Source organism: Rhizocola hellebori (assembly GCF_016862955.1).
Classification (GTDB): Bacteria; Actinomycetota; Actinomycetes; order Mycobacteriales; family Micromonosporaceae; genus Rhizocola; species Rhizocola hellebori.
Genome location: NZ_BONY01000002.1, coordinates 229866 through 272724 on the forward strand (window position 1 = coordinate 229866; position 42859 = coordinate 272724).

Annotated in this window: 40 protein-coding genes (1 of these 40 running past the window's edge); 21 read left to right on the plus strand and 19 right to left on the minus strand. The window is 68.1% G+C overall.

Features of this window, described 5'->3' with window-relative positions:
- On the plus strand, positions 1–678 hold the final stretch of the coding sequence (locus tag Rhe02_RS02900; protein WP_203906451.1) for an NB-ARC domain-containing protein. It extends 2223 nt beyond the left edge of the window; only the last 678 of its 2901 coding nucleotides appear in the window; its start codon lies off the left edge, out of view; it ends in the stop codon at positions 676–678.
- 8 nt (positions 679–686) lie between these two features.
- On the opposite strand, the gene Rhe02_RS02905 is transcribed toward Rhe02_RS02900, so the two are convergent.
- Positions 687–1760: an ABC transporter substrate-binding protein gene (locus Rhe02_RS02905; RefSeq protein ID WP_203906452.1), complete on the minus strand. Its 1074-nt coding sequence runs from the start codon at positions 1758–1760 to the stop codon at positions 687–689.
- Between the two features lie 85 nt (positions 1761–1845).
- On the opposite strand from Rhe02_RS02905, the gene Rhe02_RS02910 reads away from it, so the two are divergent.
- On the plus strand, positions 1846–2625 hold the full coding sequence (locus tag Rhe02_RS02910; RefSeq protein WP_203906453.1) for a class I SAM-dependent methyltransferase: 780 nt from the start codon (positions 1846–1848) through the stop codon (positions 2623–2625).
- Between the two features lie 45 nt (positions 2626–2670).
- Here Rhe02_RS02910 and Rhe02_RS02915 read toward each other — a convergent pair whose 3' ends face one another.
- Positions 2671–4569 carry a Xaa-Pro dipeptidyl-peptidase gene (locus Rhe02_RS02915; protein WP_203906454.1) on the minus strand — a complete coding sequence of 633 codons (1899 nt, stop codon included), beginning with the start codon at positions 4567–4569 and terminating at the stop codon, positions 2671–2673.
- Positions 4570–4631: 62 nt separating this feature from the next.
- On the opposite strand from Rhe02_RS02915, the gene Rhe02_RS02920 reads away from it, so the two are divergent.
- Genes Rhe02_RS02920 through Rhe02_RS02935 form a run of 4 tightly spaced genes read left to right on the plus strand, consistent with a single transcriptional unit; the run spans position 4632 to position 8436 of the window.
- Positions 4632–5348, plus strand: coding sequence for a response regulator transcription factor (locus tag Rhe02_RS02920; protein WP_275411038.1), 717 nt, complete (start codon positions 4632–4634; stop codon positions 5346–5348).
- Positions 5348–6757 (plus strand): HAMP domain-containing sensor histidine kinase, encoded by a 1410-nt coding sequence (locus Rhe02_RS02925; RefSeq protein WP_203906455.1) that lies wholly within the window; start codon positions 5348–5350, stop codon positions 6755–6757. The genes Rhe02_RS02920 and Rhe02_RS02925 overlap by 1 nt, the downstream gene beginning before the upstream one ends.
- Positions 6758–6802: 45 nt before the next feature.
- On the plus strand, positions 6803–7222 hold the full coding sequence (locus Rhe02_RS02930) for a hypothetical protein (RefSeq protein WP_203906456.1): 420 nt from the start codon (positions 6803–6805) through the stop codon (positions 7220–7222).
- Complete coding sequence (locus Rhe02_RS02935; RefSeq protein WP_203906457.1) at positions 7219–8436, plus strand: hypothetical protein; 1218 nt, start codon at positions 7219–7221, stop codon at positions 8434–8436. Before Rhe02_RS02930 ends, Rhe02_RS02935 begins: the two co-directional genes overlap by 4 nt.
- Here the strand turns inward: Rhe02_RS02935 and Rhe02_RS02940 are convergent, their stop codons facing one another.
- Genes Rhe02_RS02940 through Rhe02_RS02955 form a run of 4 tightly spaced genes read right to left on the minus strand, consistent with a single transcriptional unit; the run spans position 8437 to position 13232 of the window.
- Positions 8437–9765, minus strand: a complete 1329-nt coding sequence (locus tag Rhe02_RS02940; RefSeq protein ID WP_373320576.1) for an AAA family ATPase — start codon at positions 9763–9765, stop codon at positions 8437–8439.
- Positions 9756–11258, minus strand: coding sequence for a hypothetical protein (locus Rhe02_RS02945; RefSeq protein ID WP_203906458.1), 1503 nt, complete (start codon positions 11256–11258; stop codon positions 9756–9758). The genes Rhe02_RS02940 and Rhe02_RS02945 overlap by 10 nt, the downstream gene beginning before the upstream one ends.
- Positions 11255–12388 carry a hypothetical protein gene (locus Rhe02_RS02950; protein WP_203906459.1) on the minus strand — a complete coding sequence of 378 codons (1134 nt, stop codon included), beginning with the start codon at positions 12386–12388 and terminating at the stop codon, positions 11255–11257. Before Rhe02_RS02950 ends, Rhe02_RS02945 begins: the two co-directional genes overlap by 4 nt.
- A 58-nt stretch (positions 12389–12446) precedes the next feature.
- On the minus strand, positions 12447–13232 hold the full coding sequence (locus tag Rhe02_RS02955) for a UvrB/UvrC motif-containing protein (protein WP_203906460.1): 786 nt from the start codon (positions 13230–13232) through the stop codon (positions 12447–12449).
- Positions 13233–13452: 220 nt separating this feature from the next.
- Between Rhe02_RS02955 and Rhe02_RS02960 the strand changes: the two genes are divergently transcribed.
- Complete coding sequence (locus Rhe02_RS02960) at positions 13453–13821, plus strand: VOC family protein (protein WP_203906461.1); 369 nt, start codon at positions 13453–13455, stop codon at positions 13819–13821.
- Between the two features lie 7 nt (positions 13822–13828).
- Here Rhe02_RS02960 and Rhe02_RS02965 read toward each other — a convergent pair whose 3' ends face one another.
- Positions 13829–14641 carry an alpha/beta fold hydrolase gene (locus tag Rhe02_RS02965; RefSeq protein ID WP_203906462.1) on the minus strand — a complete coding sequence of 271 codons (813 nt, stop codon included), beginning with the start codon at positions 14639–14641 and terminating at the stop codon, positions 13829–13831.
- A gap of 60 nt (positions 14642–14701) precedes the next feature.
- Between Rhe02_RS02965 and Rhe02_RS02970 the strand changes: the two genes are divergently transcribed.
- Together Rhe02_RS02970 and Rhe02_RS02975 are read left to right on the plus strand one after the other, a co-directional pair.
- A complete protein-coding gene (locus tag Rhe02_RS02970; RefSeq protein WP_203906463.1) occupies positions 14702–15445 on the plus strand; it encodes a DUF899 family protein in 744 nt (247 codons plus the stop codon).
- Positions 15446–15599: 154 nt separating this feature from the next.
- On the plus strand, positions 15600–16013 hold the full coding sequence (locus tag Rhe02_RS02975; RefSeq protein ID WP_203906464.1) for a hypothetical protein: 414 nt from the start codon (positions 15600–15602) through the stop codon (positions 16011–16013).
- A 37-nt stretch (positions 16014–16050) separates the two neighbouring features.
- Here Rhe02_RS02975 and Rhe02_RS02980 read toward each other — a convergent pair whose 3' ends face one another.
- The 3 genes from Rhe02_RS02980 to Rhe02_RS02990 all read right to left on the minus strand — a co-directional run bounded on the left by Rhe02_RS02980 (position 16051) and on the right by Rhe02_RS02990 (position 20425).
- On the minus strand, positions 16051–18168 hold the full coding sequence (locus Rhe02_RS02980) for an MrcB family domain-containing protein (RefSeq protein ID WP_203906465.1): 2118 nt from the start codon (positions 18166–18168) through the stop codon (positions 16051–16053).
- A 296-nt stretch (positions 18169–18464) separates the two neighbouring features.
- The gene (locus Rhe02_RS02985; protein WP_203906466.1) at positions 18465–19334 is read right to left on the minus strand and encodes a hypothetical protein; all 870 of its coding nucleotides are present in this window, start codon (positions 19332–19334) and stop codon (positions 18465–18467) included.
- A gap of 89 nt (positions 19335–19423) precedes the next feature.
- Positions 19424–20425 carry a sigma-70 family RNA polymerase sigma factor gene (locus Rhe02_RS02990; RefSeq protein ID WP_203906467.1) on the minus strand — a complete coding sequence of 334 codons (1002 nt, stop codon included), beginning with the start codon at positions 20423–20425 and terminating at the stop codon, positions 19424–19426.
- A 101-nt stretch (positions 20426–20526) separates the two neighbouring features.
- On the opposite strand from Rhe02_RS02990, the gene Rhe02_RS02995 reads away from it, so the two are divergent.
- The gene (locus tag Rhe02_RS02995) at positions 20527–21555 is read left to right on the plus strand and encodes a metal-dependent hydrolase family protein (RefSeq protein ID WP_203906468.1); all 1029 of its coding nucleotides are present in this window, start codon (positions 20527–20529) and stop codon (positions 21553–21555) included.
- Positions 21447–21749: an amidohydrolase family protein gene (locus Rhe02_RS50450; RefSeq protein WP_275411041.1), complete on the plus strand. Its 303-nt coding sequence runs from the start codon at positions 21447–21449 to the stop codon at positions 21747–21749. The genes Rhe02_RS02995 and Rhe02_RS50450 overlap by 109 nt, the downstream gene beginning before the upstream one ends.
- 12 nt (positions 21750–21761) lie before the next feature.
- On the opposite strand, the gene Rhe02_RS03005 is transcribed toward Rhe02_RS50450, so the two are convergent.
- Complete coding sequence (locus Rhe02_RS03005) at positions 21762–22574, minus strand: hypothetical protein (protein WP_203906469.1); 813 nt, start codon at positions 22572–22574, stop codon at positions 21762–21764.
- Positions 22575–22705: 131 nt separating this feature from the next.
- On the opposite strand from Rhe02_RS03005, the gene Rhe02_RS03010 reads away from it, so the two are divergent.
- A complete protein-coding gene (locus Rhe02_RS03010) occupies positions 22706–23077 on the plus strand; it encodes a VOC family protein (protein ID WP_203906470.1) in 372 nt (123 codons plus the stop codon).
- Positions 23078–23079: 2 nt separating this feature from the next.
- On the opposite strand, the gene Rhe02_RS03015 is transcribed toward Rhe02_RS03010, so the two are convergent.
- From Rhe02_RS03015 to Rhe02_RS03025, 3 genes are all read right to left on the minus strand, one after another.
- Positions 23080–23937: a hypothetical protein gene (locus Rhe02_RS03015; RefSeq protein ID WP_203906471.1), complete on the minus strand. Its 858-nt coding sequence runs from the start codon at positions 23935–23937 to the stop codon at positions 23080–23082.
- A 98-nt stretch (positions 23938–24035) separates the two neighbouring features.
- A complete protein-coding gene (locus Rhe02_RS03020; RefSeq protein ID WP_203906502.1) occupies positions 24036–25391 on the minus strand; it encodes a GH1 family beta-glucosidase in 1356 nt (451 codons plus the stop codon).
- Positions 25392–25393: 2 nt separating this feature from the next.
- On the minus strand, positions 25394–26644 hold the full coding sequence (locus Rhe02_RS03025) for an MFS transporter (protein ID WP_203906472.1): 1251 nt from the start codon (positions 26642–26644) through the stop codon (positions 25394–25396).
- 185 nt (positions 26645–26829) lie between these two features.
- Here Rhe02_RS03025 and Rhe02_RS03030 point away from each other — a divergent pair, with 185 nt between their 5' ends.
- Together Rhe02_RS03030 and Rhe02_RS03035 are read left to right on the plus strand one after the other, a co-directional pair.
- A complete protein-coding gene (locus Rhe02_RS03030) occupies positions 26830–27153 on the plus strand; it encodes an STAS domain-containing protein (RefSeq protein ID WP_203906473.1) in 324 nt (107 codons plus the stop codon).
- Positions 27150–27524 carry an ATP-binding protein gene (locus Rhe02_RS03035; RefSeq protein ID WP_203906474.1) on the plus strand — a complete coding sequence of 125 codons (375 nt, stop codon included), beginning with the start codon at positions 27150–27152 and terminating at the stop codon, positions 27522–27524. Before Rhe02_RS03030 ends, Rhe02_RS03035 begins: the two co-directional genes overlap by 4 nt.
- On the opposite strand, the gene Rhe02_RS03040 is transcribed toward Rhe02_RS03035, so the two are convergent.
- A complete protein-coding gene (locus Rhe02_RS03040; RefSeq protein WP_203906475.1) occupies positions 27521–29083 on the minus strand; it encodes a PP2C family protein-serine/threonine phosphatase in 1563 nt (520 codons plus the stop codon). The genes Rhe02_RS03035 and Rhe02_RS03040 overlap by 4 nt on opposite strands.
- Positions 29084–29167: 84 nt before the next feature.
- On the opposite strand from Rhe02_RS03040, the gene Rhe02_RS03045 reads away from it, so the two are divergent.
- On the plus strand, positions 29168–29878 hold the full coding sequence (locus tag Rhe02_RS03045; protein ID WP_203906476.1) for a hypothetical protein: 711 nt from the start codon (positions 29168–29170) through the stop codon (positions 29876–29878).
- On the plus strand, positions 29875–30216 hold the full coding sequence (locus Rhe02_RS03050; protein WP_203906477.1) for a transcriptional regulator: 342 nt from the start codon (positions 29875–29877) through the stop codon (positions 30214–30216). Before Rhe02_RS03045 ends, Rhe02_RS03050 begins: the two co-directional genes overlap by 4 nt.
- 278 nt (positions 30217–30494) lie before the next feature.
- On the opposite strand, the gene Rhe02_RS03055 is transcribed toward Rhe02_RS03050, so the two are convergent.
- On the minus strand, positions 30495–30875 hold the full coding sequence (locus Rhe02_RS03055; RefSeq protein WP_203906478.1) for a hypothetical protein: 381 nt from the start codon (positions 30873–30875) through the stop codon (positions 30495–30497).
- Positions 30876–30893: 18 nt separating this feature from the next.
- Here Rhe02_RS03055 and Rhe02_RS03060 point away from each other — a divergent pair, with 18 nt between their 5' ends.
- Complete coding sequence (locus tag Rhe02_RS03060; RefSeq protein WP_239123247.1) at positions 30894–31520, plus strand: helix-turn-helix domain-containing protein; 627 nt, start codon at positions 30894–30896, stop codon at positions 31518–31520.
- Positions 31513–32940, plus strand: a complete 1428-nt coding sequence (locus Rhe02_RS03065) for a pyridoxal phosphate-dependent decarboxylase family protein (RefSeq protein ID WP_203906479.1) — start codon at positions 31513–31515, stop codon at positions 32938–32940. The genes Rhe02_RS03060 and Rhe02_RS03065 overlap by 8 nt, the downstream gene beginning before the upstream one ends.
- Positions 32941–33104: 164 nt before the next feature.
- Here the strand turns inward: Rhe02_RS03065 and Rhe02_RS03070 are convergent, their stop codons facing one another.
- Entirely contained in the window at positions 33105–33377 is a 273-nt protein-coding gene (locus Rhe02_RS03070) for a hypothetical protein (protein WP_203906480.1), read from the minus strand.
- A gap of 72 nt (positions 33378–33449) precedes the next feature.
- On the opposite strand from Rhe02_RS03070, the gene Rhe02_RS03075 reads away from it, so the two are divergent.
- Both Rhe02_RS03075 and Rhe02_RS03080 read left to right on the plus strand, forming a co-directional pair.
- Positions 33450–33851: a DUF4440 domain-containing protein gene (locus Rhe02_RS03075; protein WP_203906481.1), complete on the plus strand. Its 402-nt coding sequence runs from the start codon at positions 33450–33452 to the stop codon at positions 33849–33851.
- A gap of 63 nt (positions 33852–33914) precedes the next feature.
- Complete coding sequence (locus Rhe02_RS03080) at positions 33915–38270, plus strand: NACHT and WD40 repeat domain-containing protein (RefSeq protein ID WP_203906482.1); 4356 nt, start codon at positions 33915–33917, stop codon at positions 38268–38270.
- Positions 38271–38275: 5 nt separating this feature from the next.
- Here Rhe02_RS03080 and hisN read toward each other — a convergent pair whose 3' ends face one another.
- The gene (gene hisN, locus Rhe02_RS03085; protein WP_203906483.1) at positions 38276–39064 is read right to left on the minus strand and encodes a histidinol-phosphatase; all 789 of its coding nucleotides are present in this window, start codon (positions 39062–39064) and stop codon (positions 38276–38278) included.
- A 78-nt stretch (positions 39065–39142) separates the two neighbouring features.
- Between hisN and Rhe02_RS03090 the strand changes: the two genes are divergently transcribed.
- Positions 39143–41494: an ATP-binding protein gene (locus tag Rhe02_RS03090; protein WP_203906484.1), complete on the plus strand. Its 2352-nt coding sequence runs from the start codon at positions 39143–39145 to the stop codon at positions 41492–41494.
- A gap of 9 nt (positions 41495–41503) precedes the next feature.
- On the opposite strand, the gene Rhe02_RS03095 is transcribed toward Rhe02_RS03090, so the two are convergent.
- Entirely contained in the window at positions 41504–42637 is a 1134-nt protein-coding gene (locus tag Rhe02_RS03095; protein ID WP_203906485.1) for an RCC1 domain-containing protein, read from the minus strand.
- Between the last annotated feature and the right edge of the window lie 222 nt (positions 42638–42859).

Genomic DNA, 42859 nt, shown 5'->3' on the forward strand with positions numbered 1-42859 from the left:
CTTCGCCGGGTGGCCAGCCTCAACTACCGGCTGGCCCGGCTGTGTCTGCACCAGCGCACGGCAGAGTCGCCGCTCTACGGCACGCCCGAGGACTCGGCCACCCGCGAAGAGCCCCAGGTGGGCAAAGAGCTGGTGCGCCAGGCGATCCGGCGGGCCACCGACGCGCTGCTGGCCTTCAAGCAGATCGATGACACGGCCGGGATCATCCGGTCCAGGTGCCTGCTGGCGCGGGCGCTGACCGCCGCCAAGCTCTACGTGGAGGCGCAACTGGCCTGCGATCAGGCCGCGGATGAGGTAAGCCGCCGCATCGACCGCGCGGACATCGCCTACCTTCCTTTGCGGGCAAGGATTTTGCGAGCCAGAGGAGAGCTCAGGCTGCGCCGCGGCGACCTGTCCGGCGGATTTCGTGAGCTGCTGACGGCCAGCATGCTGTTCTCCCAGACCTGCGACTGGACATCGCAAACCAACGTCAACAAGCTACTGGAGGCCAACGCGGAAAGGCATAGCGGCGACTGGGGCACAGCGATGCCGTCGCGCCACAGCCGCATCGAGGGCCCGCCGGCCGACCGGACAGCCGAAATCGCTTGGCAGGACGAGCTCATCGCCCAGACCGACAGCCTTCCCGCCCCACGCGAATCCAAGCGGCCGGCAGGCCGCAGGCCAAACCCGCACGGATAGGCGGCGGGTCAGCCGGTATGACGGACCCGGAAGCGATCAGACGCCGGATCTCGCTCAACGATTTGGGTGGGCGGCCAAGCCCATTGCCAGACGCTGATGCCGGGGACGCGGGTGAACTGAATCCGCCCGCGGGTGCCTTCGACCGCCACGTGTGGCCAGGATTCGGCCAGGCGCGCGCTGTCCGCGCCGTGTGAACGCATCATGTCGGCGAGGACGGCGACGGTGTCGTAGCCCTCGAAGGCGACGAACGATGGAGGCTGGCCCAGGCGCTCACGCAGCGCGGTTTCGACTCGGGCGCCCAGGGGGCTGAGGCGCTCGGGCAGGTAACGCAGGAAAGGGATCGCGGCCCCGTCGTCGCCGAGCAATGTCGCCCACTCGGCGAACTCCGGTTGCCCGGCCGGAGCACCAATCAGGACATCGGTAAGGCGATGGTCGCCTCGGACAGCCTTGACGATCGATGCCGCCGGCTCCGGATGGCCGACCAGGAGGAGCAGTGCCGTCGCGCCATTGCCGGCCAGTTCGCCGCACACGTCCGCGGGCTCTAGCACGCGCATGTCCAGCTCGATGACGGTGCCTGCGCTTGCGGCGAGGCGGTCGCGCAGGATGGCGGCCCCCGCTGCCCAATACACGCTCGGCTGGGCTGCTACCGCGATTCTGTGGTGGCCCGCATCGAGGAGGAAGTCCGCGTAGATCTGCCAGCCGTGCGACTGTGCCGGGGCAAGGCGCGCGACCCATGGCGTGGGCTGTTCGGTGAGCGCGTCGAGAACCGCGGACGAGCAAAGGAACGGCAGGCCGAGGGCGTCGGCCCGGGCGGCAGCGGCGCGAGCCACGACGCTGTGATACTCCCCCGCCAGAGCGACCACGCCGAGTCCGGCCAGTTCGTCCACGGCCGCCGCGGCCTGCTGCGCATCGGCCGCGGTGTCCCGGACCACCAGCTCCAACGGTCTTCCGCCGATGCCGCCGGCATCGTTGACGTCGCGAGCGCCCAGCTCGAGCCCGGCAAGCAGGTGCCCACCCGCCTCGACCCAGCCGGGCCGGCTCAGCGGAACGAGCACGCCGATCTGGACAGATGATGGCTTCATAGCGTCTCCCCGTGCGGCCGGTGTCACACGATGATCTCATCCGCTGCGCGGTGCGCGGTGGCTCGGGCTGGTACACAATGCGGCCATGAAAGGAAATGAGGTCGCCGATCGATTTGATCGCGCCGCCGCCACCTATGACGACAGTGCCGTGCCGCGCTGGCTTGCCGGGCAGGCGGCCCAGCTGGCCATGGCCAGTCCGGCCGAGCTGGTGCTCGATGTCGCCACGGGCACCGGCCTCGCCATCGAGGCCATGATTTCGCTTGGCAGCAAGGCCTCCTTCACCGGCGTGGACATCTCCTCGGGCATGCTCGCTCAGGCCGCGCGCAAACCACTTGCCGCCCGGACAGTTTTGCGCCAGGCCGACGCCAATCAGCTCCCCTTCCAGGACAACATGTTCGACCTGACGATCTGTGTGTCGGCCATGCCTTACTTCCGTGAGCCTGCGCGTGCGCTTGCCGAGTGGCGGCGCGTCACCCGGCACGGGCGGATCATCTTCACGGCGTGGACCGAAGGCGGCCTGACTCTGCCGCGCCTCGTCAGGCTGGCCGCGGCCGAGGAGGGAGTCATCCTGCCCGACCCCACTGCGGCACTGGCCACTGTGGACGGCCTCCGCCTCGTCACTGCCGCGGCCGGGCTGAGGGTCGCGCATCTGAGCGTTGTCGAGCACCATCAGCCCCTGCTGCAAAGCGATGCCGCGGCATGGGATCGGGTGACGGCCGGCGAGTTCGGGCAGCCTATGCGGCAAGCCGATCAGGAGACACAGCACCGAGCCCGCGCCCGGTTCCTTCGCCTTCTCACCGACGCCACCGCAGCCGAGAACTCCAACCGCACGAGCGCCTACCTCATCGAGACGGCACATGCGTGAAAGGGCCGCGATCGTCGTCGACGATCGCGGCCCTGTGTCAAGCCGTTACTGGAATCGGGTGCCCGCCGTGGTGCTCCACTCGTCGTCCACCACGACCGGCGCCGCGGTCAGCGACTGCGCCGCCAGACCGTCCGCCGGGGCGATCGGCAGCTTGAGCACGCTGCCGGCCAGGTCGAAGGTGACCGTCGCGCCGGTGGAGTGGTTGGAGACGAATTCGGGGTCGCTGAGGGTGAGCACCACTCCGAGCCGCTGCCCGGCCGCGATGACCTGGTCGATCGGGCGCAGCTTGAAGGTGATCGTGTAGAAGGTGCTGGTGTTCATGGCTGTGGTGGTGGTCAGTGAATCGCGGTGCTGCCCGTCCATCCAGCCGCGGGAAATCACCTGTTGCGCGGCGCTGGACACGACTTTGGCGGTGTCGCGATAACAGGCGTCATCGGTGCTCGAGGACGAACCCCAGCACGACTGGGTGGTCAGGGTGCTGATGCCTTCGCCCGATGCGCGGTAGTTGACCCGGGTTGCCGTCCCGTAGGCGACGAGCTTGGCGGTCAACGTGGTGGTCGCCTTGCTCGAGCGCACCCGCAGCGTGATCGTCGGGGTACCGGCGACACGCACCGCCGAGGTGAGCACCGGGGTCTGGTAAACCCTGCGTCCGGTGCGGCTGGTCGTCGGCGAGCTGACCGCATTGGCCTCGCTCAGCGATGGCGCATCGGTCAGCGACAGGCTGCCCGACCCCGCTCCGGAAGACGCGAGCACGCCCGGGTTGCCGGTGCCCTGCAACACATAGTTGACCGTGGTGGTGGCGGACGGCGGCCACTGCGCGCTGGTCTGCCAGACGTCGGCGGCCCGCTCCACGTCCGCCATCGGCTCGGTCATGATGCCGTTGTCGATGCCCAGCAACCAGAAGTCGAACCAGCGGTGCAGGGTGTCCACCCAGGCCGCACGCCGGAAGTCGAACGGGTCGACGTGGCCCTCCTGGGACAGCCAGATCTTGCGCGGCACGTTGTTGGCCGCCAGCGCATCCCACCACTGCCCGAAGTGCACGCCCTGCACGTTGAGGTCGTTCATGCCGTGCACCACGAAGACGCTGGCGTGGACCGAAGCCGCCGAAATGGCGTAGTTGCGGGCGTTCCAGAACGAGTTGTAGTTGCCGTTGCTCACGGCGCCACTGCTCAGCGCGCTGGACACGGCCGTGCACGTGCCTGAGGGGCGGCCGTTGACGGTGCTGTGCAGGCTCGGCACCGAGCTGACCTTCGGGTTCACCATTCCGTTGACCCGGTTGTAGTCGTACCAGCTGGAGATCGCGCTGATCGGCACGATGGTCTCCAGCCCCGGTACGCCGGTGGCGGCGACCGCGTTGGCGATCGTCCCGTCCCACGACTTGCCGATCATGCCGACCTTGCCGGTGGCCCAGGCGGACGCGGTCACCACTGTCCCGCTCGCGGTCCGGCCGACCGCCCGGCCGTTGAGCCAATCGACGACCGCCTTGGCGCCCTGCACCTCCTCGGTGCCGCCGACGTCCTCGCATCCCGTGGAGCGGCTGGTGCCGGCCAGATCGGCCGCGATGTACGCGTACCCGCGCGGCACGAAGTAGTTGTCGTAGTAAAGCGGGAACTTCGTCACTGTCCCGTCGGCGGCGTAGACCTTCTTCTCGGACTCGTTGCCCCGTCCGCAGCATTGGTAGTAGGGCGAAGCGTCCATGATGACCGGCACCTTCACCCCGGCGGTGGCCGCCTCACGGGGCCGGATGATGTCGGCGACCACCCTGTCCGGGGTGCCGTTGCCGTCGTTGTCGAGGGTCGTGTCGACGTATACGGTCTCACGGATGGCGGTGGTGTAGTCGTAGACCGGGTCGCTGAACAGAGCGGCCGGGGCGGCCGAGGCGGGCGCCGCCAACGCGGTGGTCCCGAACAGGGCGAGCGCGCAGAGCAGGATAATGCGAGGCATGGCCCATGATGACATCGCCATTAATTGATGTCTATGGGTGGCCGCGCGGTAGGGTCTGCGCTGTGACCATACAGTCGTCCACCGGTGAACGGATGCTGGTCGTCGAGGACGATCCGGCGCTGGCCGCCTCGGTTCGCCGGTGCCTGGAGTATTCGGGGTACGCCGTCGCCGTGGTGCACGACGGACCGGCCGCGCTGGCGCATGCCGCGCGCCACCTGCCGGAGGTGGTAATTCTCGATCTTGGCCTGCCCGGCCTGGACGGGCTTGAGGTGTGCAAAGCGTTGCGCGGGTTGACCCCCGACGGTGTGGCCCCGATGGTCCTCATGCTCACCGCGCGCGACGCCACCGCCGACCGGGTCGCCGGACTCGACGCGGGCGCGGACGACTATCTGGTGAAACCCTTTGCCTTCGAAGAGCTGCAGGCACGGGTAAGGGCGCTGCTGCGGCGCAGGTCACTCCCGGGCGCGGCCGCCTCCGCACAGCTTGTGGCCGAGGACGTTCTGGTCGATCCGGTGACCCGGCAGGTTCAGCGCGGATCCCGGGACATCGGTTTGACCGCACTGGAATTTGACCTGCTGTGCTTCTTCCTTCGCCACCACCGGCACGTGCTGTCGCGCGAACAGCTGCTGCAAGCCGTGTGGGGCGGCGGGTCCGCGGCGTCGAGCAATGTAGTAGACGTTTATGTGGGCTATTTGCGATCCAAATTGGAGGCAGGCGGCGAGCCGCGGATCCTGCACACCGTAAGGGGAGCCGGTTACGTGTTACGGGCGGCGGCGTGATGTCGATCCGCGCCCGCATCACCTGGTACGGCATCGGTGTCGTGTGCCTCGTGCTGCTGGTGACCTCGGGCCTGTTCGGCCTGCTGCTGATCGGCAGCGTGCCCGGCAGCCAGGACCAGGAGCTGCGTGACCGTGCTGCCGGCGCGGCCGCGAGCGTGCAGGCGGCCCGCGAGCTGACCGTGCAGACCCCGCTGACGCCGGTGGATGCCTTGGCGGGCAAGGACATTGTGGTGATGGTGCTCGACTCGCAGGGCGCCGTGCTGGCCACCACCGGCCTGGTCGACGGCGCGCCGCTGGTGGTACCCGCCGACCTGCTGGCGCAGGCCACCCAGGCCGGCACGGCCCAGCGCACCCTGCCGGCCGGCGGCGGGCTGCGCGTGCACGTGCGCCCCTGGCAGCGCGCCGACCGGTCCGGCTATGTGGTCACCGCACAGGCGGCGAGCAGGCTGCGCACCGATCAGGCCGGGGTGGTGGTCATCATCGTGATCGCCGATTTCATCGCGCTGCTGGCCGCATCGGTGGCGATCTGGCTGGCCACCGGGCGCGCGCTGCGCCCGTTGCGGCACCTGGCGACGACCGCGGACGAGGTTGGCCGCTCCGCGGATCTGACCCGCCGCCTGCCGCCGGTGAAGCGGCTCGACCATCTCGGCCGGCTGACGGCAAGCTTCAACGCCATGATGGACCGGCTTCAGCACGCTCATGCCAGGCTCAGCACCGCGCTGGCCGCCCAGCAGAGGTTCACCGCGGACGCTTCGCACGAGCTGCGCACGCCGTTGGCGACCATCCGCAGCAACGCCGGGTTCCTGCGTGCCCACCCCGACGCCGATCCGCCGGACGTCGCCGCCGCGGTGTCCGACATCGATCTGGAGAGCCAGCGCATGACGCGGCTCGTGACCGACCTGCTCACGCTGGCTCGTGCCGACAGCAGCCAGCCGCTGTCCGTGGGTGACGTCGACGTTTCGGCGCTGGTGGCCGACGTCGCGGCCCAGGCCACCCGGACCCACCCGGGCCGCCGCTTCCACACCCAGACGGCGCCGGCCCGGGTGCGCGGCGACGAGGACGGGCTGCGGCGGCTGCTGCGTATCCTCATCGACAACGCTGTCGCCCACACCGGCGAGGGCGGTCAGATCTGGATGACGCTGGCCGCCACCGCCACCACCGTTTCGCTGCAGGTCGCCGACGACGGGCACGGCATTCCACCCGACATGCACGAACGTATTTTCGGCCGGTTCGTGCGGGCCCATCCCGGTACCCACCAAGAAGGCACTGGTTTGGGTCTGGCCATAGCCCGTTCGCTGGCGCAGGCGCACCATGGCCGGATCTGGGCCGGCACCAACGGTTCCGGGGGCGCCACCTTCACCGTCGATCTGCCGGCGGCGGGCGCCCCGGTGGGCTCATCGAATTCTTAACCGGCTCTCATCACCGCATCATCGGCCGCCGTCAGGCTGGCCATCATGACAAACGCACCGTTGGCGACCGCCGATCGCCGCGTCGGGCGAGCCGAGCTGATCCGGTTGCTGCTGCTGATGACGGCCGGCTTCACCCTGCTGGCGATGTTCGGCGAAATAGTGCTCATGGCCAGCCCCTGGTATGCGGTGCTGCCCATCGGCAAGGCCATCCTGCTCCTGGTGCTGGCCCGCAAGGTCGCCGCCCAGCGCCGCTGGGCGCTGATGGCCACCATCGTGGTGTCCGCTCTGGGCTTGACCGGATTCGTGGCCAGCTCCCTGGTCGGCCTGATTCCGCAGCTGGACCACACGCTCACGCTGACCGGCCTGATCACGCAGATCGCTCTGCCGATCACCCTGATCCTGTTGTGCGCACAGCTTTTGACAACCCAACAGCAGCATCATCCGGTACCGGAGGCAGCCCGATGAGTCCATGGCAGACGTTCTGGGCGGGAGTGGCCCCCGATCACGCGGCGGCCCTCATCGTGACCGCGCTCCTGCCGGTGATCTGGTGGTTCGGCCGCCCGCTGACCGGACATCAGCCGGCCGCTGGGCCACCGCTGCCGCTGACCCAGCGGTGGGCCATCGCGGGGCTGGCCGCGACCGGGATCCTGCATCTGGCGCTGCCGATCGGCCACCACGACAATGCCTTGCTCACCTTGGGATTCGTGGCCGCGGGCGCCGCCTACCTGTGGCTGGCCACCCGCGTGTTGCGCCAGCGTTCCTGGCGCTTGCTGACGGCCCTGCTCGTGACCGCCAACCTCATCGGGTACCTGATAGTCATCACCGCCGGCGGCGAAGAACCCGACCAGGTCGGCATCCTCACCGCGCTCGATGAACTGATGCTGTTCGCCCTGGCCTGCAACGGGCCGTCCACCCGCCGTTTGCGCCGCGCGGCCGCCAGCACGGCCACCGTGGGCAGCGTGGTGCTCGTCGGCCTGGTGATCTGGATCAGCTCCTTCGCCGCGCACCAGGCCAGTGACCTCGACGCCACGCTGACCAAGGGCGGCGGCACCTCCGGCGAGGTCGTCGACGCCCCGCACGACGACGGCCACCAGCACGACCACGCCGCCCGCGCCCAAGCCGGGGTCATCATGCGTGCGCTCGCCGACCATCATCCGACCACCGAGCAGATACGTGCCGCCGAACAGCTTGCCACCAAAACGCAGGCATCCATCGCCCGCTTCACCGACATCCATGCCGCGATCGCCGCCGGATACCAGCCCAGCGGGGCCACCGCCGGCACCGAGGTCCATCTGGAGAACAAGTCCTTTGACAGCAAGGCCTACATCCTCGACGCCGACCATCCGCAGGCGCTGGTCTATGTGATCGCCGACGGCAAGGCCAGCCTGCTGGGCGCGGTCTACCGCATGCCGGTCGCCGGGCGTCCCGGGCCCGAGCCGGGAGCGGCCATCACCCGCTGGCACGCGCACAACATCTGCCTGACCCCGCTGCCGCCGGGAGCGGGTCTGCCCTCGCCCTTCGGCGGATGCTCAGCGCTGTCCATCGGGGCCACCATGCCGGAGATGATGCACGTGTGGACGGTCGGCAATCCGGGCGGACCGTATGCCGAAAGCATCGACCAGAAGTGGGCCTACGACTACAACTCCAAGCACGGCAAGCCTTGGCAGAACGGATCGTAGTTAGGTGGACCGCACGCTGTGGCCGGCCAGGTGGGCCAGCACCGCCTGGTTGGCCTCCCAGCCGTCGGGGAACTTCACCAGATCGTCGAGGTACATGGGTTCCACCGAGGGATGGGCGTCGAGCAGCTCCGGGATTCCGGCACGGGCCACCACTATGCACGCGTGGCGATGGCGGGAGGCGAGCACGCACAGGCGGCCGGTTTCCAGATGAAAAGCGGTGGCGTCGCGGCGGCCCGACAGCGGATGCAGCACGACGGTGACGTCATATTCCGCTCCCTGCAAGCGATTCGCGGTGTCGACCCGGATCGCCCCGGCGCCCATGGCGGCCAGCTCGTTGCGGATCGCGGCCACTTGATCACGGTGGGCAGCGCCGACGGCGATGCGGTCGGGACGCACCACTGCGCCCCCGGGGTTGGTCTCACAATAGGTTTCCGCGCCGCGTTGCAGCACGCGCGCGGCGATGGAAGCGGTGGCGTGCACGGCTTCGGCGTCGGTGCGGATGGTGTTGCGCGACGGCAGCTCGTAGAGCGCCCATCCGGTGGTGGCGGCGGTGTGCAGGACGTCGTCGACGGCACCGCCAATGCCGCTTACCGGCAGGTGCAGCTTGCGCATCTCCGGGGTAGTGGCGGCATCGAAGCCAGCAAATGGATAGAACGCGGGCGCGACCAGGCTGGTCGCCGACGGGGAAAGCCGCCAGGACAACGGGAGCTGCTTCTGCGGGATGCCCGGGTTGTTGCGCAGCAGGGTGGCGACGGCGCTTTGCATGGGGTTCCAGGGCAACCCCGCCCACCGGTCGATCTCGACGGTGGAAAACGGGTCCAGCTGGCCGGGATCGCCCACGAACAGCATGCGCTCGAAGCGGCCCGCTATGCGCAGCAACATGTCCGAACGCATCTGGTACGCCTCGTCGATGATCGCCCACGGCCACTGGCCGGAGGTGATGTGCACCCACTTGGCGGCGGTGCCGATGATGATGCGGCACTCGCGCAGGTCGTCGATGCGAGCCGAAACCTTGGTGTTGGGGTGCCCGGCGAAGTGCACAGGGGCGATATAGCCGTCTTTACACAGCCGTCCCAGCGGAATCGTCGGTGCGGCAGCGGCCATGCGGTCGATGAGGTCGTCGCACTGGCTGTTGGTCTGAGCGATGACCACGACCGGTTCGCGGCCCTCCGCGATGGTGGTGGCGGTGTGCACGACGAGGCGTGACTTTCCCGCGCCCGGGCCGGAGTTGACGACGACGGCCCGATGGCCTTGCGCCGTATAGGTGTCGTGGATGTCGGCGATCGCCGCGTTGGATCGGGCGATGGCGGGTTGCAGGCTCACGACCACTCCTCGCGGGCGTCGTCCTCGGTGGCGATGTGCTGGGCCGGTGGCCCGCCGTGGGTCCACGGGATGGAATCCCGGTCGGGGAACGCGCCTGGTGCACTGTATCCGGTGCGTAGCCTGCTGTAGGTGACCGTGCCGCCCCGCTCCGGCACCGATCCCGGGGTCGCGGTCAGGCCGCGTCCCATGCTGCCGCTCAGCTCCAGCGTCACGTGGGTCGCCGTGCCGCTGTGCTGGACATCGAGGATGGTGGCTGTCTGCTTTGGACGCTGCTGGTCGGTCAAATCGGCGTCACCGGGCAGCAGCCGCAGCGGGTCGGTGGTCTGCACGACGATCAGCGGGCGCAGCTGACGCCGGTTGCCGGGCTTGACCGTGCGGTCCGGCTCGGCATGGATGACGTTGCCGCAGAAGGCATCTCCGCCCATCCTGTACTCGGCCATCACCATCGGGTCGTCGAAGGCGCGTTGCGCGTCGTAGAGGGCGAGGCGGCGCTCGAGGTCGTTGAGCCGCCGGGCGCTGCGCTCGGCGTTGTCGCGGCGCGCCTGCGGGCGTCCGTCGGAGGCCAGATGCTGGTAGTAGCCGCCGAAGTTGTCGCGATCTCTTTCCCACCGGTGCGGCACATGGTTTCCGGCCGGTATCGCCCGCAACGCCTCGATGGCCTGCCACACCAGGTCCCAGGTGGGCTGCAGCTGGCCGGTCAGGTCGTCGGCGAGCCGTTGCAGCAGCCGGGCCCGCGCGGCGTCGGAGGTGGCTTTGTCGATGGCGTCCAGGGCCGGTTTGAGCACCACCGCGTCGAAGGTGGGATCGGTGCTCGGCCCCGCGGGCGGGCAGGTGACCGGATCTTCGGCGCGTCTGGCCGCCTGCGCGCCGCTCTGGCCGGGCGGCGGCGCGATCCACGCCATGAGGGCAGCGAGGTTGCCATCCTCCACACTGGACTGACCGGTCGCCCACACGCCGCTGAGAGCCCGCGTGGTGGCCTGCAGCAGGCTGGTGTCGGCGAATTCGGACTGCTCAGCAAACCAGGTCAGCCATTTTCCCATTTCCGGTACAGGCAGCGGCACCGCATACTCGCCAACGGTTTTGCGCAGCCGCGTCATCCGCCCGAGCATCCGCAGGTAGCTGATGCCACCGGGGTTGGGCACCCACAGCTGCGGCGCGTCGGCCATCCGGGTGCGCATCTCGGAGCCGTCGCGTCCGGTGGGCACGTATTCGATGCGCTGCGCGCATTCGGTGATGAACGGCAGCACCACCTCGGCCAGCTCGGCGGCGAAATCGAGGCGTTTGCTGCGCATCCGCGGCTGGCCGGCCACGATGACGGTCGGTTTGTCATGCTGCGACCCGGCCATCGCGGCGACCGGCGCGTTGGTTTCCCCGGCCAGCGTGAGCGGCACGATGACCAGCGGCCGGTCGTGCACGTGCAGGTGCCGCACCGTGCCCAAGCGCTTGGCCTGGCCGGTTTCCGCGGCCAGCGCCCGCGCGTAGGAGGTCAGCGTGCTCACGCGAGCTGCCCCAGGATGGCGGTGCGCAGAGCGTGGGCGGCCCGGAGGGTCTCCGCGGCCTGCACCAGATCGTCGGTGGGCACCAGCGTGCCGGTGCCCAGAGCGACCGCGGTGCTGGTGCAGTCGACGCCGCCGAGCTCCTCGCGCACGGTGCGGCCCAGCGCGGCCGTGCTGTGGGCGTCATGGGCGTCGTGGCGGCAGAACAGGGCCAGCTCGCACGCGGAAAGGCACTCCGGCGCGTAACGGGCCTCGACACTGCGCAGCGCGTGGGCCAGATCGGCGGCGCTGCGGGTGGGCAGGCCATGCGCGTCGGGGGCCAGGTCGAAGGTGACACCGTCGGGCAGCGAGTCCAGCAGCCGGTCGATGTCGGCCATCCGGGCCAGCTGACGGCGCAGCACGGTCAGCTGCTTGCGCACGTCGACGAAGTGGGCGGTGGGCTGGTTGGAGAAGTCCTTGGGGCACACCAGAATCACCTGATCGGCGACCAGGTTCGGGTCGTGTCCGGCGTCGGCCAGCAGGTTGCGCAGCGCCAGCACATAGACCGACGACTGGATGGCGGCCCGGGTCACGTCGCCGGGATCGGCCACCCCGTCCACGATCGCGAACGACTTGATCTCGATGATGTAGAACTTGTCCTCCAGCCGGAACGCCACCATGTCCGGCTCCAGGTACACCCACACCCCGGCGATCTGCAGCCGCAGCATCGGATGGTCGAACAGGGTGCCCGCGTCGGGGCCACTGTCGGCGCTGGCGGCCAGCGCCGAGCGGGAACGCAGGTAACGCCCGCCTATCACCGAGTCGTCATCGCCACCCAGATCCAGGTAATGGGCTTGCGGGATGGGCAGGCCCAGGTTCTCGCGCAACAGCCGCAGCAGCTCCGCGCCGCCCTGGCTTTTCACCCGCGCCTCGAACCCCTGCCCGCGCGCCACCGCCAGCGGGGACAGCTTGCCGATCGAGGCCGGATGACCGGTGGCGGCCGCGGTCTTGTCCTTGTCCACCCCGGCGGCATCCATCACCGCGCGGCGCGTGCAGCCCGGATTGCGGGTCAGCGCGGCGATGGTGCGCGCGTTGTGCGGCTTGGCGATGACCCCGGAACCGCGCAGGGCGTCGAGGCGCAGCTGTGTGCTCATGTTGGGTTTCCCTTGCCTACGCCTGCGCCTTCGCGGGGACACAGGCCGACGCGCGGCGTCATCCGGCTTTCCTTACGGCACTCAGAGTGGGGGCGCCGAACAGCTGCTCGGCGTCGCCGAGCTGCTTGCGGGCGCGCCGTGCCGCCTGCTCGCGCTGCACTCGGTCGTCATCGTCGTGAACGGACAGTTCGGCGGTGGCCGCCTCGATCACTGAGGCGGGCCGCGCGTCGCCGAAGCTGGCCGACGCGTTGGGGATGCCCGCGGCCACCTGCCACAGCAGCCGTTGCGCCGCCGGGCTCGGCCGATCGGTGCGATCGATGTGCTCGGCGAGCTTGATGGCGCTGCGCAGATAGTCCACCCTCGCCGACAGGGTGCCCACGATGCGCCGGTGCAGTGGCCAGCTCGACACGGCGATCAGACCCCGCGCCGCGGTGAGCCGGTCGTAGGTCAGCGCGCTGCACAGGTAGTAGGGCCGGCCATGGGGCGCCGTGCGAAACGAGCGCTCCTCGTCTCGGCGCAGATAGGTCAGCTGGCTGCCGGCCAGCTCACCTGCGAAGAACGCCGCGTGCACCGCGACGATGGTGCGCGGCGCGGCGGGCACCGCGAGCAGGGTGAGGATCTGGTGCACCGTTTCTCGTACCGGTAGCTGCATGTTGCCGGGCTTGCCGGAGACCGACGATTCGGCCAGCTCCAGCGCGCCGTGCCATTGCGCCTCCAGCGCCCGCAGCTGAGTGCGCAGCCGCGATGCCTGCGCGAAGTCCTGTGCCGACACCGCTTTGCGGATTTCGGTCTTGACCTCCGAAATCCGCTGGTCGAGCTCCTCGATCCCTAAAGGGTCGGCCACCGCAGCAGCTTATAGCCTTCCAGTGTTTTCCACTAATCCCCACTCCGATGGATTACCGACAGTTCGCCGCGACGGTCCCGTGCCCCCGTGCCTCGGGACCACTGGCGACCGTAATCGGGATTCCGGACGATCGGCTTCCGGCACCGACCCCCGCCTTCCACGGCCGATCCGATGGCGCAGAATGTGCGCAAATTGCGCCGCGATCGACGGGAGGTCTTCGATGCGATTGTTCAGGGTGATCGTTCCGGTGTCGGACATTGACGCCGCTGCCCGGTTCTATGAGAACCTGTTGGGGCTCAACGGAAAACGCGTATCCAGCGGGCGGCACTACCTCGACTGCGAGGGCACCATCCTGGCCCTGTTCAGCCCACGTGACGACACCGACCCGTGGGACGCCCAGCCCAATCCGGAGCCGATCTACTTCGCCGTCGACGACCTCGAATCCGTGCAACAGCGAGCGATCGGGCTGGACGCGCAGATCGATGACCCGATCGCTGTCCAGCCCTGGGGCGAGCGTTCCTTCTATCTTCGGGATCCCTACGGCAACCGCCTGTGCATGGTGGACCGATCCACCCTCTTCACGGGCTGAGCCTCGGCTATAGACCGTGCCGGTCCAGGAATTCGCGCAGGGCGGCGTTGAACCGTTGCGGGTGTTCCATGCTCGGCACGTGCGCGGAGTCGGGAAAATCGATCCGCTCCACGCCGGCCACCCCTTCGGTGAGCAGGTCGGCCGAAGCGCGGGTGCCCGAGGTGTCCAATGCGCCGATGACCACCAGCAGCGGGCAGGCGACTTCGGCGAGGCGTGCCGCCGCGGGATTCGGGGTCGGCAGGATGGTCGGTTCGGGTTCCTTCCTGGTCTCGATCTCGTAGATCATCTGCCGGACCTTCTGCCGCACAGCATCCGGCGCGCGTCCTTCGGGCTGCAGTGGGCCATCGACCCACACCTGTGTCTCCAGATCGACCAGCGCTTCCCAGTCCTTGGCCGTCCACAGTGCTTCAATCCGATCGAAGATCGCGGTCTGCTCGGCCGGGCCCTGGTGTTGCGAGCCGCTGACACCGCCGCATACCCAGACCAGCGCGGCCACCCGATCCGGCGACGCGAGAGTGAAGTCAAGGCTGTGCTGGCCACCGCGTGAGCAGCCCACCAGAACGGCATCGGCGATCTGCAGCCGATCCAGAACGGCACGAAGATCATCTATCGGTGAGAACTCCACGGCCTCGGATCTCGACCGGCCGAAGCCACGGCTGTCGAAGCGCACCACGGTGTGGTCCTTCGAGAATTCTTCGACCTGTGGCTCCCACATCGTCAGATCGGCTATCCCGGCGTGGACGAGGACGATGGGCGACCCGGCGCCAACGCGCTCGAAATACAGCTCTCCCCCGGGGACGGGAACGTATCCGCTATCCATTCCGGCGATCGTAGCGAAAGGTGTTGTTACGTATCCTCCGGCCGGGGTAGAAAGGGTGATATGACAGAGATGCCGGAAGCTGAGCATGCCCTTCCGCAGATCGCCGATCGGCAGACCTGGCAGGCGAGGATCGACGAACTTCGGTTCAAGGAAAAGGCCCACACCAGGGCCGGGGACGCATTGGCCGCGCAACGCCGCCGGCTGCCGATGGTGCAAGTCGATGCGCAGACCCCGCTTATCGGCGCCGACGGCCCGGTGCCGTTGATCGACATCTTCGACGGCCGGTCCCAGCTGATCGCCTACTTCCAGATGTGGCATACCGGCAAGCCCGCGGCGCAGCAGTGCGAGGGCTGCACCTTCTCCACCTCCCACATCAACGAGTTGTCCTACCTGCACTCACGCGACGTCAGCTACGCCACCTTCTGCGAGGGACCCTACGAGGAGAGCTCGCGCTATCGCGACTTCATGGGCTGGACCATTCCCTGGTACTCGGTGCCGCAAGAGTCTGTGGACCGGTTGGTGGCCAACAGGTTCTTCGGCATCCTCGTCACCTATCTGCGCGACGACGACAAGGTCTACGAGACCTACTGGACCACCGGCCGCGGCAACGAGCGGATGGCGCCGTCCTACGGGCTGCTGGACCTGACCGTCTACGGCCGGCAGGAATTCTGGGAGGACTCGCCCAAAGGCTGGCCGCAGCACTGGAATGCCACCGGGGGCCAGTTCCGGCAGGACGGCCGTCCCACCGCCCAGTGGTCACGAATCCACGCCGGCCACAGCGACGACCTCGGCACCTCAGCGTAACCGCGGCTTGTCCCGGCGGCCCACCACATTGGACAGTTGGGCTGCGTGTTTCGTGCAGGGGTTAATGTTCTTGCGTCAAGATCACGTGATCTCCACAATGGGCTCCGCTGCAAAGAAGCAGCCGCTTTGCTATCCGAACCCATGGGGGAATTGCATGTCAGTAAGGCTGACCACCCGGCTCGCCGCGGTCCTGCTGATGATCGCGGGGGTCTTCGCTGTCCCCTCGACCGCATCGGCCGCCACCTTCGTTTGCGGCTCATCGGACATCAACGGGTCGTTCCTATTCCGCGCCTGCATCGACGACACCGATCAGGGCCAGATGTGGTACGAGCTCCAGATCACCAACAGGTCCACCATCAGCAGGTCGGTGACCTGGAACATCTCCTACTTCACGCAGAGCATTCTCTTCTCCTGCAGCGGAACGCGGACGACGTCGATCGGCGCCCAGCAGACCGCCAAGTACTACTGCGTCGGCGTGAAGTACATCGGCCGGACCTACATGAACGTCAGCAAGGTCACGGTCGGTAGCACAACAGTGCACGTCGCCTCCCCGACGTTGTACTTCTAAAAGGTCGAGGCCGAGCTGGGAAGTGCTCGGCCTCTTCCTAGCCTTCAGCCCGTTGGCCCGTGCCGGTCAGCATCGCTTTCAGCTCCTCATAGCTGATCCGCCACGCGTTGACGTCGCAGATGTTGGGCGCGCCGGGCACCTTCGCCCGCGAGCTGTACTGCCAGCCCTCGGGCACCCGGTTGCCGTACTCCGCCCAGCCGCGCCCGTCGTTGCCGCCGATCTGTTCGTAAAGCTCCTTAAAGTCCTCGTTGGCTTCCCGCGGATAGTTAGACGCGATCAGCGGCCCGCGGAACTCGCGCAGATCAGGCTGGCCCAGATGTTTGGACCAGTTCCACGGCGGCAGGTATGCCACCAATATCCGGTTGTCGACCTCGGCCCACCGGTCGTCGAAGCGGCGCACGTCCTCCCAGCGCGGCCACATCTCGGCCTTGATCAGCTCGGAGTAGCGCTCGATGTCGAGCATGGCCCAGTTCGCACGGTTCCTATCCAGCTCGCGGCGCAGCCAGTCGACCTGACGGTTGATCGAGGCCTGATCGCCGCGCACCAGGTTGTGGTAGCCGCCACGCAAGCCCATCCCGGCCTCTCTGGCCGCGCGGGAGAAGCTGGCGAAATGGTAGGTGGGCCACTGGTATCCCTCCGGATCGCCATAGCTGGCCCGGGCACACATTCCGGCTATCCCGGCGCCCCGGATGCGAGCCCAGTCAAGGTTTCCGCCGCGCCGATTCCAGTCGTGCTGGCTGACATCGATCGTGAACACCGGCGCGGTCTTGGGCCGCAGCGGTGTCCGCGTGACCAGGCCCTCGATCTTGGAGGCTGCCGTCGTGGGCGCCGCGTAAGCGATCGGTGCGGCGACAAGAGCGGCCAAGATCCCGCGACGCGTCACCGTGCCGGCCAGCGCCCTGGGCTTGCGGCCCGCCTTGGTGTCCGTCACGAGCACCTGCAGCGAGGTGTCCGATGCCGGCAAAGCCTTCTCATCCGGGCTCGCCGCCGCGGACTCAGCCGCCCCCTCGACCGTCGCCTTGACCGCAGCCTGTTTCACCACGGGTTCGGCCTCAGCCGCGACGGGCTGCTTGCCCGCCGGTTTGACCTCGGGCGGGGCGGGCTGGCTGGCCGCCGTTTCAGCCAGCGGCTTGGCCTTCGCGGCGGCACGCCGCTTGGCCCGCGGTTTGACTTCGGGCGCGGCGAGCTGCCCAGCCGCCGCCTCAGCCAGCGCCTTGACCTCTGCCGCGGCAATTGCCTGGGCAGCCAACTCGGCCGCTTTGACATCCGACGCAGCAGGCCGGTTGGCCCCAGACCCGCCAGGCCGCTTGGCCTCGGACCCGCCAGGCCGCTTGGCCTCGGACCCGCCAGGCTGCTTAGCCTCGGCCGCGGCAGGCCGCTTGGCCTCAGACCCGCCAGGCTGCTTAGCCTCGGCCGCGGCAGGCTGCTTGGCCTCCGCCGCGGCGGGCCGGTTGGCTGCCGGTTCGGCCAGCGGCTTCACCTCAGAGGTGGCGGGCTGCTTGGTCACCGGCTTCACGTCGGGCGCGGTGGGCCGGTCGGGCGTTGGGCGGCGGGTCGAGGTGATGAGCTCGTGGCGGCCATTGCGGCGGGCCACTTCGCGCGCTTCCAGCGCCAGGGTGTAGAGCCGGACGAACTGCTGCAGATCGGCCACCATCGCCGACTCGGACGACAGGCTGTCTAGGCGGTAGGTGAGCGACACGATGTTGGCATGCTCGAAATCCACCGACAACGCCGCGGTGGATTGCAGGTCAAAGGCGACGCTCAGGTCGCCGATGTCGGCGGGGCGCATCACCGCACGGATCGCGGCCGCCTGCATCGCCACCACCGTCCGCGCCTGGGCCCGCCCGAGATGATCGGCCATCTCGCCCACGCCCTGGTTGAGGGTGAGCGTCACGGTGCTCATGTCCTCGGCGAACAAGTAGGCGACAAAAATGCCGTGTCGGATAGTCGTCGTTTCTTCCGGATGGAAGATGGCGATCATCGGTGTGACCGCGGGTTCCCCGCTTCCGCCGAAGCATTCGACCAGGTGGCCGGCTGGAATCCATTGCCTGAACTGGTCTTGTGCCTGGCCCAGCAAACGATGTGCCTGGCTCGACATCGGCAACTGCCGGTCGTACTGGGCACCGATCTCGCCGATCAGCTTGCGCAGCCGCACGCCGGATTCCTCTCGTATCGATCGCGTGCCGAAGGGGGGTCAGTCGGCCGCGATGTGTGGTGGGAATCGATTCGCGGGTAAGGGGGTCAAGGGGTTAGGGGTTAAATTTTTGTGCCGTTGCGGCGAGGGTATCGGGGGCTGTCCAGCTCGTCGTCGGCCTAACGGGGGGAGAACCCGCAACACGGTAGCCGCACCCACCCGTCACCTGCCAAGATTTCAAAGGGCCAGCTTTCCGACAGCAGCAGGCGAGGTGGTGGGCCGGCACGTTTCGCTGCTGGCCCACCACCGCGGTTTGGCTAATCCACGCAGATCACGTCTGCCGACAATTCCCAATCGTCCGGGGTACCGGTCTCGTCCTCGCTGGCCGAGGCGACGCCAAACTGATCAGCCTGGTACGAGCCCGGCCGCAGGCTGGTCAAGGCCACCTCGCCGTGCGCGCCGTTGAGGTCGACGCCGGCGCTGAGGGCCTTTCGGCCCGCCGTGCAGGTGGTGTACTCGGTGGTGGTGGGATAGGACGTTTGGTTGTCGCTGCTTTGCAGCTCCCAGCCGGTGGGCGGGTCCGCGCAGATGGCGTAGGAACGGATCCACCAGGTGGCGTTGGTCCCGTCTTCGTACTCATAGGCCGACGCTTTGACTCCGGTCAGGTCCAGGTCGACATCGGTGACCACGATCTGGCCCTGGCCGGTCGACTGTTCGACCCCGGCGGCCAGCGGCTTGGTCTCTCCCGGGCAGTCGGAACGCACGGAGTGATAGTTGTCGGAGTTGGTCGCCCCGATGTGGCTGACCAGCGTCCATCCTGGCGGCTGTTCGGCGCACATCGCGTAGACCGACAGGCTCCACGGCTGGTTGTACCAGTTGTAGTCCTCATGAACCTGGGCGATCACGCTGTGCTGGAAGGGCTTGAGGATCTGCAACCGCAGCTGCGCCGAGGCGGGGTTGACCGAGAAGCCCATACCGACGACGGTCTTGTTGTTCGGGCAGGTCACCGAGGCGAGCTTGATGGAGTCGTCACTGGTCGGGTCGGTATCGGACACCATCACCAGGCCGACCAGCGGCTGGCGGGTCACGGCCGTGGCCGGCGGAGCCGCCGCCACGGTCAGGCTGGCGGCTGCCAGTAGCAATACGGCGGCCTGGCGCTGCCACCGCGCGATGGGACTGAGCGTCATGTCGTCCTCCCTGGGAACCGGTGCCGATCACCGGTGCTGCGCCCAGCGTTAGGACGGTCATCATGGGCCGATCACGGCCGCGTCACAGGTCAGCGCGGACTGAGCGTGCGCGGCAGGCCGAAGTACGACAGCACGCTGTCCTCGAAGCGGGACAGGGCGCAGACCCGCTCGCCGCGCACGGTGACGGTGATCAGGCCGGTGGCGTGGCGTAGCCCGGTGGCCCCACGCAGGTAGGTCCCGAAGGCCGGCCCGCCGTTGGCCCGGGTCGGGACCAGCTCGAACCTTCTTCCGGAGCCGAACAGGTGGCCAAAGAACCTGCCGACCACCTCTTTGCCCTGGTACTCGAAGGGCATCGGCGGCATGGAGATGAACACATCGTCGGTGAGCAGGGCTACCAGCGCGTCGACGTCGGCTGACTCGTAGGCGCTGACGAACTTCGCCACCGTCGCCCTCTCCCCCGGTGAGGGTGCGGCCGGGGTCGGGTCGGCTTGCGCGGGCCTGCCGTGCAAGGTGGCACGTGCCCGTTTCAGGGCACTGTTGACCGAGTCGACAGTCGAATCCAGCATCTCGGCGGTCTCCGCGGCGGCAAAGCCCAGGACATCGCGCAGGACAAGCACGGCGACCTGGCGGGGAGGCAGCATCTGCAGCGCGGCGATGAACGCCAGCGAGATGGATTCGGTCAGCTCATAGCGGGCTTCCGGGCCGGGCGGCACGCTAGACGTACCCTCCAAAAGAGCGTCTGGAAAGGGCTGCAGCCACACGACCTCGCCCAGGCTGGTCGGCTCCGGCGGCGCCTGCACGCCGGGGACGTTCCACTCCTGGGCCGGCCGGCGGCCAGCCGCACGACGCGCGTTGAGGCACCGGTTGGTCGCTATCCGGTAGAGCCAGGTGCGCATCGAGGCACGCCCTTCGAACCCGCCCAGGCCCTGCCAGGCGGCCAGCAGCGTCTCCTGCAGAACGTCCTCGGCGTCCTGGAAAGAGCCGAGCATCCGGTAGCAGTGCACCTGCAGCTCCCGGCGATAGGGCTCGATCAGCTCGCGGAAGGCATCCTCCTGCCCGGCCCGAGCCCTTGCGAGTAGATCAGCTGTCATCAGTTCCACCTTAGTGCCGCCTTCCATTGCCTTGTCTGTACAGACACCGGCCGGGCGGCCAACTGGGCGGTGGCGCGATCCGAAGGTGGCACAGTGGAGCGGTGAGCGATCTGTTGCTGCGCGGTGCTCGGGTTCTCGACGTGGTCGCCGGGGTCTACCTCGACAATCACGATGTGCTGGTCAGGGCCGGGCGGATCACCGCGGTCGGGCGTGACCTGAGCGCAGACGACGTGCCCGCGGTCGACCTGACCGGCCGCACGTTGCTCCCCGGGCTCATCGACTGCCATGTCCATCTGCTCGCGGTCACCGCGGACCTGGCCTCCTTGCATACCGCTTCGCCGATGTATGTCGGCGCGCAAGCGGCCGTGCTCATGCGGGAGATGCTCGCCCGGGGCTTCACCTCTGTACGCGACAACGCCGGCGCGGACTACGGCCTGGCCCAGGCGCAAGCCGACGGTCTGCTGCCGGGGCCTCGGGTGTTCTTCTGCGGGCGGGCCTTGTCACAGACCGGCGGCCACGGCGACTCGCGCCGCCGCGGTCAGCACACCATCGACACCTACCCCTGCTGCCCGGTGATGACACGGGTCGTTGACGGGGTGGACGCGATCCGCCAGGCGGCCCGCGAAGAGCTGCGCAACGGCGCGCACCACATCAAGATCATGGTGTCGGGTGGTGTCGCATCACCGACCGACGAGGTCGACGCGACGCAATACTCCCTCGACGAAATCCGGGCGGTCGTCGAGGAGGCTCAGGCCGCGGGCAAATACGTCTCCGCGCACGCCTATCCCGGCGCGGCGATCAGCCGGGCGGTGCGGTGCGGCGTGCGGTCGATCGAACACGGCAACCTGCTCGACGAACAGAGCCTGGAGCTGATGGTCGAGCACGGCACCTTCCTGACGCCCACGCTGACCACCTACTGGGCCCTGAAAACCGAAGGCCCCCAATGGGGCTGCCACCGGCCAGCCACGCCAAGGTCGATGCGGTCCTCGATGCCGGGCTGGAAGCCTTGCGCCTGGCCCACCTGGCCGGGGTCAAGCTCTGCTACGGCACCGACTGCCTCGGCGGAATGCAACGACATCAGTTGCGCGAGTTCACGATCCGCGCCCAGGTCCAGCCGGCCATCGAGGTGATCCGGGCCGCCACGGTCAACGCCGCCGAGCTGCTGGGCCAGACCGGCCGGCTCGGCGTGATCGCCGAAGGTGCCCACGCCGACCTGGTCGTCGTCGACGGTGACCCGCTCGCCGACATCTCCGTCCTGGTGAGCGCCAACGGCACCCAGCCGGCCGTCATCCAGGCCGGCCGGGTGGTGTCGGGAACGCTGTGAGCCGCAAGCTTTTCACCACACGCAGCCGCGGGGCATGAACGCCCACGCGATGCCGCCGGCGAGCCGGTTGCCGTGCCATTTGGCCATAATCCACTGGCGATCCTTGGTGACGTAACGCACGTCGATCTGAACCCCGGCCGGCACGGTGCCCAGCGGGTGAACCGGCACGGCCGCACCGGAGCCGTAGGCCGCGTCGGCGCCGATGTTGCCGTAGGCGGCGCAATCCGTCCGGGCGGTGGTGACCTTGAGCCCGCCGCCTTTGTTCTCACTCCATACACCCCAAGGGCTGCACAGCGCGTCCACCGAACTGCTGGTGCAGAAAACCTGCTCCGAATGCCACCACCGCAACGTATCCGGCGATCCGTCGTCGTTGCTCGAACCCGACACGTTCGGGCCGCCCGCACAGCTCGACGACATGAAACCGCTGCGTTCGATGGCGAACTTGCGGGTCCCGTAGGCGTAGGCGCAGCCGTCGAAACTACCGGCGGCAAAACCCCACGGCCAGCGGGTGATGCCTTCGGAGTTGCCGGCAGCGGAGTCCCCGGTGTCACGGATGTCCATGTGGTCGAAGCTGGACTTCACGACACCGTCTGCGAACACAAAGTCCCGCGCGAAAAGATAGCCCACCATCGGGCCATTTGCCTTGTAGCTCAACAACACCCAGCCCGGTCCCATCCCCACCTGTGCCCACGAGTCTTCGGCGGCGGTCTTGACCCGGTTGACGCTGTATCCCCATGCCTGCGCCGGCGACGCGGGCCCCAGGGCCACCGCCGCCGCGAGCGATAAGGCCACCGTCACCGCGATTTTCGTGCTGCCCCTACGCATTCCAGAAACCTCCCCGGATGTCACCATCATCGATGGCAGCAAGCTATCCGGGTCTCCCGCGCGGCAGCAATGTGTTCCGGTTGGGATGGTCTCCCCAAAAACTCGGGCTCGGCGTTTGCCAGAATCGAGGCATGATTGGTCGTCTGGAGAAGACGGTGTTCGACTGTCCCGATCCTCGTGCGCTGGCGGCTTTCTATGCCGCGATCCTGGGCATGCGCATCAACGAGGACAGCGACAACTGGGTGGTCATCGGCACCGAGCCGGGTGCGCGCCAGTTGGCGTTTCAGCGTTCGGCGCGGCCGGCCGCCGCGCAATGGCCCGATCCGCAGCGTCCCCAGCAGTTACATCTGGACATCCGGGTCGATGACGTGGACGCTGCGGAGCGGGCAGTGCTGGCCCTAGGCGCCAGAAGGCTTCCGGGTGAGCTGGAGGGCCGGTTCCGGGTCTTCGCCGATCCGGCCGGCCACCCGTTCTGCCTTGTGTTCGGGCGACACACCAAGTGATGCTACTCGTCGCCGCAGACCAGCTGGGTGGAGACCGACCACGCCTCGGGGGCGCCGGTGGGGTCCGTCCGCACCGTGGTGGTTCCGTCGGTGTCCGCCGGAATGATCGATTGCAGCAGGGTGTGACCTGCCGAGTTGGCCTGGCTCATCCCGATGCCGTAGACCTGCTGACCGCCGCAGTCGGCGTCGCGGGTCTTGTCGCCGACAGTGCTGGCGCTGGCCTGCTGGACCCGGTTCAGGTTGCTGACCGCTGAGCTGTTGACGCAGACCCCGTAGGCCACGACGCTCCACGAGAAGGCCGTGCCGCTCTCGCGCTCGATGGCCCACACGTCCACCGACCTGAGGTCGCTGGTGATGGCGATGTCGTCGAGCACCACGTAAGCCGCTTGATCGAGGATGGACGCGCCGGCCGACAGGAGTTTTTTCGTGCCAGGGCAGGTGAGGTGGGCGTGCCGGGTGGTGGTGGAGTTGACCAGCGACTCCACCGACACGTACTCCAGGCCCGGCAGCCAGGGCCCGCAGATGGCGTAGCCGTGGACCCGCCAGCTGGAGGTGTAGTCGTTGGGCCGGATCTCGGCGCCGCCGACCGCCCACTGGGTCCAGTTCACGCCGCCGTCGATCGGCGCCGTGGCCGCGATGTGGACACGGCGCGCTCCGTTCCAGATATACCCGCCGCCGCCGTAGACGTGGGTGCCGTCCGGGCAGGTGACGGTGACGCTCTTCTGGGAAACCGAAGTGGTGGCGCTCTGATCGGCCACGACCACGACATCGCCGGGGTCGGCCAGGCTCGGCGCCGGGCCAGCGAGGATGGTGGCGGCCACGGTCATGGCGGCCACCGCGAGCAGAGACTTCACGCGCATGATGGTGCTCCTTTTCAAACGGCATCAACTGACGTTTGAAAGAGAGCGGCACCCGCGTCGCGCCAACAACTTTGCGGTGTCGCCAATCCGATAGTGCGCTATCTGGACGCGGCGATTGTTCCTTGCCACCAGTAGAACGAGTCCTTGGGTGTGCGCGTCTGGGTTTCAAAGTCGACGTGTACCAGACCGAAGCGTTCCTGATAGCCCGCGGCCCATTCGAAGTTGTCCAAAATGGACCAGACGAAGTAGCCGCGGACGTCGGCGCCCGCCGCGATGGCCTGGCTCAGCGAGTTCAGGTGCGCCTCGTGGTAGGCCACCCGGGCCGCGTCGTGGACCGCGCCGTCCTCCCCCACAGTGTCGTGATAGGAGCATCCGCTCTCGGTGATGTAGACCGGCGGCAGCAGCTGGCCGTAGCGCTCGTGGAAGGTGGTGACGATCTCACGAAGACCGTCGGGCACCACGGACCAGCCGAAGTCGGTCACCGGGTACCCGGTCAGCTCCAGCGGCTCGAAAGGCAGGCCTTCGGGCAGCCGGGCGCCCTCCATCGCGGAAGCTTTTCCTTGTGCGGCACCGGGAGCGGCGACCAGCACGGGCTGGTAATAGTTGATGCCGAACCAGTCCAGCGGCGTCGAGATGGTCGCCATGTCGTCTTCCCAGCCCTCGGGCATCCCCGCGCTGATCAGCGGATCAGGGTAGCTGCCGCGCAGGATCGGATCGGCGTACATCCAGTTGATAAGCGTGTCATAGGTTTCCGCGGCTTCGCGATCCGCGTCGGACTCCGAGGCGGCCCAGGTCGGGGCATGGTTGGAGGCGATCCCGATGTTGTCGCAACCGGCTGCCCGCAGCGCCTGGGTGGCAAGGCCGTGTCCGAGCAGAGCGTGATGCACCACGGGCAGGGCGCCGAACCCGAGGGACTTGCCGGGGGCGTGATGGCCGGTGGCGTAGCCGAACATGCTGAACACCACGGGCTCGTTGAGCGGCATCCACATGGGCACCCGATCGGCCAGACGCGACCCGACGATGGTGGCGTAGTCGGCGAACCGGTAGGCGGTCTCGCGCGACAGCCAGCCGCCCTCGTCCTCCAGCGCCTGCGGCAGATCCCAGTGAAACAGCGTGACAGCGGGTTTGATCCCGGCCGCCAACAGCTCGTCGACCAGCCGGTCGTAGAAGTCGAGGCCCTTGGCGTTCACGTCGCCGCGGCCGGCCGGCTGGATGCGCGGCCACGCGATCGAGAAGCGGTAAGCGTCGGCACCGAGCTGGCGGATGAGCTCGACATCCTCGCGATAGCGGTGGTAGTGGTCGCAGGCGACTTCACCGGTCTCGTTGTTGCGAACCCGGCCGGGTTCGGCCACGAACGTGTCCCAGATCGAGGTTCCGCGGCCGTCCTCTTTGACCGCACCCTCGATCTGATACGCCGCCGTAGCGACCCCCCACATGAAGTCCTTGGGAAACATTCTCACCGCACCGATCTGATCTGGTAGACGAACACCGCGCCGACGAGGCCGACAATGGCAGAAACGGAGTAGAGAGTCGAGTACCCCCCTAGGGAAGTGACGATCGGCGCGGCGATGACCGGAGCGAGCACCTGTGGCAACGCATTGGCGATGTTCAGCACCCCAAGATCTTTGCCTCGATCCACGGCGGCGGGCAGAACCTGTGTCAGCAAAGCGAAGTCGACCGACGTGTACACGCCGAACCCGAGGCCCAGGACGGCCGCGGCGACCATCGCCACCGTCCAGGTCGGCCACGCCGCCAGCAGGACGGCGGCGGCCGCCATGATGAGGCCGGCCCAGAAGACGAAGACCCGGCGTTTGCCCACCCGATCGGACCAGATGCCGGCCACCATCACCGACACGAGAAGCGATAAGGCATTGATCACGGTGAGGATCAGGACGCTGGCATCCGGATCCTCGACGCGGACCTCATCTTTGAGGAAGAACAGCAGATAAAGCAGGACGATCGAGTTGCCGAGGTTCATCAGGAAACGGGTCAGCCACGCCCACGCGAAGTCCGGGTAACGCCTTGGGCTGAGCCAGAATCCGCGCACCATCGCCGCCAGTTTCAGCGCGGGGCGTTCGCTGGCCGCCAGCACGACATCGCGGCGCAACACCACATAGGGCACCCAGGCGATCAGCACGAATCCGGCGCACACCAGATAGCCGCCGAAGGTGCCGCCGAGCAGCCCGACGCCGGCCACCGCCAGGCCGGTGCCGAGCATCACCCCGAAGATCTGGGCGATCCCGAAGTAACCGCCGGCCGTGCCGCGCTGAGCCACCGGCACCTGGTCGGGAATGGCCGCGGACAGGGCGGCGAACGGCGCGTTGAGCACCACCTGCACCAGACACCAGCCGGCCACGAGCAGCGCCACCGAGCTGGCCGAGCCGAGCAGGAGCAGGCTGGCCGCGCCGAGCACGCCACCGGCGGCGATCCAGGGGATCCGCTTGCCGAAGCGTGACGTGGTGCGGTCCGACAGCGCCCCCCACAGCGGATTAGCGACCATCGAAAACGCCGCGCCCACCCCCGCGACGAGCGCGAGGAGGTTCTCCTTGCCGTGCGGGGAGACCGCCTCGGCTTGGCGGGCCAACAGGATCTGCAGCGGCCCGTACCAGCCGACGAAGGTTCCGGCCACGGCCACCGAGAAGAAGGCGATCCACCGCGGCGCGACCTTGCCGGACGGTTCCGCCAACACGTCTACCACGGGCGTCATCCCCAATCCGAAAGAATTTCGCCGACAGCTTGCCCCGCGGGCGAGCACCCGTCAAGAACTCCTCCGCGGCGCTCGATGGCTTGATCGCGCCGATGACGAATGCTGTTGCTTGCGCCGAGCCGGTGAGATGATGTGCGGCAGAGGTGATTTTGTGCCGGTCGCAAACTTATTAGGGGTGTGCCGCGGTGGGGCATTTCTCGGTGCAGACCCTGGTCGAGGGTGAGGGCTTGGTGCTGGCCCTGTCCGGCGACTGCGACCTGGCCTGCCGGCAGGAGCTGACCGCTGTGCTGCACGCAGCCGTGGCCAAGGCGCCGCTGGTGGTGGTCGACCTGTCGAGTGTGCAGTTCATGGATTCCAGCGGTGTGCATTGCCTCGTCGTCGGGTACCAGAAGGCCATAGCCGAAGACAAGATTCTTTACGCGACCGGCGCCACCGGAGTGGTGGCGCACATGCTCGATCTGACCGGCATGGCCGAGTTGCTCGCGCCGCCGGCCGGGGACGGCCGATGAACAAGCGGGCCACCTATCACCACGCCGACGATCTGCACGATCTTCGCCTTTGGGCGCAGGAGTGCGCGCTGCGGGCCGGGTTGTCCTCGGAGCGTGCGGTGTTGCTGATGCTGGCCGTCAGCGAGCTGGCGAGCAATACGTTGCAGCACACCAGCGGCGGCGGCCTGGTCGAGGTGCGCGCTGAGAGCGGCGGGGTGGTCTGCGAGGTCACCGACGACGGACCGGCGGGCGCCCGGGTGCCGGCCACGATGCCACCGCCCACCGCTGTGGGCGGGCGAGGGCTGGCGATCGTGGAACAGGTTTGCGACGACGTGTCCATTCGCGCCGAGGGCAGGCGCACGGTGGTGCGGCTGTGGATGAGATCTGGCTAGGTTGCGCCGCTGGCGGCCTCGCCCGGCAGCACCCGGATGGCCAGAACGCAGGTGTCATCGAAGGTGCTGGGCTTGCTGACCAGTTCGGAGAGGCGGGCCAGGAGCTGGGAGTCCGGTGTGGACTTCAGCGCCGACAGATTGGCGATCAGGTTCTGCAGAGAATCGTCGGAGGTCGTGCCGCCGCGGCGCTCGATGAGCCCGTCGGTGAAGAACACGACAAGGTCGCCGGGATGCAGACCCACCGCGGCGTCGGTGTAGACGGCCTCGGCGGTCGCCCCGAGCAGAATGCCGTCCACCCTCGGCAGCGCCGCAGTCGCGCCGTTACGGGTGTGCAGCGGCAACGGATGTCCGGCTCGCGCCCACCGCAACGTGAGATCGGCCGGATCGAAGATCGCAACTATCGCGGTCGCGGTGGTACCCAGCTGAAGGCATAGCTCATTCAGGTGAGCCAGCAGCTGCGGTGGATCGCCGATGCCGATCCTCGCCCAGGCCTGCAGCGAATACCGCAGATGCGCCATAGCCGTGGCGGCGGCAAGGCCGTGGCCGACGGCATCGCCGATGGCCAGCACCACCCGGCCGTCGCGCAAGGCCAGCGTGTGAAACCAGTCCCCGCCGACCTGCAGCGTGCTTTCGGCCGGCAGGTAGCGCACCAGCACCTGCAGCCGTCCCAGCGTGAACGGCGCCGCCGGCAGCGGCTGAATGATCTGCTGCAGCTGCCCGGCCAGCCGGTGCTCGGCGAGCATGGACAGCTCCTTGCTACGCAGCTCGCCGCGCAGCTGTTCCACCGCCGAGCGAGAGGTCTCGGGCGCGGTGACGTCCTGCACCACCCCATAGATCTTGACCGGATGGCCTTCCGCGTCATTGGCCGTGTTCGCCAGCAGCCGCAGATGCTTGACCCCATCGCCGACTCGCACCCGGATGGTCAGATCGGAGACCATGCCCGTGTCCAGCAGCTGCCACGCGGCCTCGCGCAGCTGCTGATCCTCGGCAACGATCAGCGCCGTCTGTTCTGCCCGGGTCATCGGCCCGGCCGCCGGGTCACGTTCGAAGATCCGGTACATCCCCGGGGACCAGGCGACCTGGCCGGTGATCAGGTCGTATTCGCCCCAGCCCAGATTGCCCAGCAGCTCGGTCTGCTCCAGGCGGCGCTGGGCTTCGTCGAGGCGGTTCCACCACACCAGCAGACCGCCGCACACCCGATGCACGGAGATGTCGAACCGGGTCAGCGCAGCGACGCCGCTGCGCTGTTCCTGATGCTCGAAGCCGCTCAATGAGCCGGGCCGCCCATCGGCGAACACCTGGTGATACAGCTTCCACAGCGGGCCGCCGATCACCGTGGGATAAAGCTGGGCAACGGTTTGGCCAAGGCGTGCGTCGCCGGCGCGCCCGCCGATGTCCTGGGCGGCCGCACCCGCCGCGGCGAGCCGGAAGTCGATCACAGCACCGGTCGCGTCGGTGACGGGCAACAGCCAAGTGCATCCCGCGGGGATACCCGACAGCAGCTCGCGAACGATCGGCAGCATCGCCTCCCCGGCAGGTGGTGACAGGTCGCTGGCCATAAATCGCCTCCCAACGTCGCACATTTTAGGCGCGCTGCGACTTTGGGACTAGCGCCAATCAGTTTGCTGTGCAAACCTATTGGCATGACCACTGATTCATTGCCCGTCGGCGGCGATCCTCGCCAACTGCTGTCCGACGTGCGCACCCTCGCTCATCGGGTGCGTCTTGACCAGCGGGTGACCTGGGTTGCGCTGCTCGTGCTGGCCGCGGTGACATTCATAGCAATCCCTATCGACTGGTACGGCCTTGACGTGCACTGCGCGCCCGGTGCCTCAACGCAGCTCGTGCAGGAGGCTGACGCGTCGGTCTGCACGGTCTGGCGGCGGGGCGTGTTGCTCTACTGGCCGGCTGCGCTGCTGCTGGCCTACGCGGCAATCGCCGTCTGCTATGTGCGGGTGGCCCGCGAGCGCGGGCTGGGCGCCCGGGTGCTGCCCTATGCGATCACCGGCATCTCCCTGACCGTCTTGTTCACCGCCGCCTGGGTGGCGGCCAGCCTCTACTTCCCGGATCACCCGCAGCGGTTCCCCGAATGGGTGCTCGTCCTGGACCGCCTGATCACGCCGTGGGGCACCATCGGGGTGGCGCTGCTGGTGCTGGCCCGGCTGGAGCGCAACGTCGCACTGCTCGCGTTCACGTTGGGCTACCTGGCGATAGTGCTTGTGCCGCCGCACAATTTCGGCTGGGGCACCCACTGGGGTTATCAAGCGGACTTCGTACCACAGCAAGTAGTCAACGGAATCGTGCTGCTGCTGGGCGCGATCGGCTTCGCGGTGGCCCACCGGCGGCGCCGGTGACCGCCGAGACCGGGATCCCGGACCCGTCCGCCCATCCGGTCACCAGCCTTGATGAAGTGGTGCACCAGCGGGTTCGGCTGGGCATCCTCACCATCGCGCACGAGGCGCGCCGCGCCGAATTCGGCTACCTTCGCACCCAGCTGGACCTGACCGCCGGCAACCTGTCCAAGCACCTGAGCGTGCTGGAGTCGGCCGGCCTGATCGAGGTGGAGAAGGGCTACGCCGGCAAGCGCGGCCGGACCTGGATCACGCTCACCACCGCCGGCAGCGCCGCCCTCACCGACGAAATCGAACAGCTAAAACTGCTCATCGCCCGGGTCGAGACACTCGGCGCCTGACGCGTCCCGCAAGTCAAGCCGGTCTGCGGACCGGCTTGACTGCGAACGCGTTTGAAGCCGGGCGTCAGCGGCGGTTGCCCGGCCCGATCTCCCTTAAGCCTGCGGCCACATAGTTGCGCCACACCGGAAACGACTTTTCTCCCACCACAACAGACTTCCCGGCTCGCATGGCGGGGGCCATTTGGTCGACATGAATAACTAGGTGGCGGAGAGCATTCACGCGATTGCGGATCGTAAGGTTTGGCACATTGAGTGATGCCAGCACGATACCGAGGAGTTCATCGATGGCAGATCAGCCGCATCCCTCCACTCACTCCGAAGCGGAGCACCACGAGTGGATCCGGCAAGCGATAAGGGCAGGCAGGATTGCCTTCTACGCGACGCAGCTCGTAGCCTTTCTGGTCTCCCTTGGCCACAGCCAAGAGGACGCACGAAAGCGGGCCGGTCAGATCGCTGCCGGCGCTGGGATTGCCGGTGCCGGGCTGGCCCTGAGCGGCGAGCAAATCGAGGCAGAAGCGGAGAGGGTCGTGGCTCAGTTCTCCCGTTTTTTCGGGCACCTCTTCCGGTAGTCGCGCGCGTTGGTACCACTCGCGACCGAGGGTGCTGCGACCGGAGCCGAGAAGTCCATCCGACCGGGGATATCCTTCATAGCGGAACATGTCCGCTATAGTGGAACGGTGGCTGAGGGTGAGGGCCTGCTTTCCGGCGGGCTGTCGATGGCGGAGTTGGGTTTGCGGGTCCGGGCTCGGCGGCATGCGCAGGGGCTCGGGTTGGAACAGGTCGCGAAGTTGAGCGGGGTCAGCCGCAGCATGGTGTCCGATGTGGAGCGAGGCGCGAAGACACCGACCGTGCTGGTGCTGGACAGGCTGGCAACGGCCTTGGGCACCTCGATCGCCCGGCTGCTCGACGAGCCGGCCGGCGATGCGCTGGTGTTGCTGCGCAATAACCAGCAACGGGTGGTGAGCGATCCGGCGGGGTGGGAGCGGCGCATCCTGTCGCCGGTGCTGCCCGGCGTCGAGTTCGAGTTCATGCGCACAGTGCTGGGACCCCGCGTCGACGCGGGCGAGTTCTCGCCACATCAGTCTGGCTCGCGTGAGTACGTGGCGGTCGAGTCTGGTCGGCTCACGCTCACGGTCGACGGTCAGGTGTGCGTCCTGGAGGCTGGCGACTCGGTCTACTTTCCCGGCGACTGTCGTCACTCGTTCGCGAACGGCCAGGCTGCCGAGTGCGTGTACTACCTGGTGATGGACCTGGGAACGGTTGGGCCGCACCGGGATCGGGTGACGGGGAGCGTTGATGGATGAGCTGAGGCGTGCCGTGCGGACCGCCGCCGATCTGACCGTGGACTACCTCGCGGATGTCGGCGAACGGCCGGTGTGGCAACCGGTGAAGGAGAGCGACCGTAACTGGCTCACCGGCCAGGACTTGCCCGCGACAGGTCGGCCGCTCTCCGATCTGGTCGACGACGTCCACGCCCGCATGCTGGGGTATCCGATGGGTAACGGTCATCCTCGGTTCTTCGGCTGGGTGAACTCCGCGCCGTCCGCGGCGGGTGTCCTCGTCGCACCGATTGCCGCCGCGATGAATCCCAGCTGCGCCGGTGGGGATCACGCCGGCGTGCTGCTGGAGCACACCGTTCTGCGATGGCTTGCCGAACTGGTCGGCTTCCCGCACCGCCCCGGCGGCGGATTGCTGACCAGCGGCGCCTCCATGGCCACTGTGATCGCCCTGGCGGCCGCTCGTCAGCGCGCCGGGCACATGGACGGGCTCGACATCCGTGAGGACGGGCTCTACTCCCGCTCACCGATGGTCATGTATGTGTCCGCAGAGGGGCATAGCTGCCTACGCAAAGCCGCCGAGCTGCTGGGGCTGGGCAACCGGCAGGTGCGCGTGGTGCCCGTGGACGACACCTTCCGCATGAATGTCGGCGCGCTTCGCCATCTTGTGGCCCGCGACGTGGGAGAGGGGTTGCGCCCGTTCTGTGTGGCGGCCAGCGCCGGTACCGTCAATACCGGCGCCGTCGACCCGCTCGACGAGATCGCGGACATCGCCGCCGACCACGGAATGTGGCTGCACATTGATGGGGCATACGGAGCCCTCGGCGTCCTCTCCGGCAACGCCTCGGCCGACTATTCGGGCATGGCTCGGGCTGACTCGCTCGTCCTGGATCCGCACAAGTGGCTCGGCGTACCGGTCGACTGCGGATGCGTGCTCTGGCGTGACCCGGCATTGACGCGAGCCACATTCAGCCTGATACCCGCATATCTGCGTGACGACAACGAGAACGGGCTCGGCTGGTTCTCCGAGTACGGCCCGGAGCAAACCCGCCCGTTTCGGGCCCTGCGCGCCTGGGCCACCATGGCGCACCTCGGACGAGACGGCATCGCCGGGCTCGTCGACACGACCGTCCAGCTCGCACACACCTTGCAGGCGATGATCGAAGCCGCCGCCGACTTCGAGTTGCTGGCCCCGGTCGGCACGTCGATAGTCGCGTTCCGGTACCGCCCCGTCGACGACGAACAGTGTCTGGACGAGCTCAACCGCCAGATCCCGGCGGCCGTCCAGCACCGCGGACGTGCCTTCCTCACCGGTACGCGACTGGCCGGAACCGAGGCCCTTCGCGCCTGTCTGCTGAACCCGGCGACCACCAGAGACGACCTCGCCCTGCTGCTCGACGAGATCCGAGCGGCGGCGGAAATCCAAGCGGCGCAGGTCTTCCCGTGACACTTCGATCACGCCCACCGGCTCGACCGGCTCGCCCAGGCGTGTGACCTAGCGGCAGAACAGGTACACGAGATGCTGTGGCTTTCCGGTTTCAGCGCCGACTGTGATCGGGGACGTTACGGTTCCGCCGCGCAGGTGCGCACGCGGATACGCGCCACCCTGGCTCAGGCGGGGAACGGTCCGCTACCGACCAGGCGGACAGACGAGCCCGCTTCTTCCTGCTGCAGCATCGCTCGTCCTCTCGCCCCCGTGGACAGCTCGAGGGAGATGTTCTCCCCCACCGATCCGAAGTAGTCTGCGTGCGGGTCGTCGGGAAGGAAGGTGCCCGACCATGACTCGAGGCCATCTTGGTCTACCTGACCGCTCAGCCGCGCGTCACCGTGTTGCCGGCTTCCGTCGAGCAGGTCGAGCGAGGCCCGGCCTTCAAAGTTGCTCATGGGGCTCAAAGCTAAGGCGTGTGCCCAGGTGTGTCAAAAGCGCGCCACAGCACGGCCCGTACGCTCGGCGGCGTGACTGATGCCAAAGCCGCCATCGACGCTCTGACCGCAGCCTTCTTCGAGGCCTTCAGCAGTCCCGATCACGTGCCGAACATCGCACGGTTGTTCATTCCCCAAGGAATGATCATTAAGAACCTGGACGCGCAACCGGTGGTCTATTCCGTGCCCGAGTTCATCGCACCCCGCGTCGAGTTGCTGGCCAGTTCCCGGCTGACCGACTTCACCGAAGCCGAGACCACCGAGCTGACGCAGATCTGGGGCAACGTAGCGCAGCGCTGGAGCAGCTATCGCAAGTCCGGGATCCTCGACGGGCAGCCCTTCACCGGTGGCGGCCACAAGAGCAGCCAGTTCGTCAACACACCAGAGGGTTGGCGGTTCTCTTCGCTCATCTGGGACGACGAGCCGACCACCTGAAACCAATTGCTACACCTGGTCTATCGGGTGAATGGGGACTGTGCCTCGCGGACATTGACGAGCATGCTGGTCCTCGTGCGGTGGATGGGGTGGGCGGCGACTGTCGGCGCCATGCTTGGGATCTTGCTGGTGTTCGCCTTCCTGGGATGGTGGCTGTCCGGTGTGGACCTGGCGCGGGCAGATCAGATCGCAAGCGTGGGCGGCTTTTTCGTGGGGCTGCTGGCTGTGTTGCTGCCGACCTCGGTGCTGGTGTGGCGTCACTCCAGGAGCCGCTGGCCCAAAGCGGACTCCCGGCCCGCGCCCGCCGATAGCCAGGTGGCGAACGTCGATACCCTTGCGGCCGCGGCTTCGCGCCAGCGATTCGCCCCCGCGCCCGGGGAGGACACCCTGCTCGACCGGGTGACCAGCCTCGTGGAGATCCGCTATCGGGAGCAGGGCCACACCATCGTCGCGTTGCCGTCTGCTGCGGGGGAAGCCGGCCGGCTGAGGGTCACCGTACAACGCGCCGAGCTGGGGGCACGGTCATATGCGAAAGAGCTGTTGATCGGCGTCCGCGATGGCGAGGTGGCCGCCGACGATCTGCACAGCTTCTTCGCCGTCTACCGGCGCTATCGCGGGCCGGGGCTGGATGCCGTGTTCATCCACGACGGTGCGCCTGCTTCGGCGCAGCTTCGCCGGCTGGCCAACGAGAACGGGGTCGAGCTGCTCAGTTTCCTGCAGTACAAGGGCGGCTACGATCCTCGCCCCTATGCCGCTCGGCAAGCCGAACGGCTGGGCGGCGATGCCCGGTACCCACCAAATCTTTATGTGGCACAGCGCTACACCATGATCGACACGGCTTCGCCGGGCACCGGTGCCACTGTCCATTCCGGACTGCTTGAGCAGATTCTGTTCTGGCTCACCGAGCCGGCCGGCCGTTTCGTGGTCGTGTTGGGGCCCTTCGGTTACGGCAAAACGTTTTTGCTGCGCCAGCTGGCCAGAGTCATGCACCAGCAGGCGCATCGGGTGGTCCCGGTCATCGTGCAGCTGCGCGATCTCAAAGAGGTCGCCCAGGTGGAAACCCTGGTCGCCCGGCAGCTCAGCGAGGACGGCGAAGGGCCGGTGGACCTCGAGGACTTGCGTAATCTGCTGCGCGACGGCTATTTTGCGTTGCTTTTCGACGGCTACGACGAGTTGGCCACCAGGGTGGGCTGGGAGCAGGCGGCCGAGCAGCTGCGCGCGTTCGCCAACGTGGCCCAGGACCGTTGCAAGATTGTGCTTACCGGCCGCGACCACTATTTCCTCACCGACGATGAGGTGCTGATGGGCCTGGGTGGCCGGCTTCTCACCGTGGCCGGCCGGCGGGTGGTGCGCTTGGCCCATTTCGACGACGACCAGATCGTGGAGTTTCTGAGGCACCGCCTCGGCAGCGACAGCGCCGCCCGAGAACGGTTGCGCCTGCTGCGAAATGTCGACAGCCTGGCGGAGCTGGCACGCAACCCGCGGATGCTGGACTTCATCGCGCGAATCGACGAGTCGCACCTGCGCAACGCCGGTGGCAGCCGCGCCAAAGCCGCAGCCCGGCTCTACCGCGAGGTGCTGCACCAGTGGCTGGAAGGGGAACAGGCCCGGCTGAGCCACACCGTGCCCGCCGATCTGCCGACGCCGCAACAACTTTGGCAGACCGTCATCGACCTGGCGGCCCGGATGTGGCGCTCCGGCGAGCAGTCGATCGGCCTGGACGATCTTGACGAGTCTGTGGACGGGCTGGCCCGGCGTCTGGTCGAGCAGGCGTCGGGTCCCGGCGTTCGTGATTTTGCCGGGGTAAGGGCCGACGCCTCGCATCTGATCGGCACCAGCACATTGCTCGTGCGCGACGGCCAGAGCCGGTTCCGGTTCATGCATCGTTCGGTGATGGAATGGCTTGTCGCCACCCACATCCACAGCCTGCTCGCGGCGGGCGATCCGTTGCCGTGGCCGCTGTGCGACGAGGTCTCCGACCTTATGATCAACTTCGTTTGCGGGCTGGACGACGAGGGTGCGGCGCTGCGCTGGGCGATGGTGGTGCGCCAGGACGAGCTCAGCCCGGCGGGCGCCTCCATCAACGCCTTCAACATACTCAAGATCCTCGGTGTGGATTCGCTCGGCCCGGCGCGGCTGGCCGGCAAAGACCTTCGCGCGGAAGACCTTTCGGGCCAGCAGCTCGCCAACGCCGACCTGTCCGGGGCGAATCTGGCCGAGGTGATCCTCAACGACGCGGATCTGTCCGGCGCGAAACTCGACGAAGCGATCCTGATCGGCGCACGGCTCAACGAAGCCTCGCTGCGCAACGCCACGCTGCGCGGCGCCGACCTCACCGGCGCCCGGCTGCTGGGCGCCGACCTCACCGGCGCCGACCTGAGCCACGCCATCTTCCGGCGGGCTGCCCTGGTCGGCGCCAAACTCGACGCACAAGCCTTGGCGCACAACGATTTCGCCGGAGCAGTCCTGCCCGGACACGGGCCGGCCCGGCCGCAATTTCGCCCGGCCCGAACCCGTACCGCGGCGGTGGCCATCGACAACGCCAGCGGGCTGGTCGCCGCCGGTGGCTCCGACGGCACCCTGCGGCTGTGGGACTCGGCCAGCTTCGAGCTGATCCGCCTGCCGGCCGGGCATACCGGCCCGATCTGGTCGGTCGCGTTCAACGCGGCCAAGGCGCTGCTGGCCAGTTCCGGCCAGGATGGACGGGTCAGGCTGTGGAACACCGGCGACGGCGAGCCCATGCTCACCCTCGAACACGGCGGCGGGCCGGTGCGCTCGGTCGCCTTCGCGCCCGATGGCGCCACCGTTGTCAGCGGCGGCAACGACGGCGCAGTCGCCTTGTGGGACACCAGCACCGGGGCGCGCCTGGCCACCCTCGCCGACGAAGGCCGGTCAGTGTGGGCGGTCACCCACTCCTCCACCGGGACGATCGCCGCCTGCTCGGCCGACGCCACGATCCGGCTGTGGGACACCAGCAGTCTTGAGCGTCCGCGCCAGCTGGCGTCCGATCAGGACACGGTGTGGTCATTGGCTTTCAGCGCCGACGGCCAGCTTCTTTTCAGTGGCGGCAACAATGGCAGCGTCCAGGCCTGGCTCCTACCCACCGGACGGCTCGCCTACACGGTCACGGCCGGGTCCGGCCCGGTGTGGTCGGTGGCGACCTCCCCGGACGGCATGGTGGCGGCCGGGGGCGCTGACGGCGTAGCCAGTGTCTGGGACGGCGCCGACGGCACCTTGCGGCATCGGCTCGCGGGCCACGACGGGCCGGTATGGGCGGTGGCGTTCGAGCCGCACCACCAGTGGCTGGTCACCAACGACGGCACGGTGCGCATCTGGGATCTGCACACCGGTGACCTGTTGCGCTGTCTCACCGGCAGCAACTACGCCACCACCTCGCTGAGCCTGGCAGGCAACGGGATCCTGGCCAGCGCCGGCGACGACGGGGTCATCCGGCTCTGGGATCCCGTGCAGGCAAAGCGTTTGCGGCACCTGCCTGGCCACACCCGGCCCGGTCGCACCAGCCCGGTACGGGCGGTGGCGTTGTCCGGCGATGGGCGCTGGATGGCCAGCGCCACCGATCTGGTACAGGTCACCGACATCGCGGACGGGTCCGACGTCTGGAATTTCTCAGACTTTGTGGGCCCGGTGCGAGCGCTGGCCTTCTCCCCCGACGCACAGCACCTGGCCAGCGGGTGCGACACCGTGCGCATCACCGAGTTCCGGACCGGAAACGTGCTGCGTGAGCTGCCTGGACACGCGGGCTCGGTGCGCGCTGTGAGCTACTCGCCGGACGGATCACAGATCGCCAGCGGCGGCGACGATGACGTGGTGCGCATCTGGCAAGCCCACCGAGGCGAGCTGCTTGGATCCCTGAGCGGCCACGTCGGCTCGGTGCAGGCGCTGGCTTACAGTCCCGACGGGCGGGAGCTGGCCAGCGCCAGCGACCGCATCCGGCTGTGGGACATCCGCCGCGGGCAGTTGCGTGCCGAGATGACCGCGCACGGCGGCGCCGTGCGTGCCGTCGCCTACTCCCCCGATGGCAAGCTGCTCGCCAGCGCCGGTGAAGACTCCGTGGTAAGGGTCTGGGACGCCGCCAACGGCAGGCTCATCCGGGAGCTGGACAGCGAATCCGGCTCGTCCTGGGCGGTGGTGTTCCTCGGCCCGAACCGGCTGGCAAGCTCCGGCGATGACGGCACGATCCGGGTGTGGGATTGCCACACCGGGATTGGGGAACTCATCATGCTGCCACTGTCGGACACGGGCTGGGTGGCGTTGGCCGGCGACGGCCGGTACAAGATAGACGGGGTGGTGACGGGTGAGTTCTGGTATTCGATCGGCATGTGCCGTTTCGAGCCCGGCGAGCTCAACGCCCACCTGAAGGCGATCCGGCCGGTGGCGCTGTCCGATCCGCTGCCTTGACCCAGCTACCTGCCGCCGAGCCGGCCGACCACCTCCGCGTGCAGCTTGCCGTTGGTGGCGATGGCGTTGCCGCCGTTGGGGCCTGGGGTGCCCTCGATATCGGTGAACTCGCCACCGGCCTCCAGCACGATCGGCACCAGGGCCGCCATGTCCCACACCGCCAGCTGAAGTTCCACCACTATGTCCAGCGCGCCTTCGGCAAGCAGCATGTATCCGTAGAAGTCTCCGTAGGCGCGGCTGCGCCAGGTGTCGCGCATGAGATCGAGCATCGGATCCAGGCGGCCGATCTGCTCCCATTCCGGCAGCGACGAATAGCAGAACGAGGCGTCCTCGAGCCGCTCGACTTGCGAAACCCTGATCCCTGAGGCGATCGTGCCCTGCCGATCGACATGCGCACCGGCCCCGGCCGACGCCCACCAGCGCCGGCTCAGCGCTGGCGCGGACACCACTCCCACCACCGGTTTGCCCGCATCCACCAGCGCTATCAGGGTTGCCCACAGCGGCACGCCCCGAACGAAGTTCTTGGTCCCGTCGATCGGATCAATGATCCATTGCCGTGCCCCACGTTCACCCTTGGTGCCGAACTCTTCGCCGAGCACCGCATCTTCCGGGCGGGTGCGCTCCAGCGTGGCCAGCAGCGCCTGCTCCACGGCGGTGTCGGCATCCGACACCGGGGTGAGATCCGGCTTGGCCCGTACCTGCAGATCAAGGGCCAGGAAACGTGCCATCGAGATGGCGTCGGCGGTGTCAGCCAACGCCAAAGCCAATGCCAGATCGGCCTCGTACTGGGACATCGACATAGCGTATCAGCTTGCCGCGAACAGGCGAGGCCGCTGCGAGATTTGTCCGAAGTGGACCGATAGACTGCCCGCATGGCAGCTCAGGATGAACCGGCCCGGTCGGTGGTGGAGGCGGCGACCGCGGTCGACACCCTCGCCGATCTGGCCAAGCTGCTGCGCCAGCTGCGCCGGCGACATGCGCGTCTGGGCGACGGCCGGGAGCTGACCTACCGTGAGATCGCCGCGAAAACCGGGTGGTCACCGGCGATGGTCGGGAGCTATCTGACCGGCACGGCGCTGCCTCCAACAGATCGATTCGATGTGCTGGTCTGCCTGTTCGGTGCGGGGCCCAAGGAACAGGGTGCGCTGGCCACCGCCCGGGACAGGGTGGCCGAAGGACGCCACCAGACCGAAACGCCCCAGCGGTCCGGCTCGGCGGACCCCATCGTGCCCAGGCAGCTTCCGTTGCCGGTGGCCGGTTTCACGGGCCGCGCCGAGCATCTGGCCAGCCTGGACACTGTGCTCGCGGAAAGGATCGCCACCTCGACGACGGCGATCTCGGCGGTGCTCGGCCCGGCCGGCATTGGCAAGACCGCCTTGGCGGTGCACTGGGCGCATCGCGTCGCCGACGGTTTCCCCGACGGCCAGCTTTACGTGAACCTGCGCGGCTTCGATCCCAGTGGGACACCCATGAGCCCGGCCGAGGCGGTACGCGGTTTCCTCGACGCGTTCGGCGTGCCGCCGGAACGGATCCCGGCGAACCTGGAGGCGCAGCTGGGCCTGTACCGCAGCCTGATGGCCGACCGGTGCGTGCTGGTGGTCCTGGACAACGCCCGCGACGCCGGCCAGGTGCGGGCGCTGCTGCCCGCCGGCCGCCGATGCGCGGTGGTGGTGACCAGCCGCGATCACCTCACCGGCCTGGTCGCGGCCGACGGCGCCCACACGGTGGTGCTGCCAGTCCTGAGCGGTGTTGAGGCGCGTGACCTGCTGGCCGGGCGGCTCGGCGCGGCCCGGGTCGGCGCGGAACCCGAGGCCGCCGCCGACATCGTCGAACGCTGCGCGAGCCTGCCACTCGCGTTGACCTTGGTGGCGGCCCGTGCCTGCGCCCATCCTGGCTTTCCGCTAGCCGCGCTCGCCGCCGAGCTGAGGGTCGGCGCCGCGGGCTTGGACACGTTCGACAACGCTGATCCGGCAATGGATGTGCGCCAGGTGTTCTCGTGGTCGTACAGGGAGCTGGGTGCCGATGAGGCACGCCTGTTCCGAGCTCTGGGCCTGCATCCCGGACCCGATGTCAGCGTCGCGGCCGCGGCCAGCCTTGCCGCGCTGCAGCGGCCGGCGGCTGGGCGGCTGCTGGCCGGGCTGGCCCGGGCGCATCTGGTCGTGGAACACGTACCGGGCCGGTTCACCTGCCACGACCTGCTACGCGCCTACGCCACCGAGCTGGCGCAGACCGTCGACACCGAAGCTGACCGGCACGCCACCCAACACCGGATTCTGGACCACTACTTGGGGACGGGCTACGCCGGATCAATGCTGCTCAATCCGCAACGCGATCCGATCGTCGCGGTGGCGGCGCAGGCCGGGGTCACCCCCGAGGAGCTGGCCGACCGGGCACAGGCCCTGGCCTGGTTCACCGCCGAGCACGCCGTCCTGCTCAGGGCGGTCGAGCTGGCCGCTGCCAACGGTTTCGAGCTTCACACGTGGCAGCTGGCCTGGGCTCTGACCAACTATCTGCAGCGGCTGGGGCATTGGGACGACCAGATCGCCACCCAGAGCGCCGCGCTGGCATCGGCCAGGCGCTCCGGCGACCACACCGGACAGGCCAGCGCCCACCGGCACCTCGGCCGTGCCTACACCTGGCTCGGCCGGCTCGACCAAGCCCAGACTCAGCTCGAAATGGCTTTGGAATTGTTGCGCCGCTTGGGCGACGAGGCCGCCCAGGCCCATGTCCATCTCGATCTCGGGATGACCTTCGACCGCCAGGCCGATCATCCTCGCGCGCTGGAGCATTCGCAGCACGCACACCGGCTGTTCTGCGCGGCCGGGCACCGCTCCGGGCAGGCCAACGCGCTCAACGCTGTCGGCTGGGAGCATGCGCAGACCGGCGACTACGAAAAGGCGATTGAACACTGCCAGCAGGCACTCGCGCTGCATCGCGAAGTCGGCGACCTGCACGCTCAAGCGGGCACTCTGGACAGTCTCGCCTTCGCCCATCGCCACCTCGGCCAGCATCGGCTGGCGGTCGACTGCTACCAGCAGGCGCTGCAGGTCTATCAGGAGGCCGGCGACCGGTTCTACCAAGGCGAAGTCCTGAGCCATCTCGGCGATGCCCACGCCGCCGCGCTGGACCACGACTCGGCCCACGACGCCTGGGCGCAGGCGCTCGCCATCATGGAAGAACTCGGCCATCCAGACACCGAGCAGGTTCGCTCGAAACTGTCGTGAGTGGACTCCTCACGCCACCGCGGCAGGGCGCAGCCGCCTGGCCGTGTCGCCCAGTCCCAGCTGTCCGTAACTGTTGTCTCCCCAGCAGAAAAGCGCCCCGCTGACACGGATCCCGCAGGTGTGGGTGGCGCCGGTCTGCACCGCCGACCAGGCGCCCTCACCGTTGAGACGCCGCGGGGCGTTGCGCGAGGTCGTGTCGCCGATGCCGAGCTGCCCGAAGGCATTCCAGCCCCAGCAGAATCGGGTGCCGGTGGTGAGCACCGCACACGCCTGAAGGCCCGCAGCGCTTACCACAGCCCAATTGGTGGCGGACGACACCTGCGCCGGGCTTTGCCGGCTGGTGAAATCGCCGACGCCGAGGGCACCTTCGCTATTGTTTCCCCAGCAGAACATCCGGCCGTCCGCCCGGATGCCGCATGAGAAAAACTCCCCCGCCGCCAAGGAACGCCAAGCGCCTTCATTCACCACCCGGATCGGCCGGGTCCGCGTCGTCGAGTCGCCGAGTCCAAGCTGCCCGTCGGCATTCAGACCCCAGCAGTAGCGGTTGCCGTCTGTGCGCAGCCCGCACGTATGATTCAGGCCGGCCGACACCGAGGCCCACGCCGTGCCCACCAAAGCCGGCGCGGCCCGGCCGACGGTGTCGCCCACCCCGAGCCGCCCGAACTCGTTGGTCCCCCAGCAGTACAGCCGTGCGGCGACAGACACGCCGCAGGTGTGGTAGCCCCCGGCGCTCACCGACTGCCACGTCACTTCGCCTGGCGCGGTGGCCGGCTCCGCCCGGTCGTCGAGGTCGCCGAGCCCAAGCTGCCCATCGGTATTGCGGCCCCAGCACCATCGCGTGCCGTCGGTCGTCAGGCCACACGCATGCGAGTAGCCCAACGACAACGAGGCCCAGCTGTCGTCCGTACCGACCTGGGCCGGAATGGCACGGTCCACAGTGTCACCGACGCCGAGCTGCCCATGGTCGTTGCGGCCCCAGCACCACAGCGTCCCGTCCTCAGCGATCGCACAGGTGAAGTTGGCGCCCGTGGCGACCTGCAGCCACACCGCGCTGGCGTATGCGGCCGGTGCGAACACCACGGTCGCAGCCAACGCCGCCACAGCGGCCACTAAACGCCCACGCCAAGCCATGAACCGATCCATGGCACGCATCGTCCACCACGATGGACGCGCTAACCCCCCGCATCAGAAAACGCCGAACATCGCCAGACAACACCGTAGATAATCATCGCTTTCCCCACCCCATTGCGCCGGTCCAAAGTGGTCAATCGCCGTATCTCCCGGCGGCAACGCCACCTCCGTGCGTGGTCACCCCCGACGGCTCCGCCGCCGACCCCGCAAGCGCTAGATCATCCATATATCCGG

Excerpts from the sequence above, each read along its gene's own strand:
- Rhe02_RS02905 (WP_203906452.1), bottom strand. The coding sequence starts at position 1,760 with ATGAAGCCATCATCTGTCCAGATCGGCGTGCTCGTTCCGCTGAGCCGG.
- Rhe02_RS02910 (WP_203906453.1), top strand. The coding sequence starts at position 1,846 with ATGAAAGGAAATGAGGTCGCCGATCGATTTGATCGCGCCGCCGCCACC.
- Rhe02_RS02915 (WP_203906454.1), bottom strand. The coding sequence starts at position 4,569 with ATGCCTCGCATTATCCTGCTCTGCGCGCTCGCCCTGTTCGGGACCACC.
- Rhe02_RS02925 (WP_203906455.1), top strand. The coding sequence starts at position 5,348 with ATGTCGATCCGCGCCCGCATCACCTGGTACGGCATCGGTGTCGTGTGC.
- Rhe02_RS02930 (WP_203906456.1), top strand. The coding sequence starts at position 6,803 with ATGACAAACGCACCGTTGGCGACCGCCGATCGCCGCGTCGGGCGAGCC.
- Rhe02_RS02935 (WP_203906457.1), top strand. The coding sequence starts at position 7,219 with ATGAGTCCATGGCAGACGTTCTGGGCGGGAGTGGCCCCCGATCACGCG.
- Rhe02_RS02950 (WP_203906459.1), bottom strand. The coding sequence starts at position 12,388 with ATGAGCACACAGCTGCGCCTCGACGCCCTGCGCGGTTCCGGGGTCATC.
- Rhe02_RS02960 (WP_203906461.1), top strand. The coding sequence starts at position 13,453 with ATGCGATTGTTCAGGGTGATCGTTCCGGTGTCGGACATTGACGCCGCT.
- Rhe02_RS02965 (WP_203906462.1), bottom strand. The coding sequence starts at position 14,641 with ATGGATAGCGGATACGTTCCCGTCCCCGGGGGAGAGCTGTATTTCGAG.
- Rhe02_RS02970 (WP_203906463.1), top strand. The coding sequence starts at position 14,702 with ATGACAGAGATGCCGGAAGCTGAGCATGCCCTTCCGCAGATCGCCGAT.
- Rhe02_RS02975 (WP_203906464.1), top strand. The coding sequence starts at position 15,600 with ATGTCAGTAAGGCTGACCACCCGGCTCGCCGCGGTCCTGCTGATGATC.
- Rhe02_RS02985 (WP_203906466.1), bottom strand. The coding sequence starts at position 19,334 with ATGACGCTCAGTCCCATCGCGCGGTGGCAGCGCCAGGCCGCCGTATTG.
- Rhe02_RS02990 (WP_203906467.1), bottom strand. The coding sequence starts at position 20,425 with ATGACAGCTGATCTACTCGCAAGGGCTCGGGCCGGGCAGGAGGATGCC.
- Rhe02_RS03005 (WP_203906469.1), bottom strand. The coding sequence starts at position 22,574 with ATGCGTAGGGGCAGCACGAAAATCGCGGTGACGGTGGCCTTATCGCTC.
- Rhe02_RS03010 (WP_203906470.1), top strand. The coding sequence starts at position 22,706 with ATGATTGGTCGTCTGGAGAAGACGGTGTTCGACTGTCCCGATCCTCGT.
- Rhe02_RS03015 (WP_203906471.1), bottom strand. The coding sequence starts at position 23,937 with ATGCGCGTGAAGTCTCTGCTCGCGGTGGCCGCCATGACCGTGGCCGCC.
- Rhe02_RS03020 (WP_203906502.1), bottom strand. The coding sequence starts at position 25,391 with ATGTTTCCCAAGGACTTCATGTGGGGGGTCGCTACGGCGGCGTATCAG.
- Rhe02_RS03025 (WP_203906472.1), bottom strand. The coding sequence starts at position 26,644 with ATGACGCCCGTGGTAGACGTGTTGGCGGAACCGTCCGGCAAGGTCGCG.
- Rhe02_RS03035 (WP_203906474.1), top strand. The coding sequence starts at position 27,150 with ATGAACAAGCGGGCCACCTATCACCACGCCGACGATCTGCACGATCTT.
- Rhe02_RS03040 (WP_203906475.1), bottom strand. The coding sequence starts at position 29,083 with ATGGCCAGCGACCTGTCACCACCTGCCGGGGAGGCGATGCTGCCGATC.
- Rhe02_RS03045 (WP_203906476.1), top strand. The coding sequence starts at position 29,168 with ATGACCACTGATTCATTGCCCGTCGGCGGCGATCCTCGCCAACTGCTG.
- Rhe02_RS03055 (WP_203906478.1), bottom strand. The coding sequence starts at position 30,875 with ATGTTCCGCTATGAAGGATATCCCCGGTCGGATGGACTTCTCGGCTCC.
- Rhe02_RS03065 (WP_203906479.1), top strand. The coding sequence starts at position 31,513 with ATGGATGAGCTGAGGCGTGCCGTGCGGACCGCCGCCGATCTGACCGTG.
- Rhe02_RS03070 (WP_203906480.1), bottom strand. The coding sequence starts at position 33,377 with ATGAGCAACTTTGAAGGCCGGGCCTCGCTCGACCTGCTCGACGGAAGC.
- Rhe02_RS03080 (WP_203906482.1), top strand. The coding sequence starts at position 33,915 with ATGCTGGTCCTCGTGCGGTGGATGGGGTGGGCGGCGACTGTCGGCGCC.
- hisN (WP_203906483.1), bottom strand. The coding sequence starts at position 39,064 with ATGTCCCAGTACGAGGCCGATCTGGCATTGGCTTTGGCGTTGGCTGAC.
- Rhe02_RS03090 (WP_203906484.1), top strand. The coding sequence starts at position 39,143 with ATGGCAGCTCAGGATGAACCGGCCCGGTCGGTGGTGGAGGCGGCGACC.
- Rhe02_RS03095 (WP_203906485.1), bottom strand. The coding sequence starts at position 42,637 with ATGGATCGGTTCATGGCTTGGCGTGGGCGTTTAGTGGCCGCTGTGGCG.